The organism is Roseibium aquae (genome assembly GCF_008711285.1).
In the GTDB taxonomy this organism is placed as follows: Bacteria; Pseudomonadota; Alphaproteobacteria; order Rhizobiales; family Stappiaceae; genus Roseibium; species Roseibium aquae.
Genome location: NZ_VXDC01000020.1, coordinates 1 through 42,509, shown reverse-complemented (window position 1 = coordinate 42,509; position 42,509 = coordinate 1). Strand labels below are relative to the sequence as shown.

General features: G+C 60.9%; 36 protein-coding genes and 1 pseudogene. 27 read left to right on the top strand and 10 right to left on the bottom strand.

Going from position 1 to position 42,509, the window contains the following annotated elements:
• Window positions 1-1,133 (bottom strand): phage terminase large subunit family protein (locus tag F0184_RS19620; protein ID WP_208998575.1); only part of this gene is annotated, 1,133 nt, incomplete at its 3' end.
• Entirely contained in the window at window positions 1,072-1,644 is a 573-nt protein-coding gene (locus F0184_RS19615; RefSeq protein WP_150497847.1) for a terminase small subunit, Nu1, read from the bottom strand. The genes F0184_RS19615 and F0184_RS19620, both read right to left, overlap by 62 nt.
• Before the next feature lie 117 nt (window positions 1,645-1,761).
• Here F0184_RS19615 and F0184_RS19610 point away from each other — a divergent pair, with 117 nt between their 5' ends.
• Window positions 1,762-2,034 carry a hypothetical protein gene (locus F0184_RS19610; RefSeq protein ID WP_150497846.1) on the top strand — a complete coding sequence of 91 codons (273 nt, stop codon included), beginning with the start codon at window positions 1,762-1,764 and terminating at the stop codon, window positions 2,032-2,034.
• Here the strand turns inward: F0184_RS19610 and F0184_RS19605 are convergent.
• A complete protein-coding gene (locus F0184_RS19605; protein WP_244299372.1) occupies window positions 1,971-3,314 on the bottom strand; it encodes a ParB N-terminal domain-containing protein in 1,344 nt (447 codons plus the stop codon). The two genes, F0184_RS19610 and F0184_RS19605, sit on opposite strands and share 64 nt — an antisense overlap.
• A gap of 508 nt (window positions 3,315-3,822) precedes the next feature.
• Here F0184_RS19605 and F0184_RS19600 point away from each other — a divergent pair.
• Window positions 3,823-4,107 (top strand): hypothetical protein, encoded by a 285-nt coding sequence (locus tag F0184_RS19600; RefSeq protein WP_150497845.1) that lies wholly within the window; start codon window positions 3,823-3,825, stop codon window positions 4,105-4,107.
• Window positions 4,104-4,517, top strand: a complete 414-nt coding sequence (locus F0184_RS19595; protein WP_150497844.1) for a type II toxin-antitoxin system VapC family toxin — start codon at window positions 4,104-4,106, stop codon at window positions 4,515-4,517. Before F0184_RS19600 ends, F0184_RS19595 begins: the two co-directional genes overlap by 4 nt.
• A gap of 52 nt (window positions 4,518-4,569) precedes the next feature.
• Here the strand turns inward: F0184_RS19595 and F0184_RS19590 are convergent, their stop codons facing one another.
• The 4 genes from F0184_RS19590 to F0184_RS19575 are packed head-to-tail and all read right to left on the bottom strand — an operon-like array spanning window position 4,570 to window position 6,287.
• On the bottom strand, window positions 4,570-4,992 hold the full coding sequence (locus tag F0184_RS19590; RefSeq protein ID WP_150497843.1) for a DUF6362 family protein: 423 nt from the start codon (window positions 4,990-4,992) through the stop codon (window positions 4,570-4,572).
• Window positions 4,985-5,188 (bottom strand): hypothetical protein, encoded by a 204-nt coding sequence (locus F0184_RS19585; protein ID WP_244299370.1) that lies wholly within the window; start codon window positions 5,186-5,188, stop codon window positions 4,985-4,987. Before F0184_RS19585 ends, F0184_RS19590 begins: the two co-directional genes overlap by 8 nt.
• A complete protein-coding gene (locus F0184_RS19580; RefSeq protein ID WP_150497842.1) occupies window positions 5,185-5,649 on the bottom strand; it encodes a crossover junction endodeoxyribonuclease RuvC in 465 nt (154 codons plus the stop codon). Before F0184_RS19580 ends, F0184_RS19585 begins: the two co-directional genes overlap by 4 nt.
• A complete protein-coding gene (locus F0184_RS19575; RefSeq protein WP_150497841.1) occupies window positions 5,646-6,287 on the bottom strand; it encodes an NUMOD4 motif-containing HNH endonuclease in 642 nt (213 codons plus the stop codon). The genes F0184_RS19580 and F0184_RS19575 overlap by 4 nt, the downstream gene beginning before the upstream one ends.
• 558 nt (window positions 6,288-6,845) lie before the next feature.
• Here F0184_RS19575 and F0184_RS19570 point away from each other — a divergent pair.
• The 3 genes and pseudogenes from F0184_RS19570 to F0184_RS20960 all read left to right on the top strand — a co-directional run.
• Window positions 6,846-7,133, top strand: a complete 288-nt coding sequence (locus tag F0184_RS19570) for a hypothetical protein (RefSeq protein WP_150497840.1) — start codon at window positions 6,846-6,848, stop codon at window positions 7,131-7,133.
• Between the two features lie 640 nt (window positions 7,134-7,773).
• Complete coding sequence (locus tag F0184_RS19565; RefSeq protein WP_150497839.1) at window positions 7,774-8,178, top strand: EF-hand domain-containing protein; 405 nt, start codon at window positions 7,774-7,776, stop codon at window positions 8,176-8,178.
• 256 nt (window positions 8,179-8,434) lie between these two features.
• Window positions 8,435-8,542, top strand: a pseudogene (locus F0184_RS20960) (IS110 family transposase); the annotation flags it as partial.
• A gap of 167 nt (window positions 8,543-8,709) precedes the next feature.
• Here F0184_RS20960 and F0184_RS19555 read toward each other — a convergent pair.
• Window positions 8,710-9,213 carry a hypothetical protein gene (locus F0184_RS19555; protein ID WP_244299368.1) on the bottom strand — a complete coding sequence of 168 codons (504 nt, stop codon included), beginning with the start codon at window positions 9,211-9,213 and terminating at the stop codon, window positions 8,710-8,712.
• A 5-nt stretch (window positions 9,214-9,218) separates the two neighbouring features.
• Here F0184_RS19555 and F0184_RS19550 point away from each other — a divergent pair, with 5 nt between their 5' ends.
• The 7 genes from F0184_RS19550 to F0184_RS19520 all read left to right on the top strand — a co-directional run bounded on the left by F0184_RS19550 (window position 9,219) and on the right by F0184_RS19520 (window position 19,312).
• Window positions 9,219-10,052 (top strand): IclR family transcriptional regulator, encoded by an 834-nt coding sequence (locus F0184_RS19550; protein ID WP_206668388.1) that lies wholly within the window; start codon window positions 9,219-9,221, stop codon window positions 10,050-10,052.
• 6 nt (window positions 10,053-10,058) lie between these two features.
• The gene (locus F0184_RS19545) at window positions 10,059-13,901 is read left to right on the top strand and encodes a hydantoinase B/oxoprolinase family protein (protein ID WP_150497838.1); all 3,843 of its coding nucleotides are present in this window, start codon (window positions 10,059-10,061) and stop codon (window positions 13,899-13,901) included.
• Between the two features lie 62 nt (window positions 13,902-13,963).
• Window positions 13,964-15,538, top strand: a complete 1,575-nt coding sequence (locus F0184_RS19540; protein ID WP_150497837.1) for an ABC transporter substrate-binding protein — start codon at window positions 13,964-13,966, stop codon at window positions 15,536-15,538.
• A gap of 71 nt (window positions 15,539-15,609) precedes the next feature.
• Window positions 15,610-16,617, top strand: coding sequence for an ABC transporter permease (locus F0184_RS19535; protein ID WP_150497836.1), 1,008 nt, complete (start codon window positions 15,610-15,612; stop codon window positions 16,615-16,617).
• Window positions 16,614-17,501: an ABC transporter permease gene (locus F0184_RS19530; protein WP_150497835.1), complete on the top strand. Its 888-nt coding sequence runs from the start codon at window positions 16,614-16,616 to the stop codon at window positions 17,499-17,501. Before F0184_RS19535 ends, F0184_RS19530 begins: the two co-directional genes overlap by 4 nt.
• Before the next feature lies 1 nt (window position 17,502).
• Window positions 17,503-18,525 (top strand): ABC transporter ATP-binding protein, encoded by a 1,023-nt coding sequence (locus F0184_RS19525; RefSeq protein ID WP_150497834.1) that lies wholly within the window; start codon window positions 17,503-17,505, stop codon window positions 18,523-18,525.
• Window positions 18,518-19,312 (top strand): ATP-binding cassette domain-containing protein, encoded by a 795-nt coding sequence (locus F0184_RS19520; RefSeq protein ID WP_150497833.1) that lies wholly within the window; start codon window positions 18,518-18,520, stop codon window positions 19,310-19,312. Before F0184_RS19525 ends, F0184_RS19520 begins: the two co-directional genes overlap by 8 nt.
• 378 nt (window positions 19,313-19,690) lie before the next feature.
• Here F0184_RS19520 and F0184_RS19515 read toward each other — a convergent pair whose 3' ends face one another.
• Complete coding sequence (locus F0184_RS19515) at window positions 19,691-20,926, bottom strand: hypothetical protein (RefSeq protein ID WP_150497832.1); 1,236 nt, start codon at window positions 20,924-20,926, stop codon at window positions 19,691-19,693.
• Between the two features lie 353 nt (window positions 20,927-21,279).
• Here F0184_RS19515 and F0184_RS19505 point away from each other — a divergent pair, with 353 nt between their 5' ends.
• From F0184_RS19505 to F0184_RS19470, 8 genes are all read left to right on the top strand, one after another.
• Window positions 21,280-21,735 carry a DUF2924 domain-containing protein gene (locus F0184_RS19505; RefSeq protein ID WP_150497830.1) on the top strand — a complete coding sequence of 152 codons (456 nt, stop codon included), beginning with the start codon at window positions 21,280-21,282 and terminating at the stop codon, window positions 21,733-21,735.
• Window positions 21,732-23,057 carry a recombinase family protein gene (locus tag F0184_RS19500; protein ID WP_150497829.1) on the top strand — a complete coding sequence of 442 codons (1,326 nt, stop codon included), beginning with the start codon at window positions 21,732-21,734 and terminating at the stop codon, window positions 23,055-23,057. The genes F0184_RS19505 and F0184_RS19500 overlap by 4 nt, the downstream gene beginning before the upstream one ends.
• Before the next feature lie 38 nt (window positions 23,058-23,095).
• On the top strand, window positions 23,096-23,455 hold the full coding sequence (locus F0184_RS19495) for a hypothetical protein (protein ID WP_244299365.1): 360 nt from the start codon (window positions 23,096-23,098) through the stop codon (window positions 23,453-23,455).
• Between the two features lie 80 nt (window positions 23,456-23,535).
• Window positions 23,536-23,946 (top strand): BrxR family transcriptional regulator, encoded by a 411-nt coding sequence (locus F0184_RS19490; protein ID WP_208998573.1) that lies wholly within the window; start codon window positions 23,536-23,538, stop codon window positions 23,944-23,946.
• The gene (locus tag F0184_RS19485; RefSeq protein WP_150497827.1) at window positions 23,943-29,123 is read left to right on the top strand and encodes a DEAD/DEAH box helicase; all 5,181 of its coding nucleotides are present in this window, start codon (window positions 23,943-23,945) and stop codon (window positions 29,121-29,123) included. The genes F0184_RS19490 and F0184_RS19485 overlap by 4 nt, the downstream gene beginning before the upstream one ends.
• Before the next feature lie 2 nt (window positions 29,124-29,125).
• The gene (locus F0184_RS19480; RefSeq protein WP_150497826.1) at window positions 29,126-31,891 is read left to right on the top strand and encodes a DEAD/DEAH box helicase; all 2,766 of its coding nucleotides are present in this window, start codon (window positions 29,126-29,128) and stop codon (window positions 31,889-31,891) included.
• A gap of 2 nt (window positions 31,892-31,893) precedes the next feature.
• Complete coding sequence (locus F0184_RS19475) at window positions 31,894-35,850, top strand: Eco57I restriction-modification methylase domain-containing protein (protein ID WP_150497825.1); 3,957 nt, start codon at window positions 31,894-31,896, stop codon at window positions 35,848-35,850.
• The gene (locus tag F0184_RS19470) at window positions 35,847-36,605 is read left to right on the top strand and encodes an HNH endonuclease (protein ID WP_150497824.1); all 759 of its coding nucleotides are present in this window, start codon (window positions 35,847-35,849) and stop codon (window positions 36,603-36,605) included. Before F0184_RS19475 ends, F0184_RS19470 begins: the two co-directional genes overlap by 4 nt.
• Before the next feature lie 23 nt (window positions 36,606-36,628).
• Here F0184_RS19470 and F0184_RS19465 read toward each other — a convergent pair whose 3' ends face one another.
• Window positions 36,629-36,814, bottom strand: a complete 186-nt coding sequence (locus tag F0184_RS19465; RefSeq protein WP_150497823.1) for a hypothetical protein — start codon at window positions 36,812-36,814, stop codon at window positions 36,629-36,631.
• 569 nt (window positions 36,815-37,383) lie between these two features.
• On the opposite strand from F0184_RS19465, the gene F0184_RS19455 reads away from it, so the two are divergent.
• The 6 genes from F0184_RS19455 to F0184_RS19430 all read left to right on the top strand — a co-directional run bounded on the left by F0184_RS19455 (window position 37,384) and on the right by F0184_RS19430 (window position 41,952).
• Window positions 37,384-38,634 carry a tyrosine-type recombinase/integrase gene (locus tag F0184_RS19455; RefSeq protein ID WP_425299515.1) on the top strand — a complete coding sequence of 417 codons (1,251 nt, stop codon included), beginning with the start codon at window positions 37,384-37,386 and terminating at the stop codon, window positions 38,632-38,634.
• On the top strand, window positions 38,634-39,245 hold the full coding sequence (locus F0184_RS19450; RefSeq protein ID WP_150497821.1) for a hypothetical protein: 612 nt from the start codon (window positions 38,634-38,636) through the stop codon (window positions 39,243-39,245). Before F0184_RS19455 ends, F0184_RS19450 begins: the two co-directional genes overlap by 1 nt.
• Before the next feature lie 77 nt (window positions 39,246-39,322).
• Entirely contained in the window at window positions 39,323-39,517 is a 195-nt protein-coding gene (locus tag F0184_RS21145; protein ID WP_150497820.1) for a helix-turn-helix transcriptional regulator, read from the top strand.
• Window positions 39,514-39,879: a transmembrane 9 family protein gene (locus F0184_RS19440; protein WP_150497819.1), complete on the top strand. Its 366-nt coding sequence runs from the start codon at window positions 39,514-39,516 to the stop codon at window positions 39,877-39,879. Before F0184_RS21145 ends, F0184_RS19440 begins: the two co-directional genes overlap by 4 nt.
• Window positions 39,879-40,490: a bifunctional DNA primase/polymerase gene (locus tag F0184_RS19435; protein WP_244299374.1), complete on the top strand. Its 612-nt coding sequence runs from the start codon at window positions 39,879-39,881 to the stop codon at window positions 40,488-40,490. The genes F0184_RS19440 and F0184_RS19435 overlap by 1 nt, the downstream gene beginning before the upstream one ends.
• Window positions 40,483-41,952: an AAA family ATPase gene (locus F0184_RS19430; protein WP_206668386.1), complete on the top strand. Its 1,470-nt coding sequence runs from the start codon at window positions 40,483-40,485 to the stop codon at window positions 41,950-41,952. Before F0184_RS19435 ends, F0184_RS19430 begins: the two co-directional genes overlap by 8 nt.
• Window positions 41,953-42,509 lie beyond the last annotated feature (557 nt).

Here is a 42,509-nt window from a genome sequence, read left to right as displayed (position 1 = left end):
ACTTCGATCCGGTCCTTCTGCACGTCGGCGCCTGCCGTCAGGAACAGGCCGCGCTCCGGCACCGTGCCTGGCGCCCACGCCTCACGCCGGTCTGCCAGCCGTTGCCAGTCGGGCGCCTCGCCGGCCTCCATCCAGGTCTCGCCCAGGGAGGTGTTGACGAAGGTCTTCATCGTCTCGTCCCCGCCAGCGCGCGCCGACAAGAACGCCTTGGTCATGGCTTCGAGCCGCACCCAAGGAGAATAGATCTCGTTGAGATGGAAGCCTGCTGTCCCGCTGAATGGCGCGTCCGCGATCCAGCGGCCCTTGGAGATGGCCGACCAGCGGATCTCATCCTTCCACGGCATGTCGCAATCGGCACAGTGGTAGCGGGCGGTTTCGGGGCGGTGGCCGCCAGCCTCATCCTTGTCCCATTTGACCTGCCCCCAAATCAGCAGCTGTTCTGCACCGCAGGCCGGGCAAGGCACCCAGAACCGGCGCTGGTCACTTTCCTCGAACGCCGCCTCGATCCGGCTCGCGCCCTTGTTGGTCGGCGTCGAGACCAGCACGATCTTGCGGTTCCAGAAGGTCACCGTCCGCTTCTTGGCGAGGTTCACCGGGTCGCCCTCGGCACCCGCGCTGAACGGATAACGGTCCACCTCGTCACACAGCAGCAGCCGGATCGGGCGGCTGGCCAGACCCGAGGGCGCGTTCGCGCCCACAATGGTCAGATGCCCGCCTGGAAACCGCTTGTGCAGGATCTTGTTGGTGCCGTCGCGCGAGCGCGGATTGGCGATCTTGCCCTGCAGACAAGGCGTATCGCGGGCCATCGGCGAGAACCGGTCCTTTGACCAGGTTTCCGCGTCGCGCTCGGTCGGCATCACCACCATGACCGGCGCCGGGTCCTGGTCGATGTGGTATCCGACGCAATTATTGACCACTTCCGTCTTGCCCACCTGTGAACTGGACATGATGACCACCGTGTCGGTCGAGGCATCCGAGATCGCATCCATGATCCCGCGCTGGTATTCCGCCCGGCTCGTGCGCCATTGGCCCGGCTCGGCACTGGCCTCGGAACTCAAGCGGCGGTTCTGATCAGCCCAGTCGCTGATCGTCAGATCCGGCGGTGGCTTCAGAACCGACAGGGCCCTCTTCACCGTCCGCTTCAGGATCGGCGCCCCCCGCAAGGTCAATGTCGGTCTCGAGTTTGACATCTGACTGCGCGAGATCATCGAGCACCTCGCGGATAGCGGCACGGATCAGGTTACGGATGTCTCCGACGTTTGAGAGCTCATGGGCTTGCGGCGCCAACCGGTCCGGCAGTGCCAGCAATCGTGTGCGCAACAGCGCCAGCACGGCGATCCATGCGGTTCCGACCTCTTCGGCCGCGATGACGGAACCCCGTTTTTCCTCGGCCTCCATCTCGGCAAGATCCGCCCGCGCCCGGATGAAGCGTGCCCGCTCCGCCGCATAGTCCGGCGCTCCGGCCTGCGCCTTGTTCGCCTGGTCGCGCAGGTAGCGGACATACCCCCGCACCGAGCCGATCAGATCGTACTTGCCGCGCGTGGCCTTAGGGAGCACCCCTTCGCGGCTCAATTGCTGCACCCGGCGCTCCGAGAGATCCAGCAACTTGGCAATCACCGCAAGGGCTTGCGCCGATGATGACACTTGATGATCCAAAAACCTCGATCAAAGCACTGATATTGCTCCGATTAGAGTGGATAAGCACCCGCGCCAGAGCGAAGCTGCTTACACCGAAACGATGCACCCAACGGAGCCAGCACGATGATCACCCGCATGAACCCACAGACAACACCCCGCCACGAACTTCGCGCCGAAAAAGCCCGGTGCAACAAGGAGGCGGCGCTAAACGCCTTTACGGCCAAGAAGGCCGAGATCGACGAGATGCTCGCCCGGCTGCAGACCCTCAGCGACGACCATTTCAACTGCGCCCCCGACGAGGCGGGCTGGGCGATGGTCGGCACCCTCGAGCACTACGCGAGCCTTCTGAAGCGCATCACCGACAGCGCCTTCGGCGAGGGCGAGCACGCCCGCTGATCTCCGGCGCTGCCGGAACTCCCGCCGCGCGCCCTGCGCGGCTCGGGGTCGTAGAAGGCGCTGCATGACGCGGGCCTGAATACGGAGACCCGAGACCCATGCTTTCCGACACCCAAGCCATCATCCTCAGCGCTGCCGCACAGCGCGAAGACCCGTCGGCCATTGGCCTCGCCCGCCATGATCTGCGACCCGGAGCCCGAGAACGGCTCGTAGCAGAGCCCACCCCGCGCCACATGCTGGCGCATCGGGATGCCGAAGGCGTCGAGCGGTTTCGGCGTCGGGTGGTCGGGCCGGTCATCCTTGGCGAAACTCGGCAGCGTCCATGTCGATGGCAGCGTTTCCTCGGCCACCTTCGGCGGACGGTTCGGGCGGCGCCAGCCCATGAAACAGGGCTCGTGCTTCCAGAGGTAGTGGGACCGGGTCAGGACGCCGCGATCTTTCACCCAGATGATCTGCTGATGCACGAAGGCGCCCGCCTTCTCCCAGCAAGCCTCCAGCATCGCCTGGCGGCGCGAGGCGTGCCAGCAGTACCATGCGGCGTCCTCGGCGATGGCCTCGGCCACGGCTGCAGCGATGAAGCCGTCGTAGAGTTCCGCGCCCTGCGAACTGTCGTCCCATGTCGTGCCGTAGGACGCCGACCAGTCCTTGTTCCGGGTCGGGTGGTTCGAGCCGTCGTAGTCGACGAGATACGGTGGGTCGGTGGCGAACAGGATCGCCCGCTCGCCGTTCATCAGGCGGCGCACATCGGCCGCGCTGGTGCTGTCACCGCACAGCAATCGATGATCTCCGAGGATCCAGAGATCGCCCGTCCGCGAGGCCGGGTCGCGCGGTGGTTCGGGGATGGTCACCGGCGGCACGGAGCCCCCGGCGTCACCATCAAGGCCTGCAACCGCTTCGGCCAGCAAGCGATCCAGTTCCCCATCCGAAAACCCGGTCAGTTCAAGATTGAATTCCGCTTCTAGAAGATCGCCCAGTTCCAGGCCAAGTAGCGCCTCTTCCCATTCAGCGTTCTCGCCCGAACGGTTGTCCATCAACCGGTAGGCGCGGGCCTGTGCTTCGCTCAAGCCCTTGGCAACGTGCACCGGAGCGGTTTCAAGGCCGAGTTGACGTGCCGCCTCCAGCCGCGTGTGCCCGGCCAGCACGACCATCTGCTCATCGACCACGATCGGCTGGCGCCAGCCAAACTCGGCAATCGAGGCCGCCACCGTGGCAATGGCCTTGTCGTTCCGCCGCGGGTTGCGCGCATAGGGAATGATCTGCGCAAGCGGCAGGTCGATCACGTCCATCGAAATGTCCTGATGTGGGCGCTGACGCGAAACGGGGCGGCGCGGAAAACGAAACGGCGGCCCGCGAAAGCGAAATGCCCCCCTGCCCCCCATTTCGTTTCAGGCGGGTGTGTTCAGACCGTCAGGGGCTGATTTCATTGACGAATTCGGCAAAACGAAACGAAACGGCTGTTTTCGGGGGCGTCACTGGGAAAGCGTCGCGCTTCGCCCGCCAGCATACGTTTTGCCCGAAAAGGAACCGGAAAACAATAACTTGGCGGCCTGGACCCCCGCTGGACCCCGGAAACCAGCCCCGGTGTCCACCGCAGGATGAACGGCGGTTCGCCTGAGCGCACGAGAGCGAGTATATCGCCATGGATACCGTTAAAAGGGCGATCCGTCTCGTCTTGCGGTGTCTCGCAAGAAATTGTCTCGCAGGTGCGTTCGGACTTGACAGCGCGATCTTGAAGCCTGTTGCCGCGCACTCATCTTTCCGGTAGTATTTCCGGTAATGGAGGGCAACATGGCCAGCACCGATCCGTCTCCCGTCACCCAGTGGCGCAAGCGCCGTCAGCAGCAGGGCTTCGTGCGCGTGGAAGTTCAGGTCCGCAAGGAAGACGCTGCCCTCGTCCGGGACGTCGCCACCGCCTTGGGCGATCCCGCACGCGAGAGCGAGACGCGCGCTATACTTCGCGAGAAGATCGCGATGCCCCGCGCGGGTGGGCTCAAAGCGCTCATCGCCTCGGCGCCGCTCGACGGGATCGATCTCGACCGTCCCCGCGATTTCGGGCGCGATGTCTCCCTGTGAGCTACCTGATCGACACGAACATCATTTCCGAAGTGCGCAAGGGCGAGAGGTGCGACCCAGCAGTTGCCACCTGGTGGGCGGGCGTGGCCGAGGATGACCTGTGGCTCAGCGCATTGGTTTTGGGCGAAATCCGCAAGGGCGTAGAACTGGTGCGCCGCCGCGATCCCCGGAAGGCCGAGGCGCTCGAGGCATGGCTCGGCGACGTGATTGCGGGTTTCGGCGACAGGGTGCTACCCGTCGACACGGCCGTCGCGGAGGAATGGGGCCGGATGAACGCGATCCGTCCAGTGCCGGTTATTGACGCGCTGCTGGCAGCGACAGCCAAGGTCAACGGTCTGACGCTGGTAACCCGCAACGGGGCCGATGTTGCAGGGCTCGACGTGGACGTGCTGAACCCGTTTGAGCCTTGAATAGCTCAGCACGCCTATTCAAGTTTCGCATCCCAACTTCAATAAAACCCGTTCAGTTCGTTGCCGCCACCACGAACTCCATCGACCGCTTCCTAGGCACCTGCCTCCAATTCAACCGCCAGACGATGACCGCGATCCCGTACTGCCAGCGCCGGTTCGCCGTGGCCCGGCTTATGCCGAGCTCCCAACAGATGGGTTTCCACGGTGTCCGGTTCGCGCGCAGCCAGACGATCCGTGCGTCGTCCTTCTCGAGCCACCGCAGCCAGAGCATGGCCTCCTCGGCCTGCGTGATCTGCCGCGGGCCAGGCCTAGGCCGACGCATCTGCGGCTGCTGGCCGACCTGATCGGCGAAGCTGTGGAAGTACTCGGGCCAGGCGTTGAAGGGGCCCTGCGGCTTCACTGCGGGCAGTTGCGCGAACACGTCGGCGGCCATTTCGAGGCGGTCCTGAACGCGGGCAGTTGTCCATTCACGCATGAGACCCGTCCTCCTGTCGCTTTCCGTAGAGCTTGTCCCCGAGTTGACGGATCAACTCACGCTCCGGCCAGGTGAGACGCTGGTCGTCCAGCGAGACCGCCAGCATGCGCTGTTCGTGCCACCCCTCGCGCTTGACCTGCTCCGGGTCGCGGCGACGCCCGCCATAGCCCTTCGGCGTGAACCGCATGCCGCTCATTGCACACCTCCCCGGGTCTCCAGCGCCCAGAGCAGGATGGCGATCGCGTCGGCCTCGTTGTCATCCGCGGGGCTGAAGCCCCGGGCGCGTGCCGCCGCGATCATCGCCTCCTTCGGTGCGTTGCCCTTGCCGGTGGCGTGGCGCTTGATGGTGCCGACCGGTACGCCGGCATAGGCTATGGAGTTTTGCTCACACCAAACCTCAAGAATTGCCAACCAGCCTCCGTAGAGATGGGAGGCGTCTGTCCCCGCATGCCGGCGAACCTGCTCGTAGATCAGCTGTTCGAAACCGCCGGAGAGTCGATGGACTTCGTCCAGCCAGCCCCGGAAGCGCAGAAAGCGCATACCGCCGCCCTGCCATCGGTCCTGCCTGAAGTCGACGACGCCGCTCGTGATTGCCCGATCACGCGTTAGAAGCGCCCATCCAGTCCGCGTACCAAGGTCCAAAGCCAAGATGCTCATCGTACGTGCTCCCAGCTGGACCGCGCGAGGATCTTGAACACCGAACGCTTATGGAGACCGTAGCCCTCGGCGATCAATGGTCGTGGAATTCCGGCGATCTTCATTCGACGGATTGCGCGAACGTCGATCTCTGTGATGACGGACGCGGGGTTCCTCGAGCCCTTCAAGGCGGTGCCGTGCAACGTGCAGTCGGCAAGGTTTTCGGCCTGCGTTGCCCATCGCAGATTGCCAACGGCGTTGTTGGTACGATCGCCATCATTGTGCGCGACAAGATGATGCGCGGAGGGCGGGCGGCCCAGAAATGTCAGGGCAACGAGACGGTGAACGTCGATGCGCTTCGATCTCGGACGCTCGCAAAGGCAGACCGAGACATACCCGGTCTGCATGTTGAGCGAAGGGCGGAGGACGCGGCCCGCTTTCGCGCCCTTGGACTGCCGCATCCTGCGAACCCGCCCTTCGGATGACACCTCGTATGCGGGCCAATCGGGGATGATCCGCCATTCGACTGCGGCGGCCGTTGTTGCCGGTTCGCAAGGCGCCCAGCCGGCCGTGGTGCCAAGGTCGAGGGCGAGGATGCAGGACCGGGAGATCGCGCCCGTTTCGGGGCTCACATCCTGCGCGGGGATCGGTGTGTTCATCGTGAAGGCTCACAAGCTGTGAACCTTCGGCTTCGGTCACCGCAAGATTTAGCATCCTGCGGTCCCCGGCCAAAGCAAAAACGACCATGGGCGACGCGGCCGGCGAAAATCGACGGGCTGCCCGTCCCGGTCCCAACCTCCGAACGCGTGGTCCCAACCTTAGAGGGGGGTTGGGACAGTCCTTTATCGTTTCACTCCAATCACTTGACCGGATGTGGTCCCAACCTCGGTGTCCCCAACGGGGGTCCTTCTCTTTTCGTATAGAAAAACATGTTCCCGACCTTTTCCGTTCTCCCACATGAATGTGTAGCAAAAGGTTGGGACCACAGGGTGAGGTTGGGGACACCGTTGTTATTGAACGTCTTTTCGTGTCCCCAACCCCCTTCGGAGGTTGGGACAGGGTTGGGACCAGCGGGGAGGTTGGGACGGCGCGCCCTTCACATCAGCGCCGGCTAGAACAGTGTCGATTTCTTTGACACCCGCTTTCCTTCGAACCGATTCTGGACGGATGAAACAGTCTGTAGTCGAGGGGCTTAGATGGCAAATGCCACTTTCTGAATGCAGGTCGAGCACGATCATCTGCGCAAGCTTGCGAATGCGACGCCGGTGCAGGCGTACGCCACGCGTGTCGACGTTGACGTTGACGTCGACGTGGGCGACCTCGGCATTCGCTCCATCACGGTGACGGACAACGGCACGGCTTCTCACGCCAAGAGGCTGAAGCGCTGTTCGGGAAGGTCGGAGGGTCATGGAAACGGCATGGCGCGCGATCCAAAAGCAAGGGCGCTTTGCGCGGCAAGGAGCGAAAAGGCCGGTTCAGAGCGCTTGGAACGGGCGTCGAGGTGATGATTTCCGAGCTCGACCGAAAGTTCCGGTCACTTGATCCGGAACGAGCCGTGCCCGACCTATCGGCGGTATTCGCGGTTTGACGGGAAAACAGGCATTGTTGATTTGATGCTATCGAGAGCAGTTCCTCTCAGCCGGTCGGAAAAGCTTGAGAATCTGATCGTTAAATTAAAGCGCCCATCCGTCGTGATTGGCGCGAAAGAGCTAACGCAGATTGAAAGCTACGCCTTCGCGATCGCCGGAGATGAGAGATTCCGCGACCTGAAAACCAGATGGGGTAGTGTCAAATATCTTTCGCACTTTCGTTTTCAGGCGACGGCTCCGTGGGTTTGGTGTTGCTCCTGGTAATGCGGTGCCATGCTGATCTATTTGCGGGCGGACCATTTGCCGGCTGCAATGTGCCTGAGCCTGGCCGCGGCCAGGTTCAGGCATGATTGACCGTCCCTTGTGAACCTTTTCCGGCATCATCCTTCGCGTGTGCGTGCGCGAAAAGAGGTAACCCAGTGTCCGGACCGGCTTGAACTGGCCTGTTCTTTGCTTCCCCTACGAAGCCGAAAAACCCGACACGCATTACCAAGGCTGCATGTCTCGTTCACGAGAAGGAACCGGAACTATGTCGATAGGTGGACTATCATCTGGAATGATGGACTTTTCGTCCATTCAGGCCCAGTTCAAAGAACGAATGACTGAAAGGTTCAATACGGCCGATACCGACGGCAGCAAAGGGCTTTCACTAGACGAGTTCAATAAAGCGTCAAAGGACAATCCGCTCAACAGGGCAGGTTCTGCAGCCGGCCTGTCCCGCGAGGAACTATTTGCCGAGTTGGATGCCGATGGCAGCGGAGAAGTGACCGGTGACGAGTTCAAGGACCGCCTCGGTTCACGGTCGGGCAACGGTCCCGCGGCAAGCATGTTGCCGCAGCTTCTGTCCCTGCAAGAACAAGGAGGCGGCTTGTCGTCAATGATGGGCAACGGCAACAGCATACAATCGAACACCTTCGATCAATTGATGGAAGCGCTCGGCTCCGACCCGGATGAAAAATAGAGCGGATTAACCGATATAGCGTGTAAACGCGCCGCGCCGCCCGGGCTCACGCTCGGGTGGTGGACTCCGAGGGGCGTCAATTCCAATGGCTTTGGGTGGCCCTAAGACACACGCGCCACACCCCATCCCTTGATCGCAGCCTTGAGAGTTCAGTACGCATACGCCGCCGCCGGAGGCACTACCCGACCACCGGCCGCCGTGTATCGCCCAGCATCCTCATCAGTTCGCCCCTCCGGCAAACCCGGCACGGTTCACCTTGTTAGAACGTCGTCGGCCTATGGTTCCTACCGTTGCGGTCGCAAACAAGCTCGCCCGGGCTATTTGGGCGATGCTCTCTACCGGGGAGGTGTTCCGGAACGCGTAACCTTACAAATCGAACTAACAGAGACCCGACCAGGTGGCACAAGTGCAATAGCGACGGGATGGCCAATCGGCAGAGCTGAGGATCGAAAAGGCCCGGAGAGCTTTATGCGCGCTGAAGCGCGTCCCATTGATGAGGCCTCGATCCGCGGACACCATCAGGGCCAGCAGTCATGTATGGGCTGCACGAACAGGCCGAATAGATGAACGCACCCGCCGATGAACATCACGTTCAAAACACTTGCGCCCGCGGGGCCGTCTATACATGAACCTTTCAATAAATCCGTTTTGCATGGGCTTATCGACGCTCACCCCGTCGAAGAAAGAGCTGCCGTTGGCGGAGACCGAGAGGCGGAAGCGGTCGGAGCCGAACAGCCCCACCAGCGCCTTGGTCACGAAGCCAGTCTTCAGCGTAAGCCCGAGATCGTTGCCTGCGGCCTCCTTGTTCAGTTGCAAGAACAGATCGCCGGTGCCGCCCTTGGCCACGGTCTTCGCTGTCCAGAGCGCGGCGTTCAGCTTGGCCGAGAACGGGTTCGAGACGTTGGCGGTGGTGCCGACGCCGAGCAGCGACATGTTCTGCCGCGCCGCCGGTGTGGTGCCGATCCAGGTCGCGCCGTCATAGACCAGCAGCAGCCAGCCGTTCTCCGGGCACCGCTCGTGAAGCAGGTCACTCAAAGTTCTTGACAGAAAGGCAAATCGATTCAAAAGTTTTATTTAACAGAACCATTGTTCCATTTCGTGCAACTTTTATCTCCATGACAATCCTCAACTCTGCCGCTTCTGTTCTTCGTTGTTTCAATTCCGAGTGCACGGAATTGACTGTAACGGATACGGTCGAACAGCTGGGGATTCCCAAAAGCAACGCCTCACGACTGCTCAGGGCAATGCGCGATGCGGGGCTTTTAGAGACAATCGGAAACACCAAACGATATCGCCCGGGCGTGCTGGTCATCGCGGCCGCCAGCAGCTATCGCCGCTCGTCGAGCCTTGTTGAGCGCGCGTCCGAAGCGGTCGCTCGGATCAGCGCTGCAACCGGTCACACCGGATATGTCAGCAAGCTGATTGGTGGCGAGATCGCTGCGGTCAGCGATCAGCCCGGCACCCACGCGCTTCGCGTCGTCTCCAGCATCGGCCGCAAGCTCAGCTCACACGGCAGCGGCACTGGGCGCGCGCTTCTAGCCCTCTATTCCGACGCCGAAGTGCGGGCAATGTTTCCGGAGGGTATTACGCCGCCTTCGGAGCTGTCGCCACAGACGGTCGACGAGCTTCTGGAGAGGCTTGCAGAGGTGCGGAGCACTGGGGTTTCGTTCTCAAGCCAAGAATCTACACGAGGGGTCGATGCCCTTTCCGTCTCGGTCCGCGACCCGGAGACCAGCGAAGCCGTCGCGCTTTGCATCGTGTATCCGCAGGCGCTGGCGACAGACGAGGAACGCAAATCCATCGAAACCATGTTGCTCAACGGTGCGGCCGAGGTTGCGGCTGCCCTCGGCGACATGACAGCCAAAAAAAGGTGACCCGGAATGAGCGGAACGAGCAATGGGATGCGCTGGCGGGTCGGGGTCGACATCGGCGGCACCTTTACCGATTTCATCCTTTATGACGGCATCGCGGGCAGCGTGACACTGCACAAGCGTCTAACCACCCCCAATGACCCGGCTGAGGCTGCGCTGACAGGGCTGGAAGAACTGGTCGAGATGCGCGGGATCGCTTTGTCGGATTTAGGCGAAATGGTGCACGGCACTACGCTGGTCACAAACGCCGTCATCGAACGCAAAGGCGCGCGCTTAGGCCTGATCACCACGAAAGGTTTCCGTGACATTCTGGAGATGGGGACCGAGCAGCGCTACGATATATACGATCTATTCGTCTCGTTTCCCGATCCGCTTGCCCCGCGCGACCTGCGGCTTGAAGTCGGAGAACGCATCAACGCGCTGGGCGAAGTTCTGACCCCGCTGGACGAAGCAGGCGTCATCCGGGCCGCTAAGGCGCTGGTGGCCGAGGGATGCGAGGCGATTGCCATCGCTTTCCTGCATGCCTACGCCAACACTGTTCATGAACGCCGCGCCGCCGACCTGATCCGCGCAGTCGCGCCCCATGTGTCGATCTCGCTGTCTTCGGATGTGGTGGCAGAAATTGGCGAGTATCAGCGCACGGTTACGACCTGCGCAAATGCCTATGTACAGCCGCTCATGGACCGATATTTGAAGCGTCTCGAAGCCGAGCTCCGGGCGCGTGGCTTTCGTGGGCCGCTCAGGCTCATGCACTCGGCCGGGGGGCTGGTCTCCCTTCAGATGGCGCGCGATTTGCCGATCCGTTTGCTGGAATCGGGGCCTGCGGGGGGTGGTTTGGCCACGGCGCTGTTTGGACAATTGGCCGATCGGGCGGATGTGATTTCCTTCGACATGGGTGGCACCACCGCAAAGGCCTGCATGATCGAGAATGGTCGTGCGGAGATCGCACCGATGATGGAGGCGGCGCGCGTCCATCGCTTCACCAAAGGCTCGGGACTGCCCATCAAGGCACCGGTGATCGACATGATCGAGATTGGCGCAGGGGGCGGATCGATCGCCGCGCTGGATGAAGTAGGCCTTCTGAAAGTCGGTCCGCACTCTGCGGCCTCGGACCCGGGGCCGGCCTGTTACGCGCTGGGTGGTTTGCAGCCTACGGTGACCGACGCCAATCTGGTACTGGGCTACTACGATCCGGACTTTTTTCTGGGCGGGCGGATGACGCTCGATATGGATGCCGCCCGCCGCGCGGTGGCGACAATTGCAAAGCCGTTGGGGCTGAGCATCGAAGACGCCGCACTCGGCATCCACAAAGTCGTGGCGGAAAACATGGCGGCGTCAGCACGCGTCCACCTGATCGAAAAGGGCAAGGATCCGCGCCACTATGCGATGGTCGCCTTCGGGGGGGCTGGCCCGGCGCATGCGGTGAACGTGGCGCGCGCGATGGGCGTCGCCGAGGTCATCATCCCACCAGCATCAGGGGCGGCATCCGCGCTCGGTTTTCTCATCGCTCCGCTCAGTTTCGAATGCGCGCGGTCGTACCGGGTCGAGCTGTCCGACGCCTTCGACGCCGACGCGGTAAACGCGATCCTTCATGATCTTGCCTCCGAAGGGCGCGGTCAGCTGACAGCGGCAGGCGTCAGCGCGGGCGACATTACCGTAGAAGCCCATGCCGACATGCGTCTTGTCGGCCAGATGCACGATATCTCGGTGCAGCTGCCTTCAGGGCTCTTGGGGTCTGATAGCCTGCCCAAAATCCGCGACGCTTTCGCTAAGGCCTATGAGTCACGGTATACCAAGGTTTTCGAAGGCGCGCACATCGAGATCGTGACCTTTCGTCTGCGCTGCATTGGCCCAAAACCAGCGATCTCGGTCACCGGAGCCGCCGGGGGTGCGGGCGGCGAAGGTCTTGTCAAAAGCCGACGCCGCGCCTGGTTCGCCGACGGCATGCACGAGGCGACCGTTTACGATCGATATGCGCTGGTTCCCGGAAGCCGGATCGATGGTCCCGCGATAATCGAGGAACGCGAAGCAACAACCGTGCTTGGTCCGCGGGACCGGATGCGCGTCGATGACACGCTGAACCTTTGCATCGAAGTAGCCCCAATTCAGGAGGCTGTGACACGAATTACCGCTGGGATGAGCCGGGCAGAAGCGGCGCGCGTGATTGAGGCCGATCCGATCGGGCTGGAGATCATGTGGAGTCGACTTGTGAACGTCGTCGAGGAAATGTGGCAAACGGTCTGCCGCACCGCGTTCTCGCTTGTAATCTCCGAGGCGCAGGATTTCGCCTGCGAATTGCTGGACCCCGAGGGCGAGACGTTGGCGCACAGCCCGCGCGCGATGCCGGTCTTCAATCTAACCTTGCCGCGCGCGGTGAAGGCGCTTTTGGAACGCTACCCTGCAGAGACTCTGAAACCAGGTGACGTGCTGGTGACGAACGATCCGTGGCTTTGTGCCGGGCATCTCTTCGACATCGCCGTCGTTACCCCTGCCTTCTGGAACGGTCGGCTGGTTGGCTTGTTAGGAACGGTCGGCCATGTCTCGGATATAGGCGGCACTAAGGATTCGTTGAAGGCCCGCGAAATCTTCGAGGAAGGGCTGCAGATCCCGCCAATGAAGCTGTTCGACGCGGGCGTTCCGAACGAGACCCTTTTTCGGATCATTGCCCAAAATGTGCGAAACGGCGCCCAGGTGATCGGTGATATACAGTCCTTCGTAACTGCGAATGTAATCGGCGTCGAGCGTTTGGAAGCCTTCATGGCCGAGTACGGGATGGAGGATTTGGTCGCGCTGGCGCAGGTTGTGCAGGACCTATCGCAAGGTGCGATGCGCGACGCGGTGCGCGCGATCCCCGATGGTACCTATCGCGCCACAATCAGCAACAACCCCCTTGGCAAGACCCTGACCTATCCGGTCGCCATTCACGTCGTGGGGGACCGGATGGAAATCGATTTCGACGGAGCACCCGCACAACTGCCGCAGGGCGGGCTGAATGCAACGCTGAACTACACTTCAGCGCATGCGACCTATCCGCTGAAATGCATGCTGACCCCCAAGGTGCGTGGAAACGCAGGGTGCTACCGCCAGTTTTCGGTGAAGGCGCCCGAGGGCTCGATTTTGAACTGCACCTATCCGGCCTCGGTCAACATCCGAACCCGCACCGGCTGGTATGTGGCGCCGAATATCTTTCAGGCGCTCGCGCATGCGCGGCCGGGTGCCGTCCAGGCCTTCACCGGGCTGGCAGTCGCGTCGAACATCTACGGTCAAGATCGCGAAGGCATTTTCTATTCCGACATGTTGTTTTGCGGGGGCGGACAGGGTGGATCGGACCACAAGGACGGCCATTCGGCACTATTGTGGCCGACCTCGGCAGCCAATACCTCGATAGAATTAATGGAAAGCCGCGCCCCTATCTTGGTCGAGGAAAAGGGCTTCGTCATAGATTCGTGCGGTGCCGGACGGCATCGAGGCGGGCTTGGCCAGAGGGTCGTGTTCCGCAAGCGGATCGACGACGGCTGCACGACGCTGGCCTCAGTGTTCCCCGAGGGTGTGGCCAACCCGATTCCCGGTCTTTTCGGCGGACAGCCCGGAGGCATGGCCAGCGGCAAAGTGCTCGCGACCGACGGCAGCGTCATCGAGGATTGCGGAAGTGGAAAGTTGGTGGAACTGCACGGCCCCGGCGAGCGCATCGAACTGAAGCTCAGCGGTGGGGCGGGATACGGCGATCCAGCGCAGCGCGATCCCGAACTCGTCAAGCGCGACCTGCGGCTTGGCTATGTCAGCCCCGACTACGTTCGTCGCCATCACCCCACGGCCCTAACCCCAGACAGCGAACTGGCAGAAACGGCGTGAAATCAAGAATACCCCCCCGAACGGAACAGATCCGCCCGGGCCGCACCAGCAAGGAGAAGCGCATGCCCCCGATCGACCTCTCAACCCTAACGCGCCGGAGCTTTCTGGCGCTCAGCGGCGCCGGTTTGGCAGCCACGTCCTTCCCGCAAGAGCTGTTCGCCCAATCCGGGCGCAACATCCTAATCATTGCATCCGGGCAGGACATTCCGAACTTTGACCCTCATACTGCAACCGGGTATTCGGCGAGCTTCTTCATGCGCAACACTTACGACCCGCTGGTGCGCGTTTCCGGGAACCCGCCCGAGCCCGTCCCGGCGCTGGCCCAATCTTGGGATGTTAGCGCGAATGGCCGTTCATATACCTTCGCATTGAATCCCGCAGCGGTGTTCCATGATGGCACACCCGTCACCGCCGCCGACGTTATCTATTCCTACCAGCGCGCCCTGCGCCTAGCGAAAGGCAACAGCTGGATGATCCGCGGCATCGTTGATCCCGACCAGATCACGGCAATTGACGATCACACGGTGCGCTTCGATCTGGCCAGCCCCTTTGCGGCGTTTCTTCAGGTCATTGCTTGGATTTTCGTCGTCTCGAAGACCACCGCCGAAGCCAACGAAGGCGGTGACGACAGCGCGACCTATCTGCAAGCCAATGTTGCAGGGTCCGGCCCGTTCACAGTGCGTCGTGCCGAACCGGGCGCGCTGTATCATCTGGATCGCGCGGCAACCGCGTGGCAGGCAAACGGCGGAAATCTTGACGGCGTGATCTGGCAGATTATCCGCGAGACCTCGACCCAGCGTTTGGCGCTCCAGCGGGGCGAAGTGCATATCGCGCTCAATCTGACCTCCGAGGATATGAATTCGCTCGAAAGTGCTCCGGGCGTCATGCGGGTCATCGAAACGGAGTATCGCACTTTCTCGATCAAGATGAACACCGAGTTCGGCCCGATGGCCGATATCAACATGCGCAAGGCGATTGCCTATGCGATGAACTATCAGGGCATGCTCGAGGCTGCGGGCTATGCGGAACTGATGATAGGCCCGTTGCCCAGCGGCATTCTGGGCCACAACCCAGCGCTGGCCATCTACCGCACCGATCTGGACAAGGCCCGCGAGCATTTGGCTATGACCGCGACGCCCGAGGGCGGGATCACGTTGCAGATGGTTCATGTCAACGGGAATGAACAGCAACGCCGCTGGTCGCTGATCCTGCTGGACAGCTTGCAGGCGTTGAACATTCAGCTGGAAATCACGCCTATGAACTGGCCCGACATGGTGGCTGCGTGCCAGTCGCCCGAGACCTTCCCCGACCTGTTCCCGGTCTATCAGACGGCGAATTACGGCGATCCTGACAACATCGCATTTGCCGCCTACCATTCATCGCGCAATGGCGGCTGGCAGAACGCTGTTTACAACAACCCTGCGGCGGATGCCCTGATCGAAGCCGGGCGCACCGAGATCGATCCGGCGCGGCGCGTCGAGATCTATGGCGAGTTGCAGACCTTGCTGGTTGCGGATTGTCCCGACATTTTCGGCGTACTCGAGAAGCGCCTTCTGGGCATGCGCGATGTGGTGCAGGGCTTCAGCTTTACCCCGGTAGCCTCCAACGCAGTCGACGCTTGGCCGCTGTCGCTTTAGGCCGATACCTCGTCCGGGCGCACCCGCCGTCGGTGTGCCCGTACCGACCACGCTCCAAGGGTCCGACGCTTATGCTGCGGTTCATCTTCAGGCGGATCCTGCTGATCCTGCCGGTGCTTTTCGGCCTTACGGTCATCATGTTCGTGATCGCCCGCGTGCTGCCGGGCGATCCTGTCGGTTTGGCAGCCGGACCGAACGCCACCCGCGAAGAGATCGAGGCGCTAGCGCGGGAATTCGGTTTAGATCAGCCGATCCTTGGTCAATACTGGACGTATGTGTCGGGCCTGGCTCAGGGTGATTTTGGCACGTCGATCTTCACTCGGCGCCCGGTCGCGGACGATCTCGCCGCCTACCTGCCTGCGACTCTGGAACTGGTGTTCTCCGCACTTCTGATCGCCATCGTCGTCGGGATTCCCGCCGGCCTGATGGCCGCGATCTGGCGCAATCGCTGGCCCGATTACCTGTCCAATATCCTAAGCGTCGCGGCGATCTCGATGCCGCGCTTTTTTCTAGGCCTGCTGCTCCAGCTGTGCTTTGCGATGTGGTTGATGTGGCTGCCTCTGGGGGGCCGTTTCCCGATCATCCTCGAACCGCCTCCCGGCGTGACGGGTTTCTACACCATCGACGCGCTCCTGGCAGGTGACATGGAAAGCTTTCAGACGGCATGTCGTTATCTTGCCATGCCTGCGATCGCGATGTCCCTGTCGCCGCTGGCGACGATCCTGCGCATGATGCGCGCTGCAACGATTGAAGTGATGCAGCAGGACTACGTGACCACGGCGCGGGCCTTGGGACTGTCGCCGCGCCTGATCGTCTTCAAATATGTGCTGCGCAACGCTATTTCGTCGTCGCTGACCTTGATCGGGCTCTACTTCGGCTGGCTATTAGGCGGGACGGTTCTGGTCGAAACGGTGTTCGACTGGCCTGGCGTCGGGCTTTACGCGACATCGGCCATAGTGGCTCAGGACTTCATGCCCGTGGTCAGCGTCGCCTTGGTGATTGGTGCGCTGTTCATCAGCGTTAACATCGTCATCGATTTGCTCTACGGCGTCATCAATCCGAAAGTCAGATACCAATGATCGAAAGGCACTTGTCCAACAAGCGAAGCGCGCGGGCCGAGGCCCTGCGCCGAGCCTTTTACCGCTTTCGCCAAAGCCGTCTGTCATTGATCGGGGCCGCCATGGTCGCGACGGTTGTCTTCTTCACCCTGTTTGGTGCGGTGCTGGCCCCTTTCCCCGAGCATGTCGACGGTGGGGTCGATACCTCGAACCGGTTTTCCGCGCCGTCGCTGGCGCATCCTTTTGGCACCAACGAGTTGGGCCAAGACGTGCTATCCCTTGTCATGGCTGGAACGCCGGTCTCGGTGTCCGCGGGGTTCGCCGTCGTCTTTATCGGGTCCGTTCTGGGGGTAATAGTGGGCGCCTTGGCAGGGTTCAATGGGGGCTGGATCGATGACGTACTTATGCGTTTCTCGGATCTGATGCTGACCCTTCCCAGCCTGATCCTAGCAATGGCCGTCGCGGCGGCCTTGGGACCGGGGTTCGGCAACATGATCATCGCGATTGCGCTGGCGTGGTGGCCCGGCTACGCGCGGCTGGTGCGCGGCGAGGTTCTGCAAGCCCGCGAAGAGGTCTACGTGGCCGCTGCTCGGGCGATCGGTGCCAGCCCGTTTCGCGTTCTGTTCCGTCATATCCTGCCCAACATCGTCTCGCCGGTGATCGTCAAGATGTCTTTGGACATGGGCTTTGCGATCCTCACCGTGGCCGCGCTAGGGTTCATCGGGATCGGTGTCCGCCCACCGACGCCCGAATGGGGGACGCAATTGTCCATCGCGCGCAGCTACATGCCGGATTTCTGGTGGACAGCAGTCTTCCCAGGTTTGGCGATGTTCATGGCTGTCTTCGGCTTCAACCTTCTGGGCGACGGATTGCGCGATGTGCTCGATCCGCGCGCGAGGCGCTGACATGGCATCGTTGCTGGAAATCCGCGATTTGCATCTGTCGATGCATTCCTTCGAGGGCGCTGCGAAAGTCCTGTCGGGGGTTACGTTGAGCGTCGAGAAAGGCCAGATCTGGGGCCTCGTCGGAGAAACAGGCTGCGGCAAATCCTTGACCGGTCTGTCGGTATCGCGGCTGGTGCGCACCCCGCCTGCCGAATACACGCGCGGGAAAATCCTGCTGAACGGAACAGACGTCTTAACGCTGGACGAGCCCCGGATGCGCGCCTTGCGCGGACGGCGTATCGGCATGATCTTTCAGGATCCTACGACGAACTTGAACCCGTCCTTCCGCATCAGCACGCAGTTGATCGACGTCGCGCTTGCTGCCGCGCGGCACGATTCCAAAATACTAGGCCTGCCCGCGACTGCAGGACGATGGGCGCGCAGACAGGCCGCGCGCCGTTTGGCCATCGACATGCTGACCGAGGTAGGCATCCCCGATGCCGCCACCCGTGTGGACGACTATCCGCACCAGTTCTCGGGCGGGATGCGCCAACGGGTGCTGATCGCAATGGCGCTGGTCGGTCAGCCAGACCTGCTTATCGCGGACGAACCGACAACAGCTCTCGACGTGTCCGTGCAGGCGCAGATACTGGACCTGCTGAAGCAAATGGTCACGGTCCATGACATGGGCGTGGTGCTCATTACTCATAATCTGGGGGTTGTGGCGCAGACCTGCACCCATGTTGCGGTCATGTATGCGGGAGCCATTGTCGAAAAGGGGCCGATCCGCGCCGTGCTGACGGACCCCGCCCATCCCTATACCAAGGCGCTGATGCAAGCGATCCCCAGACGAGATGTGGCGCGTGGCGCGCTTCAGGGTTTGCCCGGCGCGGTGCCCAATCTCGTTCAGCCACCCGCAGGTTGCCGGTTCGCACCCCGTTGCATCTTGGCGCAACCGTCCTGTTCCAAAGTTCCAGCGGAACATGAACGGGCGGCAGGCCATCTAGTGGCCTGTCCTGTCGTTCAGGCGGCGCACCATGCTTGAGATAGAAAACGTCTCGCGCACGTTTCCAGCCCGGCGGGGGCTGTTCGGGTCAACTGGGGGAGTGCGCGCCCTGAACCAGGTCAATCTTTCGGTCTCGAAGGGCGAAAGCTTGGGACTGGTGGGCGAGAGCGGTTCCGGCAAGACGACGCTGACACGGCAGATCCTGCGTCTCGACACGCCCACGTCGGGCCGCATCCTGTTTGAAGGGCAAGATATGGCCAAGCTCGGCCCTGCGGCCTTGCGGGCTTTGCGCGCGCGAGTGCAGATCGTCTTTCAGGATCCCTATGCCTCGCTCAACCCGCGCATGTCGGTGCATGACATCGTCACCGAACCGATGCTGATCCATCGGGGAAAACTTGGGCTGGACCGACGTCAACGCACCGACCGTGCGGCCGAGCTTCTGGAACTGGTCGGGCTTGGGCCCCAACATTTATACCGCCACCCGCACGAGTTCTCGGGCGGTCAGCGTCAACGGATCTGCATTGCTCGTGCGTTGGCTCCGGGACCATCGCTGCTGCTGCTGGACGAGCCGACCTCGGCGCTGGATGTCTCGGTGCAGGCGCAAGTACTGAACCTGCTAATCGACCTGCAGGAACGGCTCGGTCTGACCTATTTCTTCATCAGCCATGATCTCGGTGTGATCCGCTACATTTGCGACCGGGTTGCAATCATCTTTCAGGGCGAGATCAAGGAAGAGGGACGCACGCAGCAGATTTTCGACGCACCTAAGAGCGAATACGCCCGCAGTTTGCTCGCGGCCATGCCCGAGGTGCGAGTGCCGGACTGATCCTGCACGATAGGAAAAAACGTCACACTGCGTTTCGTGGTCCGCAGTGAGGAGTTTGTAGCCCGCGAAAACGAAGAATACGCCCAGGTTTGTTTCGATCCAACGGCGCGCGGCGCGATAATCGCGCATTACCGGAGCCATCGAGAATGCGACAGCGGAGTGAACTGTACACAGGTTGACAATGGCGCAGCGATACTCGCCTTGCCCCCGACGGTCCGGATGGGGCGCGCGTCAAGGCCGCAGTCACAATGCGCGCACACCGACCAGGTTTCGGCCTTGCCCTGCTCGATCAGAACCCGGGCCCGAACAAGACGGTAGACCTCTCCATCAGGAAAGCGCCTCAACACCCGTCCGGAGATCAAGACAGATGTCCCGGCCTCACTCAGCCGCGTCCACAGCCAGCGCAGCATCGTGGGTCTTTTCCAGCCCGTTGCGGGCGATCAGATCGTGAATTGCCTTCTCGAACCGCGTTCGCCGGAAGGCCAGAGTGCCGGGTGGCTTAAGGCGGACGGTCACCTGGGCCGGCCGCGTTGCTCCCGTGCGGAATGTGACCCGAAACGTCATTTCCCCGAGCCGCCATGCCTGGCCGAACCGCACTTCGCTTCCCGCGAAATGACGAAGCGCCGCCCCTGAGCCATCTTTCGAGACCCAGGACCGGACGAGGCGCACCTCCCCTGTCTCATCATCCCGTTCATAAAGATCGGCCGCCGCCGCAACGATCCGGACCTGGGCAATCCGGTCATCATGGGCGTGATTGAAGGCAAAGGTGGACCCGGTCCGGCTGACCGGCTCCAAGGTGTAGAGATCGCGTGCATCAGATCCTGAGAAGAACGCCGGGCGGCCAATGATGTGTTCGGCAAAAAGGTCGGCCACATCTGCCTGGCGTCCACGGGCGACCCCGCCAATTCGCAGAAGGCCTTCGGTGGGCACATACCTCAAGGCAGCGTATTTGACGGCCCGCAAGGTGATGATCTCTTCACGATCACCGGACACGATCGGCGTTGTCGTCACCGGTGCACCATGACTGACGACCAGGTTGATCTCGTCTTCTTCCTGGTAGGGTCCGAGGCGGCAATATTCGCCATGGAGATCCTCCGCGAGCAGGTCCACAAGGGCGGTCTTGAACGCGGTGAGGTTGGCGTCGGTCAGATCTGCAGAAACACCGCGTTCCGGCCCGCGAAACTCGGCCATGGCGTTTGGCGCGCGCAGCGCCTGAAAATCGGCGGCCGCCTCGAAGACCGAATGATGATTGAGATAGGTGTGCAGCGCGACGTGCTTGGCGTCTTGGTGCGCTGGTGCATCCTCCGCGGCGTCGCATCCTTCCGAAAACAGAACAACGCCCTGGCGCCGGGCCTCGTTGAGGATCAGTTGAAGCCCCTCCCCTGTTCCCAGGTCGGCGACCCGATGCAGATCGGCGATGAGCCCTTCGGACCATTCCGTCACCGGCGCCGTGAAATAGGCAGTGGCCGCCTGTCGAACCGCTTCTGCGCCTCCATCAAAGGAGACTGGCGCCTCCTCTTGCCCGCCGTGTCGCGCAAAAAGTTGGGCGAGGAGACCAAGGTCGATCGTGCGCAGGAATTTTGGATTGATGAACTTCTTAAGATCGGACGGCATGCTCCCTCCCCGAATATCGTCAGAAAGGACAGGAGCTTACAGCCAACAACAACCCAGAGTCTATATCTTTGATATCATCCACCTAAACGGAAGTGGGACGGTTTGCATGCGGCGTGAGTAGAGGCATGGGTGTATCCCAGGAGACCCGTGCCCATGAAACGCCCGAACGCCTTGTCGCCAAAGCTTCTGACGCCCAGCGAGCGCCGCACCGAACTGTGTGGCCTGCTGGCGCTTGGGCTGGTTCGGTTGCGGATGCGGGAGATGGGCGAAGTATCTGACGATACTGGAGAACGTTGCCTACACTCTCCGCCCGACCAATGCCGTCATGCAACTCCAACTGACCGGAGAACCGCATGACGACCCACGATCCCATCCCCGCGCGCCTCGCCGCGCTCAAGACCACGTCGACGCCTGACCTGAAAAAGCAGTGGCGCGACCTGTTCGACAGCGAGCCGCCGCCGTTCAACCGACGCTACCTGGAGAGCCGGCTGGCCTATCGTATCCAGGAGCTGGCCTATGGTGGGCTGAAGCCCGAGACGATCCGGCGCCTCGAACGGCTCGGCGAGGAACTGGACGGTGGCGACAGGAAGAAGCGTGGCATGCGCGCCGACCGTGACCGCCCGATCACCGGCACGCGCCTTCTGCGCGAATGGCAGGGCGTCGAACAGGTCGTCACCGTCACAGCCGACGGCTTCGAATGGCAGGGGCGGCCCTACAAGTCACTGTCCGCCATCGCGCGGGCCATCACCGGCACGCGTTGGAACGGCTGGACCTTCTTCGGTCTGAAGAACCACAGGCGGCGGAGATGACGAAGCCGCTGGAAAAATCGAAGGTCGTCCGCAAGTTACGGTGTGCCGTCTATACCCGAAAATCCTCCGAGGAAGGGCTGGAACAGGAATTCAACTCGCTCCACGCCCAGCGGGAGGCCTGCGAGGCTTTCATCGCAAGCCAGCGCTCCGAGGGCTGGGTGCTGGTCCGCGATCAGTATGAAGATGGCGGCATCTCGGGCGGCACGCTTGAACGGCCCGGACTGAAGCGGCTGCTTGAAGACATCGAGGACGGGCTGGTCGACGTGGTCGTGGTCTACAAGATCGACCGCCTCAGCCGCTCGCTGGCCGACTTCGCCAAGCTGGTCGAGGTATTCGACCGGAACGGGGTGACCTTCGTCTCGGTCACGCAGTCGTTCAACACCACCACGTCGATGGGGCGACTGACGCTGAACATCCTGCTCTCCTTCGCCCAGTTCGAGCGGGAGGTGACGGCCGAGCGCATTCGCGACAAGGTCGCGGCCTCTCGGCGCAAGGGCATGTGGATGGGCGGGGTGCCACCCTACGGCTACCGCGCCCTGAACCGGAAGTTGGTGATCGACGAAGAAACCGCCGAGCACGTTCGCTGGATCTTCGAGCGGTTCTTGCGTGTAGGCTCGGGCACGGAACTGGCGCGCGAGGTCGCGAAACGCGGCATCCGCACACCGCGCGGCAACCGGATCGACAAGAAATACATCTATCGGATGCTCAGCAACCGCGCCTACATCGGCGAAGCGGTCCACAAGGGCCAAAGCTATCCCGGCGAGCACGACGCCATCATCGACCGCGCGACATGGGACCGGGTTCACGCCATCCTGCAGGAAAGCCCTCGGAAGCGCGCCGCGCGCACCCGAGCAGAGACGCCGGCGCTGCTGAAGGGGCTGCTGTTCGGGCCCGATGGCGCGGCGTTCTCGCCGACCCATACGCGGAAGGGCGACAAGCTCTATCGCTACTATGTCAGTCAGACCGTGTTGAAGCATGGTGCTGGTTCGTGTCCGGTCGGCCGCGTGCCTGGGGGCGAGATCGAGGCGGCCGTCATTGACCAGCTCCGCGCCGTGTTCCGCCAGCCGGAGATCGTTGCGGGGACGTGGAAGGCGGCACGCGTTCACGCCGGCGATATCACCGAGGCCGACGCCCGCGCGGCCCTGCAGCAACTTGACCCGCTGTGGGACGAACTCTTCCCCGCCGAGCAGGCGCGCATCGTCACGCTGCTGGTCGAACGTGTCGATATCGGCATGGACGGGCTTAACGTGCGCCTGCGCGTCGATGGCCTCGGCAGCCTCGCACGCGAGATGCTGGCCGGCGGAATCGAGGCTGCCGCATGACCCGAGGGACTCCAATCCCAGACACCGTGACGCTCCACGTGCCGTTCAACATCGTGAAGCGCCGCGGGCGGAAGGAGATGCAGCTTCCAGAAAGAGCCATGCAGCCGCGTCGAACGGATAGCACGCTGATGAAGGCACTGGCACGCGCGTTCCGCTGGAAGCGCATGCTGGAATCGGGGGAGTTCAGCACCATCGCCGAACTGGCCGCGCGCGAGGGGATCGCGCCGTCCTACATGACCCGCGTCCTGCGTCTGACCCTGCTCGCGCCCGACATCGTCGAGGCGATCCTGGACGGGAAGCACGGGACGGACTTAACATTAGCAAGGCTGTTAGAGCCATTTCCCTTGGAGTGGAAAAATCAAATCAACAAGCTGAAAGTGTGCAATCTCGTATTGTAATGACGACGTCCCTCATCTAATAAGTTTTACTGTCAAGTTTCTGGTTGGGTATTTTTAAGGCGCATTTTCTAAAGGGTTTGATGTCGACGGGAACTTCAAAAATCCGCAGGCACAGCCGAGCGTTCTATTTTACGGACGAGTGCTTCAAGGACTTCCTGCTTTCTCAATTGCTCAAGATCCCAGGATCACGGGAGAGCGACACGTCGTCCGACGACAATAACGATTGGCAATCCGAGGTCACGCTGGAGGTCGCCCCTCACCCCGACCTCTTGGATACGCAAGCAAAGGTCATTGCACTCGACTACGGCATGCGAAGCGGCAAGGCGAAGATCAAGGTCAGGCGCGCACTTCTCTATTACGCGCTGAAAAGGCTTGGCCTCGACACGGACCCGGCGGCAAGGGCGCCGCAAGACCAGCAGATTGTGCTTCTGAACCGCAAGGCCATCTTTGCCCACGGCGAGGCAGCAAGTAGCTTCAAGGATCAGTTATGAAGGCCTTCGATTTTGACCATCACCTGATCGGGTCCTACGAGCGTTTCTCGCGTTCTTTCAGCGCCATTCGTGCCGAAGATCTTCGTACAGAAATTGACGCGCAGTATGATGCTGGACGATTTTGGCCGGACGCGCTCCTGTCGTTGAACCCGCGGTACCTCTCAGGTCCCACTGTAGACGATCTCGTCATGTCCGGCGATTTGGACGAGGGGACCGGAAGAGTGTTCCGCTTCGGCGAAACACCTCTGCGGTTTCACAGACACCAAGCGGAGTCGATTGCCAAGGCGAAGTCTGGGAAAAGCTATGTGGTCACCACAGGTACGGGCTCAGGCAAATCGCTATGCTTCTTCGTGCCGGTGGTCGATTCCATCATTCGAGCTCTGCGCGCCGGCAAGCCTAGAACAACCCGCGCGATCATCGTCTATCCAATGAATGCTCTGGCGAACAGCCAGATGAAGGAAATCGAGAAATTCATCGGACAGTCAGGGCTTCCGGACGCCCTCAAGCCAGTTGTCAAACGCTACACGGGACAAGAAAGCCAAGAGGAACGTCAACGGATCGCGGCCAATCCGCCAGATATCCTGCTCACGAACTACATGATGGCGGAGCTCCTGCTGACTCGCCAAGACGACCTGGATGCTCAAGTGGTCAAGAACGCGACCGGTCTTGAATTCATCATCCTCGACGAACTGCACACCTACAGAGGGCGCCAAGGCGCAGATGTGGCGGTGCTCGTTCGGCGGCTTCGCGACCGCTGCTCCCCTGACAAGGCTCCGATCTGCATAGGCACATCGGCGACGATGGCGTCAGAAGGCACCGAAGAAAGCCGAGCGGTCGCCGTGGCCAAAGTTGCGACCAGGCTTTTCGGCTCAGAGATCGGCCCAGATGCCGTAATAGATGAATCCCTGCAACGGGCTACTGACGACACCATCAGTCTTGCGCAGGCAACGGCCGCAATCGCTGATGTGGTGCGACAGTCTCTGCCGACGAAACTGGACGATCAGCAGCTCAGGAAGCATCCGCTCGCAGTATGGGCGGAGCTTGCGCTCGGACTCGATGACGGGCTGGAGCTGAAACGAAAGAAGCCCGTCCCCTTCGAGGACGCTGTCAGACGATTGGCCGACGACAGTGGAGTCGACGTGGAACGGTGTCGGACGCAGCTAGAAGGCTTCCTGACGCTGGTAAGCCTTCCCGAAGATCAGCGCGGCGGGACGGGGGACGGAGCGTTTCTCGCATTTAAATTGCACAGGTTCATCTCCGGCGCTGGCGAGATCTTCACCACGCTTACGGACAAGCCGCGTACCGTCCTGTTCGAGGGTCAGCTCGAGGATCCCGATGCTCCGGGCAACCGGCTTTACCCAACACGCTTTTGCAGAAATTGCGGACACGAATACCACGTCGTCACCAAGAACGATGATGATGGCCACATCAGGTTTCTCCCCCGCAATATCGACGATACGCCGCTAGAAACCGAAGACGCCGATGATGTGGCGGGATATCTATGCCCGGCTCCAGACAACGATCCTGATTTCGCATTCGATGGCGACTTGAACGGCTACCCGGAGAGCTGGCTCGAAGAGCGGAATGGCATCGAACGGCTGCGGTCCTATCGCAAGAAGCGCGCGCCCATCTCTTACGTCGTGACGCCAGAAGGCCGGCATGGCGCCGGTGGGAGAGCGTTCTGGTTCATCCCCGGGAAATTTGCATTCTGCCTCTGCTGCAAGGACGAGCCCAACCAGGGGATGCGTGAGCGCAGTAAGCTCGCGGGCCTCTCTGGCGAAGGGAGGAGTTCCGCGACGACCCTTCTGGTGGCCAGTGCTCTCGAGTGGATGAACAAGCCGACGAGCGGCGTTCCAAAGACAAAGCGCAAGCTGCTGGGGTTTACGGACAATCGGCAAGACGCGGCGCTCCAGTCCGGCCACTTCAACGATTTTCTGTTCGTGAGCCTGCTGCGTGGGGCCATTCTGCGGGCGATAATGGCCGCAGGCTCCGATGGGCTGACCGAGGATGAGTTCGGTCTGAGCGTCGTCAAGGCGCTTGGTTTCACGTCTGCAAACAAGGAGGCGCGCGCCCACTGGATGCTCGATCCTTCGGCTGGCGCCGTCATTCGGGAAGACGCCCAGCGCGCACTCGCAAAGGTTCTCGCTCATCGAGTGTGGACTGATCTCCGAAGGGGTTGGCGCTACACCAACCCCAGCCTCTCCGTTCTGAAGCTTCTCGATGTTGACTTCGTCGGCGTCGCCGACATGGCAGCAGACCGAGAAAGGCTGATGACAGTCTTGCCCGAGCTCGGCGATCAATCCGAAGAGCAGAGAGCCATCCTGCTAGAGACCGTGCTGGGCGCAATGCTGGAAGGCCTTGCTGTCAACACGGAGGCCTTGGACCTGACTGTCCTGGACGGCGTCGCGCAGAAATCGCGGTCGCTGTTGCGCGCTCCGTGGGCGATAGATGCCAAGGAGAACCCGCGCGGGCGGTCGTCGCTGCTTCTGCGCGCGCCTGGCAAGCACGCCGTGGGACTTCGGGAGGAACAAACGCTCCTACGCGCTGGCCACAACTCGCGCATAGCTCGGCTTATCAACAAGAAAAGCGTGCTAGGTGCAAAGCTTGGGCGGGACGACTACCTAGAGTTCTTCTCGCGCCTGCTTGAGCTATTCGCCGATGAGGGCTTGATCGTCCCGGTTGAGCTCGACGCTGATCTCGTAGGCTGGCGGCTGACACCCTCTGCCGTCCGCCTTGTCCCTGGACCCACGCTCTCCGACGAGAGCCAGCGGGGAAACCGATACTTCCACGATCTGTACGCATCGATTGCGGACGATCTGGTATCGGGTCACAGCGCTTATTGGGGGCTGGAGGGGCGCGAGCACACCGCGCAGGTTTCCCAAAGGCAGCGTGAATGGCGCGAGTGGCGGTTCAGGTTCGAAGACGACGATCTCGAAAACCTCAGCACTTCGGAGTATCGGACCGAAATCAAGACCACCGGGGAATCCGACCAGTTCCTTCCAGCCCTGTTCTGCTCGCCGACCATGGAGCTTGGGGTCGATATCTCAGCACTCAATGCGGTCTATCTAAGGAACGTCCCGCCGACGCCCGCTAATTACGCGCAGCGCGCTGGCCGCTCGGGCCGGTCTGGCCAGGCAGCGGTTGTGGTGACGTACTGCGCATCGGGCTCTCCACACGACCAGTACTTCTTCGAGCGTCGCAATGACATGGTGGCGGGCGTCGTGCGGCCGCCTGCTTTGGACATTACGAACGAAGAGCTGGTGCGTTCGCACCTGCATGCGGTTTGGCTTGCTGAGAGCCGCCTCGCCCTCAAACCAGACATCCCGGATATCCTCGACCTTGGCGGCGACCGCTATCCGCTGAAGGAAGAGATCCTAGCCACTATTTCCAAATCCGATCTTGTCTCCCGCGCGCGGGCGCCGATGCAAAGAGTACTCGAACAAATTCTGGCTGCTGACCAAGGTGCCTTACCTGTCTGGATGGAGGATCCGGAAGAGTTTGTGCTTCACGTGGCAATGAACGCTCCCAAGGAGTTCGATCGAGCGTTTGACCGGTGGCGCGAGCTCTACAATTCTGCTCGCACTCAGCTGGCCGAAGCCAATGCCCGGTCAGAGATAACAGGGCTCTCGGCTGTCGACCGCCGCAAGATCAAGGCGGCACAGATGCAGGCTAGCGACCAGATTGCGATCCTCGAGCAAGGCAAAGCATCGAACGGATCAGACTTCTATTCGTATCGCTACCTCGCGACGGAGGGCTTCCTTCCCGGCTACAATTTCCCACGCCTGCCGCTCTACGCCTTCGTTCCAGGCGAGGGAAAGACCGGCTCGTTCCTCTCTCGCGCGCGCTTTCTTGCGATATCGGAATTTGGACCGCGAAGCCTAATCTACCACGAAGGTCGCGCCTACCGGGTGATGAAGGCAAAACTCCCTCCCGAGGTTCGCGAGGGCGACGGATCGGAACTCGCGACCAAAGACATCTACATTTGCGCCAACTGCGGAGCGAGTCACGAAGGAGAGGTAGAGCGCTGCCATGGCTGCGACGCACATATGGCCGGAGAGGTGCCAATCAAGCGCACCCTCCGCATCGACAATGTGGAAGCCGCCCCCACTGAACGCATCACCGCGAACGATGAAGAGCGCGTGCGACAGGGCTTCGACATCCAGACCGTTTTTTCGTGGCCGAAGAAAGACGACCAGTTACAGGTCACGAACGCGGAATTCAAATGCGGCGAGACTTCTCTACTCGCACTGCAATACGCCAACAGCGCCGAGATTAGTCGGCTGAACAAGGGTCTGAAGCGCCGAAAGGACCAGACGGTTTTCGGTTTCAACATCGATCCCCGAACAGGCTACTGGGCAAAATCTGAGGACGAGGATGCGGAGACCGACACTCCGCCCGATGTAGTCAAGCCAGTGCGGATCGTGCCGATCGTCAGGGACCGCAAGAACGCGCTTCTGTTCCGCTTCAAGAAGCCGGAAAACTTTGACCCAAGCACGATCACCACCGTTCAGCATGCGCTCTTGCGTGGGATTGAGGTCGTCTACCAGCTTGAAGAAGGCGAAATTCTAAGTGAGCCGCTTCCAGCTCGCGATAACCGCCGCGCCATCCTTGCCTACGAAGCCACGGAGGGAGGGGCCGGTGTTCTTACGCGCCTGATGGATAATCCAGAAGCGATCAGCGAGGTCGCTCGGACAGCACTTGGGCTCATGCACTTCGAAAACATCGACGCGGCGGTCGCAACCGGAGACGCAAGCCTGCTGACCGAGAAGGCAGACGATGCCTGCGTCAGAGGGTGCTACCGCTGCCTGTTGTCGTACTTCAACCAGCCGGACCATGAGCAGATTGACCGCGGCAGCGAGGAGGTTACCCAGCTATTGGTTGACCTTGCGCGCGGTCGCACGGTCCTTGAGCGGCGGGCCGCGCCAGACGGCGCGTCGTCACCGTGGCTGAAGGCGTTTGAGGCTGCTGGTCTCCCGCAGATCGACACCAATGGCCTCAGCTTTGCTGGCACGGAAGCGGAGTTCGCATGGCGGGGGCACTTTGTGGCCGCCACCACCCAGCCGATTTCCTCTGGTGTGGCCAGTGATGCGGCCAACAAGGGGTGGGAGCTATTGGAGCTTCCGGCCTCGTCTGAAGCCGGCGTGCCACAGAAACTACTTGATCTCTTGAAGGGGTAAGCATGGTGCTGAGTTTCTCACCTGGCGATCTGGTGCGCGCCCGTGGCCGCGAATGGGTAACTCTCCCAGCGCCGCGCCAAGGCGTTCTTGCGCTTCGCCCGCTGTCAGGAAACGAGAACGACGTCGTCGTTCTGGACCCCTCGCTAGAAATCTCATCGGTCGAAGCCGCGCGCTTTGATCTGCCCGAGGATGCCCGGAGCACCGTCCAGGCGAAGGCAGCACTTCTGGCAGATGCGCTACGTCTCACACTTCGCCGCGGTGCCGGGCCATTCCGATCTGCCGCGCAACTCGCCTTCGAGCCGCGGACGTATCAGCTTGTGCCGCTTCTCATGGCGCTCAGGCTCCAAGTGCCACGTCTGCTGATCGCGGATGATGTCGGTATCGGCAAGACCATCGAAGCGGGCTTGATATTGCGGGAGTTCATGGACCGTGGCGAAGTCGATGCATTCTCGGTTCTTTGCCCGCCCCACCTCGTGGATCAGTGGATCATCGAGCTCAAGGATCGCTTCGGAATCGACGCAGTCGCCGTGACTTCCGGTACCGCGGCACGCCTCGAACGCAATCTACCGCTCGCACAGACCCTCTTTGACGCCTATCCCTACACGGTCGTGAGCCTTGACTACATCAAGGCCGAGAAGCGCCGGGAGGGGTTCGCGCGGGCCTGTCCCGACTTCGTGATCGTTGATGAAGCCCATGCTTGTGTCGGCACCCACAAGGGCAAGCAGCAGCGATTTGAATTGCTTCAGGGACTCGCGAGGGACACGGAGCGGCGGATAATCATGCTGACCGCCACGCCGCATTCAGGCGACGAAGAAGCATTTGCACGACTGCTATCACTGATCGACCAGGACTTCGGCACGCTCGACTTCGACAGCGCGAGATACCGCGAGCGCCTTGCAAGGCATTTTGTACAGCGGCGTCGAGTGGACCTCGTCGAGGGGGATTGGCACGAGGACAGATCATTCCCGAAACACGAAACCACCGAACATGCGTACCGTCTATCGCCCGAGCACCTGGCATTCCAGGAAGCGGTCCTGGACTATTGCTTCTCGGTAGTCTCGAAGGCTGGGGAGCAGAAGAGGGATCAGCGCCTCGCATTTTGGGGCACCCTCGCTCTCATGCGCTGCGTCGGCTCATCGCCGGCTGCCGCGCTGAGTGCCTTGAGAAATCGTGCTGCCAACGAAGCAGACCGTCTCGAACCGCAGATCTATGACGAAGACGGCGACGACGAAGATGCCGTGGACATCGAGCCGAGTATGGCTTTCTCGGATGATCCCGCGCTCCGTGCTCTCATCGATCAGGCGAGCGGCCTCCTTGAAGCGAAAGATCCAAAACTCGATGCCCTCGTCGGTGCGCTCAAGCCGCTGATCAAGAGCGGTGCCAACCCGGTCGTCTTCTGCCGGTACTTGGCCACCGCCGAACACGTGAAGTCAGGCCTGCGGAGAGCTTTCCCAAAGCTGATCATCGAGTCGGTAACTGGAGAGCTGACCCCGGACGAACGCCGCGATCGTGTTGCCGAGATGGCGCTGGAGGATGCGAAAGAAGGTGTGCAGAGAATCCTGGTGGCGACCGACTGCCTCTCGGAAGGCATCAACCTGCAGCAGCTTTTCGACACGGTCGTACACTACGATCTCTCGTGGAATCCGACCCGGCATCAACAGCGTGAGGGACGGGTGGACCGCTTCGGCCAGCCGGCCGAGCTGGTTCGCTCGATCATGATGTTCTCGCCGGACAGCGCCATCGATGGTGCCGTCCTCGATGTGATCCTGCGGAAAGCCGAGGAAATCCGGAAGGCAACCGGCGTGACGGTTCCGCTGCCCGACGAGCGCGGGCCAGTCACAGACGCCTTGATGTCCGCGATGATGCTCCGCCGTGGCGGGCACAAGCAGCTAACTCTCGACCTTCGCCTGGAGGATGGCACCAAGGTGATGGAAGCGCGTTGGCGCGATGCCAGCGAGAACGAGAAGAAATCGCGTGCCAGGTTCGCCCAAAACGCGATGAAGCCCGCAGAGGTGGCGCCAGAGTGGGACAAGGTCAGAAGCCTGCTTGGCTCGCCCGAGGACACTAAGCTTTTCGTCGAGCGCGCAATGTCGCGCTTCGGTGTGCCGCTAGAGAAAAAGCGGAACGTCATCGTCGCTCACGTTCACGCGCTCCAGCAGACCCTGAAGGAGAAGCTTGAACAGCGCGGCCTCGAGAAGTCCGTCCGGCTCGCCACCTCAGAGCCTGCTCCCTCTGGAACGTCGCTCCTAACGAGAACCCATCCGCTGACGGCATCGCTCGCCGAGAGCCTTGTCGAGGCGTCGTTGGATCAGGAGGCGCTTCCGGACCTCGGCATCGGCCGTGTCGGTGCGTGGCCGACAACAGCGGTCTCGGCGATGACGCGCGTTGCCCTCGTGCGTGTCCGGTACAAGCTCACGATCCACGCCAGAAAAGAGCGGCTGCTTCTGGCCGAGGAAGCAGCGCTGGTTGCCCTCCAAGGCAAGGGCGTCGTGGCGACCGGCGAAGACGTTCGCAACATGCTCAGCACGCCAGCCACTGCCGACCTCGCGGCGATCGCACGAGATCGGATGATCAATGCCGCCAAGGCGGACCTGCCCGACCTCCTCGCTGGACCCTTGGCGGACTTCGTCAAGCAGCGGGCCGCGGAACTCGTCGAGGATCACGCTCGTCTGCGTGCCGCAGCCGGATCCATCTCCCGCGTCAGCGTCGAAGCAGTCCTGCCGCCCGACGTGATCGGCTTGTTCGTCCTCATGCCGGGCGAGGTGTGATCATGGCGCGCAAACCGATCTCCGACATGTCCGCGTGGCCCTCGCTCAGCCTTGAGGGCAACCTGATCGCGCCCGCGATGATCGCCAGGATTGACCAGCGGGACGCTCCGGAACAGGCGCCGGAGGACTACGCCGTCCGCAAGGGTCTCACGATCCGCGAGGAAATCTCGACGGCATTCCGGGTCGGCCAATCTCATTTCGATGCCTTCGCGAAGATCGAGGCCCCCTCGCAGGACGCGACCCGCCGTTTCGTTGCCGCGTTCTTCAAGGAGACCTTCGGCTTTCACGACCTTGCGCCGGCCGCCGCGCCACTTGCCATGATTGCCAGCGGACGGGTTCCAGTGGTCGTCGTGCCGCCTAGCGAGACGCTTGACCGCCGCAGCCCGACCCTTTCCGTCGACCGTTCCCGCTCGCCCGCCTTCGCGCTTCAGGACTACCTGAACGACACTGAAGAAGCGCTATGGGGTATCGTCACCAATGGCACCCACCTTCGCCTCCTGCGGGACAACGCGTCCCTGACGCGCCCGGCCTACATCGAAGTCGACCTCGCACAGATTTTCTCGACCGAGGACATCGCGTCCTTCGCCGCGCTGTGGCTGCTGATCCACCGGTCCCGTTTCGGCGCCACCGACACCCCGGCCACCGACTGCCCGCTCGAGCGGTGGCGCGAGGCTGGCTCCCGCGAGGGCGAGGCCGCACGAGACCGGCTGGCCGACCAGGTCCAGACCGCGCTCAAAGTGCTGGGCTCGGGCTTTCTCGAGGCCAACCCCGAGCTCGCAGCCAAGCTGAAATCCGGTGAGGTGAACCTCACCAACTGGTTCAACGAACTCCTCCGCCTCGTCTACCGGCTGATCTTCCTGATGGTGGCCGAGGATAGGAACCTCCTCCACCCGGCGAAGTCGAAGGCGGAGGCCCGCACGCTCTATGCCGAAGGCTACAGCCTCGCGGCGCTGCGCAAGCAGTGCTACCGCGCTGCCACCTGGGACAAGCACCACGACCGCTACGAGGGCATCAAGATCGTCTTCCGCGCGCTCGCCCACGGGCAGGAGGCGCTCGCCCTCCCGGCGCTTGGCGGCCTCTTCGCCGAGGACAGGCTGCCCCACCTCGAAACCGCCCGCCTGCGCAACCGCGCCATTATGGAGGCGCTCTATCGGCTGTCCTGGCTCGCCGACAAGACAGGAATGGTCCCCGTCAACTGGCGTGCGATGGAGACCGAGGAACTGGGCTCGGTCTACGAGTCCCTTCTCGAACTCCAGCCGCAGCTGGGCGACGACGGCAAGACGCTCGTCTTCGCCTCCGAAGCGTCCGAGCAGAAGGGCAACCAGCGCAAGACTACCGGCTCCTACTACACGCCCGACAGCCTCGTTCAGGCGCTGCTCGACACGGCACTCGACCCCGTGCTCGACAAGACCGAGGCCGAGGCGGACGACCCCGCCAAGGCGCTGCTGAAGCTCTCGGTCATCGACCCCGCCTGCGGGTCCGGCCACTTCTTACTGGCCGCCGCTCGCCGCATCGCTACGCGGCTCGCGCGTATCCGGGCCGAGGGCACGCCCGCGCTCGCAGACTTCCGCCATGCGCTGCGCGATGTCGCGCGCTGCTGCATCCACGGGGTAGACCGCAACCCAATGGCGGTGGAGCTAACCAAGGTAGCGCTCTGGATCGAGACGGTGGACCCGGGCCTGCCCCTCGGTTTCTTCGACGCGCAGATCCGCTGTGGCGACGCGCTGCTGGGGGTTTTCGACCTGAAGGTTCTGGAAGAAGGCATTCCCGATACCGCCTACAAGCCGCTGACAGGCGACGACAAGGACATTGCCAGCATCTACAGGAAGATCAACGCCGCGGCGAAAGCCGGACAGGGCGGGTTCGACTTCGGGACCGGGCTCAACAAACTGCCAGAGACCAAGCCGTTCGCTGTCGACTTCTCCGGCTTCCGCGAATTGCCCGAAGACACGCTGGACGAAATCGGCGCCAAAGCTGCGCGCTTCAAAGAGCTTCGCAATAAGCAGGACTTTGTCCGGGCAAAGGCGGCTTGCGACCTTTTCATTGCAGCATTCCTGCTGCCCAAGACTGGCCACGCCCCAACAGGTCCATCCGAACGGACTGTCCCGACGACCGAAGAGATCTGGATGGCTCTCAATCAGGGCAAGATTCGGAACGCGATGGTCGATGCCCCCAAAGTTGCGCGCGAAGCCCGGGCCTTCCATTGGCCGCTTGAGTTTCCGGACATCATTCAGCGCGGCGGCTTCAACGTAGTGCTCGGCAATCCACCATGGGAGCGTGTGAAATTACAGGAGCAGGAATTCTTCGCGCTTCGGGACGCAGAAATCGCAACCGCGAAGAACGCTGCTGCTCGCAAGAAGCTGATCGAACAGCTGAACGACACCAACCCGCGCCTGGCTAGGGAATGGCAGGATGCGCTGAGAACCGCAGCGACTGAAAGCCATTTCATGCGAGAGTCCGGGCGCTTCCCGCGAGGCGGCGTTGGAGACGTGAACACCTATGCGGTTTTCACCGACCACTTCTGGCAGTTGACGCAGCCTACTGGATACGCCGGACTCATCATACCCACCGGATTAGTCAGCGGCTTCACTTACCGTGCTTTTCTGGCTGAGCTACTTGGCACTAAGTCTCTGGTTGCTTTCTTTGGTTTTGAGAACGAGGATCTGATATTCCCGCACATCACCAATAAGGTGAAATTCGGACTGCTTACCATGGCAGGCCGAGCAGTTAGGATAGAACAACCCTGGTTCACTGCGCACATAAGGCAACCGGCAGAGATTTCTGATCCAGCAAAACGCTATTCGTTGACCGTAGACGAAATCAGAGCGATCAACCCAAACACTCTAAACCTTCCGGCTTTTCGTTGGACGCGGGACGCAAAGGTGACCGCCACAATCCATACAGCGGCACCGATTCTTGTCGAAAAGCAGGACAACACGGTTCTGCGGAACGATTGGAATGTCCGGTTTCGGCGAATGTTTGATATGGCAAATGACTCGGGCCATTTCATAGACCACGAGGACATCGCACCGCAGATCAAAGAACGTCGGGCCGCGCTCGCGGTGCTGCGGGACGGTCGCCAAGTCTACCCTCTCTATGAGGGCAAGATGTTCTGGCATTTCGACCATCGGTACGGAACCTATGAAGATCAGACCGAGAAGCAGGCGAATAAGGGCGTTCTCCCCAGGGTTGCGAACGAGCAGCACGCGGATCCCCTCTATCAAATCCAGCCGAGGTACTGGATCGACGCTTCCTTGACGGAGGCGGCTCTATCGGAAGAAGCGTCGCACAGGTGGTTTTTCACCTGGAGAGACCTTGGGCCTTCGGAACGAAGCTTGGTCGGAACAATCATCCCTAGGAGCGCGGCGGGACACAAAGCACCCTTGATGATCTGTGATCATTCACCAGCCGAACGGGTTATCCTTGCCACGGTATTGAGCAGCTTGGTTGCTGATTACGCAGTTCGCCAGAAGACGAATGCTATGACGTTTTTCGTCATGGAGCAGGCTGCTGTGTTGAGCAAGGAATCGCTGAGCGAACCAGTTACTTGGCTCGGTGAGACGGCGAGTGACTGGCTTCTGCCACGCGCGCTTGAGTTATTCTATACGAACGATGAGCTTTACGCGCTCTGCGAAGACCTTGGTCGCACGCACCCACCGTTTTTTTGGAACACGGAGCGCAGATCTCTGATTCAAGCCGAAATCGATGCAGCGATGTTCCATCTCTATGGGCTGAATAGAGAACAAGCGGATTGGGTCCTCGATTCATTTACAGTGCTGCGAAAATACGAAGAGCGCGACCATGGCGAGTTCCGCACAAAGCGGCTGGTCCTAACGGCTTACGACGCAATGGCGGAGGCGAGGGCATCAGCTACCGTGTACCAGACGACTCTGTCGCCGCCGCCGGCAGATCCAAGCCTATGTCATCCCGCGTCTGCTGGTGAGTTCGCGCAGCAATGATCGAGGCACCCCAATCCTTTGTAGTCCGTGAGGAATGCGGGAAGGCCGCGTTCCAGAACGGCTTCCGCCGCAAGCGGGAGGAACGCGAGGGATGGGCCGGCTTCAGCTCGACAACGGTGCCCGGCACAATCCATCTCGCCGCGGCAAGCGCACAGGGCCCTTGGTTTCTCGCCCTCGACCACACGGGCGTCGTCGAAGAGCTCGATATACCTGTCGTGGACATAGCGGGACCAGGTCTTGCCCGCTACGCCTTCGAGACGCTCGGCCAGGTCTATGCCGTGTTGCCGCGCATCTACCAGCTGGCGGCAAGCCTGCCCGATGCCCCGCTTCAGGAGTTCGAGACGAAGGTCAAGGATCTGCCGAAAACGACCGAAGCCGAACGGCTTGTCGTCCAGCGCATCGGCCAAGACATCTTCCGCTCGGGCCTGCTCGAGTATTGGCAGGGCCGCTGTCCACTGACGGGAATCTCGGATGAGCCCCTTCTTCGCGCGTCGCACATCATTCCCTGGAAGGACTGCGAAAGTGACGCCGAACGCCTCGATGTTCACAACGGATTGCTTCTCTCGGCACTCTGGGACGCCGCGTTCGACCGTGGGCTCGTAAGCTTCGACGACGTCGGCCAGCCGATTTTCTCTCCCGCCCTTGGCGAGCACGCCCGCTCGGAACTTCGCTGGCAGCAGCCGATCGCGTTGACCGAGAAGCACCGTGCTCGCCTTGCGTGGCACCGCTCTCACCTATTCAAGGCTGAACAGTAAGCGTGCGGACTCGCCCGGCGAAGCTATCCAATCTTGGCGCCCCAGAAGGACGTTTGGTCGGCTGCGAAATAGCCGTCCGCGGCGCGGAAGTTGCCTTGCAGCTCCACGGTGTCGCCGGCGGTGAGCAGCGACACCAGCGTCTGCAGCCAGAGCGCCGTCGCCTCGGAAACATGCGCGCCGAAGAGATAAGTGCCGTCGACCCGCGCCATGAAATGGTCATTCACGTTGTCGAATGCGCTCTGATCGTTGTAGTCGGTATTGTCAAGGCAGTTCTCCGTCTAGGTCCCTCATCATGGCACTGACTTCTTCGAGCTACTCGACACGGTGATGTCCGACTGGGAGCATCAGAAGCAGAGACTGGAACGGGCCATGGCGTGAGAACTTCCGAACCCGGTCGCAAGAGACGCAAACGCGACCCCGATCCAAGCAATTTCAGAGCCTTGTATTTTTTTATTATTTACATGGGCTTATGAGAAATTCACCAAATCCGCGCAGTCATGAGGTCCGGAGAATATCACCCCTGAGAGACCCCTTCTGGACCACCTGGCGCAGAGCCCAGTGCTCAGCCCCTCCCGCATAACCCTCGAAAACAACGGAAAAATCCGGCCGCAGCCGGATCGGGAGAAAGCTTTCGCGAGGGCAAGTGGCGGTGGGGGTGTCCGCCATAATAGCGTTTAACGTATTCCAAATACGTCCATTTAATTATCTGATTATATTTGACTTATTCCCCATTAGCGTCCATTTTCTTCCAAACTGAAACGGCTTATTCCGCGTTTTTTTGGGGGAAAGATTGGGGGAAGGAAGTTCGAATCCGAAAAGGCTTTCAGCGGCTTTTGTCCGGTCCGTGAAGACGCCTGGAAAGTACCACGACAACACCGGCACCGGCCTTTTCTTGCGCGTCGATCCTGGCGGCGGCCGGTTCTGGATACAGCGAACCACGATTGATGGCAGGCGGCGAGAAATCGGCTTGGGCAGTTTTCCGACTATTTCGCTAGCCGATGCGCGGGAAGCGGCAAACGAGAACAAGCGGCTTATTCGGGCTGGCCACGATCCGATAGCGGCCAAGCAACGGGACAGGCGCGTTCTGACCTTCTCGCAAGCGGTAGAGCGATACCTTGAAAAGAAGGAAGCCGAGTTCCGCAATGAAAAGCATTTGAAACAGTGGCGCTCGACGCTGGACACGTATGCGTCTCCGATCATTGGCAAGATGCAGGCGCAAGCGATCACCCTGCCGGATATCGTGAAAGTGCTAGAGCCGATCTGGACCACGAAAACGGAGACGGCCAGCCGGTTGCGGGGGCGCATTGAATCCGTTCTCAGTTGGGCCACTGTGGCGGGATACCGAACGGGCGAAAACCCGGCACGATGGAAGGGCAATCTTGACGCGGTTCTCCCAAAACCCGGCAAGGTGGCGAAGGCCGGAAACTTCCCGGCCGTTCCGATCAAAGAAGCCGCTGACTGGTTCGAAAACTTGCAAAGCCGGGACGGCATGGCCGCGCAAGCCCTGCAATTCCTGACGCTTTGCGCAAGCCGGTCCGGCGAAGTGCGCGGCATGACGTGGCAAGAAGTGGACTGGGAGGCGGATGGCGGGCCAATCTGGACCATCCCGGCTATTCGGATGAAGTCCAGCAGCGAACACCGGGTTCCGCTTTCGAAAGCCGCACAGAGGATATTGGAACGCCTGCCACGGATGAAGGGCACGGACTATGTCTTCTTTGCCCCGATGGGCGGCCAGCTTTCGGATATGACAATTTCGGCAGTCATGCGCCGGATGCAGGAAACGGCCGTGAAGGAAGGCCGGACAGGTTGGCTTGATCCAAAAACCAAGCGGCCAGCGGTTCCGCATGGATTGCGTTCTACCTTCCGCGACTGGTGCGCCGAGAACGGAATTGACCATGTGCTTGCGGAAATGGCGCTTGCACACCGGGTCGGTTCCGATGTGGAGCGGGCATATCGGCGGAGCGATCTGTTGCAGCGGCGGCGGGACTTGCTGGAACAGTGGAGCCGGTTCTTGAAAGGGCGCGCATAATGTCAAAAGACGCACAAGCGACCGAAATCATTCGAGAGTTTTTCCCTCAGTATCGCGGGAATATCGAAGTTTCCGCTTACCTGTTGGCGCTACCTTGGCACAATGTGTCAATGCCGGTTTCAGTCCTGCGGACCAAAGGCGGGCATCCCGAAAACAGTGAGTTGGTCCGGTTGGAAACCATAAGGCGGCTGGCGCGGGACCTTTGCGTGGAATATTCCCGCATTCCATTGGGGTTTAGGCCGCCGAGTAATAATTTCCAACTTCGGTTGATGGAAATAGTTCATGAGCTAACCGGCTTTGAACAGCTAAATATTCATGAAAAACGGGAATGTATATTGGATCAAATCGAAGTCAAAATTAAACAATCAAAGACCATTTCTGGAAAGAAATATTCAAACGATCACAATAAAAAAGTTTCTTTAGTTGATCATTGCAAATGTTTTTGGGAGCAACACGGCAATAGAGAGATTTCTTATTATGTTAATGAAGCTTCGGCTTTTAGTAATTTTGTGCAAGCAATCATTGATTTACATGACTTAGGCTGGAATGCCGGTTCAACTATTCGGGTTTGGCGCGATTTTCACAACGTGGACAGAAACGAGGAATTTTAGGCCGTAAGTGTCCATGAGATAACTTCGGGCGGCCAATACCTTCCAAATCATCACAAAGCAAAATGTGAGGTTTGGAAATGCAAGAGACAGTTCTCAGACTGCCGGACGTGGTAAAGCGCACCGGCCTCAAAAAGTCTTCAATTTACAATTACATGACGGCGGGCGACTTCCCGACGCCTTTCAAGATCGGCGCACGCGCTAACGGCTGGTCCGAGCAAGAGATCAACGCTTGGATTGAAAGCCGGAAGGCTTGCCGGGGGGGCGCGCAATGAGCCTTCGCACACCGACCGAAATTCATGCCGATGTTAAGCGGATCGAAGCCGGGTGGGATCTCGTGCACAACGATTACTTTATACCGCCAGAGCACGAAATCCTGCTGTATCAAAGCCTTATCGCCGAGCTTGCGGCTGTTCCGGCTGTCACCTACCGTGAAATCGCAATTAAGTTGCACGTTGGAACCCAGGAAGGCGCGGGCGCCTATCATGACGCCTTGATGGAAAGCGCTTGGGACGATGCGGACCGGCTTCTTTCGAATGAACCGACTGCGTCTTTCAAGAAAATGCTTGAGGGCCGGACCCATGCGCTGCGGTCTCGGAGATTTGCCGAGCGCGCGCGGAAAAGCGGGGCCGCGTGATGAATCAGGAAACAGAAAAGGCCGGAGCGGCGAACTCCGGCCTTCTGATCAACCAAAATCATTGGGGCGATGTTGGTATCTTTACACCAGAAAACGATATCCAAAACGGCGCGATTGATCAAGCAAAAATCCAAGCTTTCAGCCAGGAATTGCTTGCGATGGCGCTCTATACCGCCAGCCATGGAAAGCCGGTCTTTCCGTGCCGGTCCGACAAGCGGCCTTACCTAAAAAACGGCTTCAAGGGCGCGACCACTGACCCGGACCAGATCCGGGCTTGGTGGACGCAATGGCCGCTTGCCATGATTGGAATGCCAACCGGCGCGGTAAGCCAACTCATTGTTTTGGACGTCGATCGCAAGAACGGGGTGGACGGGCTTGCCAATCTGAGGGCGGTGGGAATCGACCCTTTTGCATTGACCCATGTTGTCAGCCGAACCCCGAGCGGAGGGCTACACTTTTTCATGCGACACACCGGTAAGCCGGTCAAGAACAGTGTTGGGGTATTGGCGAAGGGCGTCGATGTCCGAGGGGATGGCGGATATGTTGTTCTCCCCCCTTCCCGGCCGTTCTTCACCGGGCCTGATTATGCGTGGGAGGTGTCCCATGGATGATTTGGGGGACGTGCCGTTTTATTCTGAAAATTTGATCCGGCTGGAGGAAACGCAGCGCGGGCGGAAGTGGGCACAAAAGGCATTGCGAAGCGAATGCGAGACCGTGGCCAAAACCCTGAGCGGCGGGCGGAATGACGCGCTCAACATTGCGGCGGTCAAGTTGGGGCACAAGATAGCGGCGGGCTATCTGACAAGGTCGGAAGTCGAAGAGGCGCTTGAACAAGCGGCAAGCGATTGTGGCTTGCTTCATGACGATGGATTGAGCGCGGTCCGGGCCACGATCAAAAGCGGGCTGGAAGCGGGGCTGAGAGATCCGCAGCACCCGCAAGAACGTCCAGAGTACGCCAGCCATGGCGGGCGGCAGGAGCGGCAAGAACGGCCAGAACCACGGCAGAGCAAATTCTTCAGCGCCGCGGATCTTGCAGGAAGGCCGGTTCCCGATCGGGAATGGCTGGTGAAGGGCCTTGTCCCTCAAAACACTGTCACGTTGTTCTCAGGCGATGGCGGCACCGGCAAGAGCCTGCTGTCCCTGCAAATGGCGGTAGCAGCGGCCACGGGCACAAGGTGGCTTGGGCACGCGGTGAAGCAAGGGCCAGCCATATTCATGTCGGCCGAGGATGACGAGGGCGAACTGCACCGGCGCCTTGATGACATTCTGACGGCCGAGATGCTTGCCTATGACCAGTTGGAAAAGCTGACCATTCGGTCCCTTGCGGGCGAGGATGCGCTTCTTGCGCTGGAAGACAAGTATAGCCTGGTGCAATCCGCCTTGTTCCATGAGCTTGATCAGCGGGCGGTGGAAGATGCGCCGGGATTGATTGTCCTGGACACATGCGCGGATTTGTATCCGAGCAATGAAAACGACCGTGCCAAGGTTAGGCAGTTCGTGGGCATCTTGCGGGGGCTGGCGCTCAAGCATCAATGTGCGGTTGTGCTGCTTTCCCACCCGTCGCTTACCGGGCGGAACAGCGGAACCGGCGAATCCGGATCGACGGCCTGGAACAACTCTGTCCGGTCCAGGCTGTATCTGCAACGGTTGATCGTTGACGGATACGAACCGAACACAAAAGCACGGACGCTCAGTGTGAAAAAGGCGAATTACGGCAGCACTGGCGGGCAGATATCCCTGCAATGGGAGGCGGGCCGGTTCGTCGCTGAGGCAGAGCCCACGGGCATGGAAAAGTTCGCACAAACAGCAAAGGCGGAACGCGTGTTCTTGAAGTTGCTGGATCTGATGCGCGAGCAAGGGCGGACGGTAAACGCAAAAAGCGGGGGTTCCTACGCACCAAGCGTATTCGCCAGCCATCCCGATTGTGAGGGCATCAGCAAGCGGGCTTTTAGGAACGCCATGGAGGCATTGCTTGCGCGAGGCGATATCGTCACCAGGGAGCACGGCTCGCCATCGCGCCGCGTCTCCTATCTGGCGCGACCTGTTGAGGAGGAGGAGGAGGTGAAGGATTGACCTTCATCTCCCCTTCATCTCCTAAAATCCCCTCCTTCATCTCCCCTTCACCTCCCCTTCATCTCCACCCCAAAACCCCTTCATCTCCCCTTCATCTCCCTTCTGTCACATCTCCCTATAACCCTATAGGGAGGTGAACCCCCCGCCTGGGGGGCGGGGGTTCCCCCCCTAAGCCATGGCAGGCGCAAGGGGCGTGGACTGGGGCTAAACTGGCGCAAGTTGCGCCAGATTACCAAGGCGCAAAGCACACAAAAAGTAGATGGCATGCATCTGGTCCCAATGCCGCGCAATATTATTACACGGGGGGACCGGTGTGGGGACACTTCCTTTCGCGCTCCTGAATGGCCGGTAGGGGGTACGTAAACTCTGGCGGCAAAGCCGGAGGATCGGCGCGGGGAGCAGTGCTTTCATAAACCGTCCGAAAAAAGGTTTCAGACCTGGGGGGGGTGGTCAATTCTTTAGAATGAAAGGTTTAGGGAACGGCGCGGGGAGAAGCGATTAAACGCTAACACAGTTTTTTCACGCCCGCGCGCGAGGTAAGAAGCAAAAAGGAGCCG

Bases quoted from the DNA above. Each gene is read 5' to 3' on its own strand.
- F0184_RS19470 (WP_150497824.1), top strand. From the start codon at position 35,847: ATGATCGAGGCACCCCAATCCTTTGTAGTCCGTGAGGAATGCGGGAAG.
- F0184_RS19565 (WP_150497839.1), top strand. From the start codon at position 7,774: ATGATGGACTTTTCGTCCATTCAGGCCCAGTTCAAAGAACGAATGACT.
- F0184_RS19435 (WP_244299374.1), top strand. From the start codon at position 39,879: ATGAATCAGGAAACAGAAAAGGCCGGAGCGGCGAACTCCGGCCTTCTG.
- F0184_RS19440 (WP_150497819.1), top strand. From the start codon at position 39,514: ATGAGCCTTCGCACACCGACCGAAATTCATGCCGATGTTAAGCGGATC.
- F0184_RS21145 (WP_150497820.1), top strand. From the start codon at position 39,323: ATGCAAGAGACAGTTCTCAGACTGCCGGACGTGGTAAAGCGCACCGGC.
- F0184_RS19590 (WP_150497843.1), bottom strand. From the start codon at position 4,992: ATGCGTGAATGGACAACTGCCCGCGTTCAGGACCGCCTCGAAATGGCC.
- F0184_RS19585 (WP_244299370.1), bottom strand. From the start codon at position 5,188: ATGAGCGGCATGCGGTTCACGCCGAAGGGCTATGGCGGGCGTCGCCGC.
- F0184_RS19475 (WP_150497825.1), top strand. From the start codon at position 31,894: ATGGCGCGCAAACCGATCTCCGACATGTCCGCGTGGCCCTCGCTCAGC.
- F0184_RS19530 (WP_150497835.1), top strand. From the start codon at position 16,614: ATGATCGAAAGGCACTTGTCCAACAAGCGAAGCGCGCGGGCCGAGGCC.
- F0184_RS19450 (WP_150497821.1), top strand. From the start codon at position 38,634: ATGTCAAAAGACGCACAAGCGACCGAAATCATTCGAGAGTTTTTCCCT.
- F0184_RS19520 (WP_150497833.1), top strand. From the start codon at position 18,518: ATGCTTGAGATAGAAAACGTCTCGCGCACGTTTCCAGCCCGGCGGGGG.
- F0184_RS19570 (WP_150497840.1), top strand. From the start codon at position 6,846: ATGCAGGTCGAGCACGATCATCTGCGCAAGCTTGCGAATGCGACGCCG.
- F0184_RS19430 (WP_206668386.1), top strand. From the start codon at position 40,483: ATGGATGATTTGGGGGACGTGCCGTTTTATTCTGAAAATTTGATCCGG.
- F0184_RS19545 (WP_150497838.1), top strand. From the start codon at position 10,059: ATGAGCGGAACGAGCAATGGGATGCGCTGGCGGGTCGGGGTCGACATC.
- F0184_RS19600 (WP_150497845.1), top strand. From the start codon at position 3,823: ATGGCCAGCACCGATCCGTCTCCCGTCACCCAGTGGCGCAAGCGCCGT.
- F0184_RS19485 (WP_150497827.1), top strand. From the start codon at position 23,943: ATGAAGGCCTTCGATTTTGACCATCACCTGATCGGGTCCTACGAGCGT.
- F0184_RS19505 (WP_150497830.1), top strand. From the start codon at position 21,280: ATGACGACCCACGATCCCATCCCCGCGCGCCTCGCCGCGCTCAAGACC.
- F0184_RS19575 (WP_150497841.1), bottom strand. From the start codon at position 6,287: ATGAACACACCGATCCCCGCGCAGGATGTGAGCCCCGAAACGGGCGCG.
- F0184_RS19540 (WP_150497837.1), top strand. From the start codon at position 13,964: ATGCCCCCGATCGACCTCTCAACCCTAACGCGCCGGAGCTTTCTGGCG.
- F0184_RS19490 (WP_208998573.1), top strand. From the start codon at position 23,536: ATGTCGACGGGAACTTCAAAAATCCGCAGGCACAGCCGAGCGTTCTAT.
- F0184_RS19515 (WP_150497832.1), bottom strand. From the start codon at position 20,926: ATGCCGTCCGATCTTAAGAAGTTCATCAATCCAAAATTCCTGCGCACG.
- F0184_RS19500 (WP_150497829.1), top strand. From the start codon at position 21,732: ATGACGAAGCCGCTGGAAAAATCGAAGGTCGTCCGCAAGTTACGGTGT.
- F0184_RS19535 (WP_150497836.1), top strand. From the start codon at position 15,610: ATGCTGCGGTTCATCTTCAGGCGGATCCTGCTGATCCTGCCGGTGCTT.
- F0184_RS19610 (WP_150497846.1), top strand. From the start codon at position 1,762: ATGATCACCCGCATGAACCCACAGACAACACCCCGCCACGAACTTCGC.
- F0184_RS19465 (WP_150497823.1), bottom strand. From the start codon at position 36,814: ATGGCGCGGGTCGACGGCACTTATCTCTTCGGCGCGCATGTTTCCGAG.
- F0184_RS19480 (WP_150497826.1), top strand. From the start codon at position 29,126: ATGGTGCTGAGTTTCTCACCTGGCGATCTGGTGCGCGCCCGTGGCCGC.
- F0184_RS19580 (WP_150497842.1), bottom strand. From the start codon at position 5,649: ATGAGCATCTTGGCTTTGGACCTTGGTACGCGGACTGGATGGGCGCTT.
- F0184_RS19525 (WP_150497834.1), top strand. From the start codon at position 17,503: ATGGCATCGTTGCTGGAAATCCGCGATTTGCATCTGTCGATGCATTCC.